We start from the raw sequence: 56275 nt of genomic DNA on the forward strand, positions 1-56275 counted from the left end.
CCCGTCCGCCGCCAGCCGTTCGGCACTCCCGCGGCCGATGCCTCGCGACCCCCCGGTCACGAGAGCGACCCTGCGGGCGGGGGTGTCGGCGCGCTGTTCGGTCATGACGTCGCTCCAGTCGCAAGAAGAATGCCATCGGTTCCACGAACCCTGGAGAGCAACGCTAACACCATAGGAGTATCGATGCTACCCATTGGCCGTATCAACGCTACTCGCATTCGGGCTCGCGAGACCGCGGTCAGCGCCCGAGGGCACCCGCTCCGGGAAGGAGTCACGGAGCGGATGGGACGGGAAGCGCGATCGCGGTCACCGCGAAGCCGCCGTCGACCAGCCATCTGCCCTCGTACGACTGCGGCATCCCAGGCACGGTCAGAGAGAGATCCGCGCGGAACGTGCCTTCGACGGCGGGTCCCGGACTCCGACGGAAGCTGATGTCCGCCTCGTCGAAGTCGAGTTCGATCCGGGTGAGCGGGAACCAGGTCTTGAAGACGCTCTCCTTGGCGCTGAACAACAGCCGGTCCCAATGGACGGCCTTCTCGTCGGTCCTCTCGGACAGTCGCTCCCGTTCCGACGGCAGCGCGATCATCTCCCACACCTCGGACGGAAGCGGTTCGTGCGGCTCGGCGTCAATGCCCACCGCGCGTATGCCGGACGTTCTGGCAAGGGCCGCCGCGCGATAGCCCTCACAGTGCGTCATGCTCCCGACCGTGCCGTCGGGCCACAGCGGCATGCCACGGTGCCCGCGCAGCACGGGCGACGGGGGCAGCCCCAGGGCGGCCATGGCCCGTCTGGCGCACGCACGTGCCGCAGCGAACTCCTGTCGGCGGCGTTCCACGCTGTTGGCCACCAGCAGCGCCTCCTCCGGGTAGAGATCGCCCGGCGGAGCGTCAGCCTCATAGGTGTCCGCGCAGGCCACGTTCGCGGGAAGAAGCCGTTCGATCACGAGCCGTCGCCCTCAGCGTCGGCGGGCTGCCGGCCGTCGTACGGGAGGATCTGCCGCAGCAGACCGCGCGGGTGGCCCCGCTTGCGCCACTCCCGGGGGTAGCCGATCGAGACCTCCTCGAACCGCACGCCGTCGTGCCAGGTCGTGCGGGGGATGTGGAGGTGCCCGTAGACGACGGCCGCGACACGGAAACGGCGGTGCCAGTCGGCGGTGAGTTCCGTGCCGCACCACTGGGCGAACTCCGGGTACCACATCACCGAGGTGGGCTCGCGGAGCAGCGGCCAGTGCCCGGCGATCACGAGGGGGATGTCCGGGTCGTGTGCGGCCAGGCGCTGCTGGGTGAGCGCCACCCGGGCCCGGCACCAGTCGTCCCGGGAGAGGTAGGGGTCGGGATGCAGCAGGTACTCGTCGGTGCACACGACGCCCGCCTCGTGGGCACGGGCCAGGGATTCCTCCTTGGTCTCCGCCCCCGGAACCCTGAAGGTGTAGTCGTACAGGAGGAACACCGGGGCCACGGCCACAGGACCGTCCGCGCCCTGCCACAGGGGGTACGGGTCCTCGGGCGTCGTCACACCCAGCTCACGGCACACCTGGACGAGGTGCTCGTACCGCGCGAGGCCACGCAGGCGTACGGGATCCCTGTCCACCGTCCACAACTCGTGGTTGCCAGGGGTCCACACCACGTGGGCGAACCGCCCGGCCAGCAGTTCCAGCGCACTCGCCACCTCGTCCGCCCGCTCCGCCACGTCGCCCGCGACGATGAGCCAGTCCTCGTCGGACGACGGGCGCAGCCCCTCGACGATGGGACGGTTGTCGGCGATCCCCGCATGGAGATCACTGACGGCGAGGAGCCGGCCGTTCGGCCGGTGAGCTGCGGGCTCGGTCATGGAACTCATGGCCCGAATTTAGCTTCCGTCGCGGCCCGGGGCCGCATCGCCCGACGTGCAGGCCCTTCACCCGCCCGGGATGATTTGACGCGTCGCCCCGGGGAACGCGGTGGAGGGGGCAGGCCCGGCGCAGCCGGTGGAGGAGACGGGGCGGGAAGAGGCCGGTGGCCGAGGCCGAGCAGCAAACCGTACGAGGAGAGGACCGGACATGCCCATCGCCACCTACCGCCTAGTCGCCCTCGACTGCCCCGATCCCCCGTCCCTCGCCGCCTTCTACCGGGCGGTCCTGGGCGGTGAGATCAAGAAGTACGACGAGGACTGGTACGACCTCTACCTCCCGGGCGGCGCACGCATCGCCTTCCAGCGGGCTCCCGACCACAGGCGGCCGGAGTGGCCTCGGGGGGACCACGATTCCCAACAGGAGCACCTGGACTTCGACGTGACGGACATCGAACGCGCTCAGGAGGAAGTGCTGGCACTCGGTGCGACGCCTCTCGATCTCGACGACCGGGACGGCGAGCGGGGATTCCGCGTGTACGCCGACCCGGCAGGTCATCCGTTCTGCCTCTGCTGGGAGTGAGCGGCCGCCGACGACGGTCCGGGCGGCGCACGAGCCGGCTCCGCCGTCGCGGACCGGTGCGAGCGTGTGCCGCCCCTGACGCCCTGCCGGGTCAGACCGCCCGGACCTCGGTGTTCTGGCAGGCCTGGAGCAGCCAGACCCCGTCGTCCCGCCTCGTCATGACGTAGAGCGGGGCGCCCTCCGATTCCGGTTCGCCCTCGGCCGAGCGGTAGACCTGACGGACCTTGACCGCCGCCACGTCGGGCCGCAGGAACTGCGTGCGGGGCAACGGCGCGGAGGAGACGGGGCGGCAACGCTCCGTCCCCGGGGCGGGGTGGACCTCCGCCCCGGGGACGGAGCGCCGGACGGGGCGCAGGTCCGGCGCCACCCCCCGGCCCGTCACGGGCTCATGCCGGGACGAGCCTCACGTGGGGGTGCGGGCTCCCGGGCCGGTCCCGCCGCGGCTCCGGCTCCCCTGTTCCCGTATCCCCGTCCATGAGCAGTCCGATCAGACATCGGCGTGCCCGCGCGACGCGCGACCGTACGGTCCCGACGGGGCAGCCGATGGCCGCGGCGGCCTCGGCGTACGGAAACCCGAGAAGCTGGGTGAGGACGAACGCCTCGCGGCGCTCCGCCGGGATCACCGAGAGCAGTTGGGCGAGGGCGACTCCTTCCTCGAAGCCGGGGACGCAGCGGGGCTGGTGCTGCTCCGCCGCGCGCTGCCAGTCGTCCCGGTCCGCGAGTCTGGGCCGGCACGCGGCGTGCCGGAGGCTGTCCGCCACGGTGCGGCGGGCGATGGAGAGGAGCCATGTCCGGGCGGAGGAGCGGCCTTCGAATCCGGGCAGGGCGGTGAGGGCGCGGAGGAACACGTCCTGCGTGAGGTCGTCGGCCGCTTGGCGGTCCGCGCCGAGGTAGGCGACGTAACGCCAGACGTCACGGTGGAGTGCGCGCACGAAGCGGTCCGCCTTGGCGGGGTCTCCGTCCCGCGCCGCCAAGGCGAGCCGGGTGACCGCCTCGTCGGAGGCCGGGTCGTGCTGGACGGGTTCCGGGGTTCTGGCTGCGGGTGGGTACGGGGCATGGGTCATCGCCACAAGGTCCTTACGGGCGCGTGGGGGTCCGGCCACGCGCGCAGCGTGCCGGTGGGGGGAACGGCCTGCCGGAAGGCAGGACCGATGCCCGAGCCGCCGCGGTGCGTTCCGCGCGTGCTCGGGCAGGCCGCTGTCGTCAGGGCCCTCGTTCGGATCATGCCGGGCTCGCGTGCCCCGGCACCGCACTCCCCCGGACTCCGTCCGGGGCTACCCCCACGCGGCGTCGTCCGAACGAAGGACCCTAGGCGACAGCCGTTCCCGTGGGCGGGCCCCGCGAGGTGATGCTGTGGACGAGCAGGAGCCGCGCGGGCGCGTGACGGGTGCGGCGGCGCCGTACACACGGGCGGGGCAGCCGTGGTGGCGCGGACAGGCGGAGCAGGAGCTGGAGCGGCGTCCAGAGCCGTGTCGCGAAGGTACCCAGGACACGGAAGAGCGCTCGTTCCCCGTACGCGAGCCACAGGCCGCACACCACGGCGGCCAGCAGGTGCGCGGCGAGCATTCCCGCAGACGGCATGAAGGCCATGTCCTGGCCGGCGTGCGCGGCGGGGTCCATCCCCGCGACGGCCTCCGCGGTCGTCCCGTGCGTCGTGTGGGTGCTGTGGCTGCCCGCTTCGGCCGACGCGACGGGAGAGACGCCGGGAGGCGGCCGGGAGATGAGGCCGCCCAGGCCGGCGTCCGTGACGATACGGGCCGCCTCCCGGTCGGAGAGCGTGGCCGCCCCGTCTCCGCAGAGCAGCTTCCCGGCCCACTGGCGGGCGTAGGACACCTCCCGCGCGCCCGGCGCCGGCCTGGTCAGGGACTGAGCGAGCGTGAATCCCGTATGGAGCGCCGTCTGAGCCACGACGGCGGCCGACGTGACGGCGAGCAGGCCCCTCTCACGGCCCGCGAGCGCCCAGGCCGCGGCGGCGGTCGCGACGAGCGCCACGGACATCGCCCGTCCGGAGACGGGGGTTCCCGACATCAGCGCGTGGCCCGTCGCCGCGAGCAGCGCGCACACGGCCGCGAAGAGCGCGGCCCGCACTGCCCGGGAACACCGGCCTGGCTTCATGGCGGCCCATCCTCGCACCGACGGCCGGCCCGGCACAGGCAGGTGCGCGGGATGACCGGAGGGCGCAGGCCGCCCTCCGGCTCCCTCACTCGCGGTGCCTCGCCGCGGGCCCCCGGACATCTGATCCGCTCTCACGCCCTGAGGACGGTCGTCGGACGGCCTGTCAGCCCGCGGGGGTGCAGGTGCGCCGTCCGCGCCGGTGGGCGACCTCACCCAGCACGATGTCCACGGCCAGGAACACGGCCAGCGGAATCCCGAGGAGCGGTACGAAGTACCCCACGACCGCGACCGCGGCCATCAGCGGCACCAGGACGTGGGGCGGTACCTTCTGCCATGCACCACGTGGCATCGGGCGGCCGAACGCGGAACCGCGGCCACGCCGCCACCACATCCGGTAGCCGAGCGCGATCAGCACGATCAGGGCGGCCGTGAGCGCGATGAGCACGAGCTGGTTGGCCAGTCCGAACAGGGCGCCGGTGTGCGCGTCGATACCCCAGCGGGACAGCTTGGCGAGCAGCGGGTAGTCGGCGAAACGCACCACGTCCGTCACCTCCCCGGTACCCGGGTCGACGGCGACCGCGTCCTGCTTCTCCGGCCAGCTCCGCTGGATCTGGCGCACGACGTACGCGGAGGAGGCGTCGGCCGGGGGCACGATCTCCACCGGGTTCGTGAGCCGCTCCGCGCGCGCCGCCTCCAGCACGGCGTCGAGGCCGACGCCCTCCCCCGGTGCGCTGTCCGGTGCGGCCGGCCGCGAGTGCTCGGCGTGCTCGCCGCCGGGCTCGATGCCCGTGGAGACGACCGGCGTCGTCTGGCCGACGGCCTCACGCAGGTCGGACACGCTCCGACCTGCGTAGGTGGACCAGGTGAGGCCCGTCGCGGACAGGAGGAAGAGCCCGGCCGCCGCCCACACGCCCACCGTGCCGTGGAGGGAGAGCGTGCGCCTGCGACCTGTCGCTCCTCGAACCTTGCGGCGGGCCCTCCGGCGTCCGAACCACAGCACGAGGCCGCCTCCGGCTATCACCCACAGCCAGCTGGCGGCGAGCTCGCTGTAGAGGCGCCCCGTCTGGCCGAGGTGGAGATCGCGGTGGAACTCGTCGATCCAGGTGCGCAGTGGGAGCGCGCCGCTCGAGCCGTACTGCTCGAGCGAGCCGGTGAGTTCGCCGTTGTACGGGTTCACGAACACGGCGAGGGTGTGATCGGGGTTCACCCCTGGCACGCCCGAGAGCAGCACGCGCGTCGTCGCCCCGTCCTCCGGCGACGGCCTGACGGCGCTGACCGTCCCCTCGGGATGCGCCTCGCGGGCCGCCTCCACCTGCCGCGAGACGGGCAGTTCGCTCGCGCCCACAGGGACACGCAGCTCGTCCGCGTACACGATCGTCTCGGCCTGGTACGAGCCCGCGTAGAGGAGTCCCGTCATGGCCGCGACCAGCAGGAACGGGGCGATCAGCACGCCGGCGTAGAAATGCAGGCGCAGCACCAGCGGCCGGAGCGCGGCCCATGCGGTGGGCGTTCCCGGCGGTCCGGGCTCTCGGGTCTCCCGTGCGTCGCCGGAAGCGCGGACCGCTGGCTCGACGGACATGAATGGTCTCCTCACGCACGGGACAGGGGCGGGCAGACCGTGGTCGGCCGGTCCAGTAGTCGGACCGGGACGCGTGGGAGTTCCCCGAACTCCGTGTGCTCTACGTCACTTCCGTCCGGGACGGCTCGACCCGCCGCTCGCGTCAGGGCCTCACCGGCGCCGTCGGTGTCCACGGAGTTCATGGCACCCTCCCGGTCCGGTCCCCGCCCGCGTGCGGAGGCGTGGACAGCCAGTCGCCGCCGTCCGGCAGGGGCGGAGGAAGGCGCGGAGCTCCTCCGCGCGGGGCTCGGGTTCCCCGCGGTCGGCGACGGTCTCCGGGAGGGAGCCGCCGGCCACCTGACCCGGCCCGAGCCATACCGGCGGCTCCGGGGGGTAGAGGGCCACGAGAGTAAGGTCGCCATGCCCGTCGCCCACAAGTCACCAGGTGAGAGATTTGTCCAGCCACATAGTTGAGAGACCCGCGCACGACAGACCCGACGAAGCGCTCCACGAGGAGCGCGCGAAGCGGCTGCGGCGGCGGCTGGAGCGTCTGATCGGCATCGCCGCGACCGAAGGCAACAAGCTCGTCCCGCTCCGCAACGGGGACGAGATCTTCCCCGCGATGCTGGACTCCATCCGTGGTGCCGAACACACCGTGGACATGATGACGTTCGTGTACTGGCGCGGGGACATCGCCTGCGAGTTCGCCGAGGCGCTGGCCGAGCGGGCTCGCGCCGGTGTACGGGTGCGACTGCTGCTGGACGGTTTCGGGTCCCGGCTGATCGAGAAGGACCAACTGGCGCTGATGGACGAGGCCGGGGTGGAGGTCGCGTGGTTCCGGAAGCCGCTCTACCTCTCACCGCTCAAGCAGAATCACCGCTGCCACCGCAAGGTCCTGATCGCCGACGAGGAGACCGCGTACACCGGCGGGGTCGGGATCGCCGAGGAGTGGTGCGGCGACGCCCGTGACGAGAACGAGTGGCGCGACACCCATGTGCGGGTGCAGGGTCCCGCGGTGGACGGTCTGGCCGCCGCGTTCGCTCAGAACTGGGCCGAGTGCCACGACGAGCTCTTCACCGACCGCGACAGGTTCGTGGACGCCACACGGCAGGGCGACTCGGTCGTCCAGGTGGTGCGCGGATCGTCCAGCTTCGGCTGGCAGGACATGCAGACCCTGCTCCGCGTCGTGCTGGAGTCCGCGGAGGAGCGGGTCCGGCTCACCACGGCGTACTTCTCACCCGACGCGTACTTCGTCGAGGTGCTGTGCGCCGCCGCCCGCCGGGGTGTGTCGGTGGAGATACTGCTACCCGGGCCGCACACGGACAAGCGGGTGTGCCAACTGGCAGGCCAGAACTTCTACGAGGATCTGACCGCTTGCGGCGTGAAGATCTACCAGTACCAGCCGACCATGATGCACACCAAGGTGCTGACCGTGGACGGGATCGGCTCGCTGATCGGATCGACGAACTTCAACCGCCGCTCGCTCGAACACGACGAGGAAGTGATGCTCGCGGTGCTGGACCGGGAGTTCACCGCCACGCTGGACGGTCACTTCGAGGACGACATGAGGAAGAGCACCCTGATCGACGGGAGCCGGTGGAAGCGCCGCTCGGTCGTGCAGCGGGCGCGGGAAGCGGCGGTCCTGCCGATCCGGCGCTGGCTGTGACAGCCGCGTCCGTGTGTGCGGGGGACAAGGGGGCCGTCCTCGCCCATGTCGACGCCGCCGGGCCCTCCCGGGGTGTGACGGCCCCGGCCGGGGGCATACGGGCTGTCACCTGCCGCTTGTCAGGTGAAGGGAGTGGACCATGAGCGAGTCTGTAGAAACACGGCCGGAGACGACCGCGGTGGTGACGGAGCCCGTGCCAGATCTGCAGCTCCAGCTGCTGATCCAGCTGCTGGACAGAGAGCTGCGCTCCAGTCTGCCGATCACACTCGCTCTGTCCGGTGGCGTTCTCCACGGAGACGTGATCGGCCACGAGGCGTGGAAGGCCGACTGGGCGCGGAGCCTCCGCCAGGTGGAGGGTGAGGGGGCGAACCTGATCGCGGAGTTCCCGGAGACGGTGGACCAGGGGATCAGGGAGCTGGGAGCCGGCGAGGAGGGTGCCGGGCACCTGCCGCGCTGGATTCATCTCAGAGACGCCACACTGGTCTTCGGCGGGACGGGCTCCCTACGGCTTCCCCTGTGGCGCGGACGCCTGGCCGATGTGTCGGGGTGGGCGCTGGGACGCCCGCAGTGAGGTAGGGCGCTGGACGGGAGAGCCGACGGGCGGTACACCGGCCCGTCGGCTCTCCGCTGTCCGCCGCCTGCCGTGGCGGACGAATCACCTGACCTCAGGCACCTCCGCCGGCCGTCCTTCGCGGTGGCGTGCGGCAGCGACCGCGGCCCGGGCGGGCGGCACGGCTCCCCACTCGGCGTCCAGCGCGGCGCGGAGCCAGTCGTGCGCCGTCCCGGCGGTCGGTTCGGGCGGGCCACCCGGGGGGCCGGTCAGCTCGGCCGTCAGCTCCCAGTAACGGTCGATACGCGGGTCGGTCGCGAGCTGCCGAGCGAGAGCCCGGCGGAAGCCGGGGGTGTCCGCGGTGCTCCGCGCGCTCGCGTACGCGTCCACGAAGCCGTCCAGAGCCTCCCCCGTGCACGGCTCCCTGCCCCGGCGCATCTCGGTCGCCGCCAGGTCGTACGCCCCGGCCAGACCCGCGTAGAGCACCGCCGACTCACGGGCGCCGGCGGCTCGGTGGGCATGAGGCTGGGTGGCCTCGGCAGGCCCGTCGCAGGTGCCTGACACCATGACGCACAGATGGGCGAAGGCGAGCACCTGGACCGGTTCAGGGTCCTCCGGCGGCTGCGGGACCGCGACTTCGAGGAAGGCGGTGACTGCCCGGGCGGGCATCCGCGGCGGCAGCCAGGCACGCCAGAAGCGGACCAGGGGGGCCGTATCGGGCGGCGCGGTCACCGCGCCGATCAGGCGCAGCCTGCCGGGGCGTTCGGCCGGGGGACACTCCTGCACCGAGCGGAGCGCCGCCTCTCTCCAGCGCAGGGCGCGCAGTTGGGATCCGAGCGAGCGCAACTGGTCGGCGACGGCGTCCTCCAGGGCACTGCCCGCACGCCCGGCCGTGCCCTCGTCCTCGTCGAGGACGCGGCGTACGGCGGATACCGGAAGGTCCATGGAGCGCAGGGAGCGGATCATCCGCAGTCGGTCGAGGGAGTCCGGGCCGTATCTGCGGTGCCCGCCGGCGCTGCGGGCCGCTTCGGGCAGGAGGCCGCCGTCGGAGTAGAAGCGGACCGTCTTGACACTCACCCCAGCGCGCTCGGCAAGCTCGCCGATGCCCCACAGCCCGTCGTAGGACGTGAACACTTGAACCTCCCTCAGGGGGAGTTCCTACGGTACCGGCGAAGGGACCGGGTATCCGCCGGTCCGCGGACGACGCGTACCGAGGAGAGACCATGAGCGAATTCGTCCTGGTGTCCGGGATGTTCACCGGCCCCCACGTCTGGGACGAGACGGCCGCGCGCCTCGTCGCGGCGGGGGCCGGTGTCCACGCGGTGGCCCTGACCGGATTGGGGGGCACCCGGCCTCCCGCCGGTACGGACATCGATCTGGAGACGCACATCGCGGACGTCCTCGCGGTGATCGACTCGGTGGGCCGGGCAGGTGGCGGGGAGATCGTGCTGGTCGGCCACGACTACGGCATCCACCCGGCCCTCGGCGCCGCCGACCGCCGGTCGGAGTCGATCGCCCGGATCGTCTACCTGGACTCCGGACTCCCCCAGGACGGTGTCCCGGCCCTGGCGGCGGTGGCCGACCAGGGGCTGCGCGAGGAGACGATGGAGGCCGCGCGGGGGGCGGGCGCGTCCCTGCCGCCCCCTTCACGTGACAGGTGGCGGCGCTTGGGCAGCACCACGGGCCTCACCGACGCCGCGCTCGACCGGCTCACGGCCCTCGCCTCGCCGCAGCCGCTGGGCACGCTGCTCGGGCCGCTGCGGCTGACCGGTGCGGCAGCCGCGCTGCCCATGACCGGAGTGCTGTGCACCGGCAACGGTGCGAGTATCGCCATGGTGCAGGCCCGTGCGGATCTGGGCGAGCCCACCCTCAGGGCACTGGCCGATGCCCGGGTGGCCTTCTTCGAACTGCCCACAGGTCACTGGCCGATGCTCTCCGGCCCCGCCGAGCTGGCCGTGACGCTGCTGAAGGCCGCGGCGGGCGAGGGCCGGCGGCTGACTCCCGTGGACGCGGCGCGGCCGCCCGCTCACCTGCGGCCGTTCCTGCTGGAGGTCCCCGAGGTCCCTCGCGAGCGGACCGGCCGCGTCGACCTGTACGTGCCGCCATCTGCCCAGGGGCCCTGCCCGGCGGTGGTCTTCGTCCACGGCGGTCCGGTTCCGGCCGAGGCCCGGCCGACCCCCCGGGACTGGCCGATCCTGACGGGCTACGCCCGGCTCGTCGCAGGCCACGGGGTGGTGGGCGTGACCCTCGACCACGGTCTGCACTCCGTGGACGACTACGCGCAGGCGGCCTCCGACCTGGCTGCCGCGGTGGAACAGGTCCGGGCCGACCCCCGGGTGGACGCGGACCGCGTCGCCCTGTGGTTCTTCTCGGGCAGCGGCCTGCTCACGGCGGACTGGCTGAGGAGGCCCCCGCCGTGGCTGCGCTGTCTGGCGGCCAACTACCCGGTCATGGCGCCGTTGCCGAACTGGGGGCGGCTCGGCAGCCGCTTCAGCCCGGTGGAGGCGGTCGCCCGGGCGGGGTCCCTCCCCCTCGTGCTGGTGCGTGCCGGGCTGGAGACGGCCGGCATCGCCGCCACGGTGGAGGAGTTCCTGGCCGCGGCGTACGCGTGCGGAGCGGAGATCGAGGTGGTGGACGTGCCGGACGGCCACCACACGTTCGAGTCGGTCGATCCGGACGAGGCCTCCCGAGAGGCCGTGCGCGGGGCGGTGCGTACGGTGCTGAGGCATCTCACGGATTGAGCGGCTCCGGCCGTGCACCGCTGGTGTGACGCCGCGCGCGGCGTGTCTTCCCACGGCACAATGGCCGCATGAAGCACCGTCCCTCCCCCATGGCCGGGGGTTCCTCGTACTCCTTGTGGTCACGGGACTCCCTCCTGTCCATCGGCTCCGTGGGTTCCGTGCTGTCCGTCGGTTCGGTGGGCAGTGCGCTGTCCATCGGCTCCGTCGGTTCGTCGCTGTCCGTGGGCTCGATCGGCTCCGGCATGTCCCTGCTGTCCGCCGGGTCCCTGCAGAGCACCGGGAGCGTCCTGTCCGTGCAGGCCCGGTGGTCCCTGATGGCCGCGGGCCGGTACCGGCCCTTCGCCTCGCGCGGCACGCTCACGGCGCTCGGCGTGGGCTGCCTCGCCGTGGCCGGGGCGTTCGCCCTGCGCACGCGGGGCGCCGGGCGCTGACCCGTCCGGACGGGGACGGCAGGGGACCGTACGAGGCACCCGAAGAGGCGAACCCCGTGGCGGCTGCTGGCTTCGGGCCGCGGAACGTGATCGGGTTGACAGCCCGTCAGCCGTACGGGACCGAGCCGAGGGACGCGGATGACGAACCGACAGCACCCATCCCCGCCGGACGCCCTCGTGGTGGGCGCCGGCCTCGCGGGACTGGCCTGCGCACTCGACCTCAGCGCCGAAGGCCTCCGCGTGGAACTGCTGGAGTCCTCCGACGGGGTGGGCGGCCGGATGCGCACGGACCGCCGGGACGGGTTCCTCCTGGACCGTGGCTTCCAGGTCTTCAACACCTCCTACCCGCAGGTGAAGAAGCGCGTCGACCTGCGTGCTCTGCGCCTGCGCCCTTTCACCCCGGGCCTCATCGCCCGGACGTCGTCGGGGCGGGTACGCGTCACCGACCCCACCAGGTGCCCGGGGGACGCGGCCCAGCTGCTCCCGGGCCGGGTTCTCCCGGCCCGGGATCTCGCCGCCCTCGCCGCACTCACCGCCCGTGACGCCCTGCTGCCGGCGAAGCGTCTGGGCCGCATGCCCGACCGCACGGCGTCGGACGCGCTCGTCCGCGCCGGGCTGTCCCCGCAGACGATCGAGGAGTTCCTGCGGCCGTTCCTGTCCGGGGTGTTCCTGGAGGAAGGGCTGGAGACCTCCGCGCGCTTCCTGCACCTGGTCTGGCGGAGCATGGTGCGCGGCACGCTCTGTCTGCCCGACCGCGGCATCGGCGCCGTGCCGGCCCAGCTGGCCGCCCGGCTCCCGGAGGGCGTCCTCAGGCTCGGTTCGGCGGTCGCGGAGGTCACGGACGCCGGGGTGCTCCTGACGGACGGCGGTGAGCGGCCGGCCGCGTCCGTCGTGGTGGCCACGGACGCCGTCACGGCCGCCCGTCTGCTGCCGGGGCTGGCTGTGCCCGACAGCCGCACGGTGACCACGTACTACCACGCGGCAGCACGGTCGCCGCTGACCGAACCGACCCTGGTCGTCGACAGCGGGCTCGCCGTCCTGAACAGCTGTGTCCTCACCGAGGTCGCGCCCGGCTACGCTCCCCCGGGGACGGCCCTGGTGTCGACGTCCGTCCTCGGCGCCGGGCCGCCCGGCGGGGACCGGACGGTCCGCGCACGGCTCGCGGAGCTCTACGACACGGACACGAGCACCTGGGAGACGGTCGCCGCCTACACCGTGGAGGGCGCCCTGCCCGCCATGCGGCCCCCTTGGCCCCTGAGCCGTACGACCCGCTTCGCACCGGGCCGTTACGTCTGCGGGGACCACCGGGCGACCGGATCGGTGCAGGGTGCGCTGGCGTCCGGCGGCAGGGCCGCTCGCGAGGTGCTCGCCGACCGCGCGGCCGTGCGGACCTCGACGAGGTGACCGGTCGGCGTGCGGCCGGGCAGGCCGTGAACGGCGGAGTCCCGGGGGCGGTGGACGACGCCGTGGTCGTGGGCGGGGGCGCCGCCGGACTCTGCCTCGCCCACTGGCTCGCCCGGAACGGCACGGCCGTGACACTGGTCGAGGCCCCCGACGGGCCGCTGCGCCCGCCGGAGCGCACCTGGTGCTACTGGGAAGCGGGAACCGGCCCGTTCGAGGAGGCCGTCACCGCGTCCTGGCAGCGGTTGCGGGTACGCGGGACCGACGGCGTCGTGATCGAGTCGGACCCCGCGCCGCTGCGTTACCGCATGGTGCGCTCCGGCCCCTTCGAACGGCTCGTCCACTCCCGTCTGGCAGCGGCCCCCGGTGCACGCCTGGTGCGTGCCACCGTCCACGAGGTGCGTGAAGCGGCCTGCGGCGCGGAGGTGCGCTGCACCACGCCCGGCGGGCGGCCCCTCACCCTGCGCGGCGGACACGTCTTCGACTCCCGGCCGCTGCGGGGCACTCCGCCCCACCGCACGCTGCTGCTCCAGCACTTCCGGGGCTGGTTCGTGCGCACCGCCGCCCCCCGCTTCGACCCCGCGGTGGCCGACCTCATGGACTTCCGCGTCCCTCAGCCCCGCCACGGGCTCGCGTTCGGTTACGTCCTGCCGCTCGCACCGGACCGGGCGCTGGTGGAGTACACCGAGTTCTCGCGCGCCCCGCTCACGACCGGGGCGTACGAAAGCGCGCTGAGGCAGTACACCGGGAGCGTCCTGCGGCTCGGCCGCTTCACCGTGGAGTCGGCCGAACAAGGTGTCATCCCCATGACCGACGCGCGCTTCCCCCGCCGGACCGGCCGCACCCTCTTCCGAATCGGGGCGGCAGGGGGCGCGACCCGTCCGGCCACGGGATACACCTTCGCCGCCGTGCAACGCCAGAGCCGCGCCGTCGCGGCTGCGCTGCACCGGGGCCGCCCGGGTGTGCCGCCGCCGCACGGCCGCCGGGCACTCGCCATGGACGCCGTGCTGCTCCGTGCCCTGGACACCGGGCGGGTGGACGGCCCGCGCTTCTTCACCGACCTGTTCCGCCGTGTCCCCATAGAGCGGCTGCTGCGCTTCCTCGACGGCGGGAGCACGCCGTGGGAGGAGTTCGGCATCGGTCTGCGGACACCGGTGGGGCCGATGCTCCGCACCGCGGCCGAACTTCCCTTCCTCGCCCGCCGGGCCACCGGCCGATCCGAAGAGAGCCACCGATGACCCTGCTGCGGGACCACGACCTCGCACGCGCCTTCGATCACGCGTCGCACACCTACGACCGGCTCACGGCGCTGAATCCTGGTTACCGCTCGGACCTGCTCCGCTCGGCCCACCGGCTGCGGCTGCCGCGCGGCGGCAGGGGGTTGCGGGTGCTCGATCTCGGCTGCGGTACGGGAGCGTCGACGCGGGCGCTGCTGCGGGCCGCACCGTACGCGAGGATCACCGCGGTCGACGCCTCCGCCGGCATGCTGGAGCGGGCGCGGGCCAAGCGCTGGCCACCGAACGTCCGTTTCGTGCACCGGCCGGCCGAGGATCTTCCCACCACCGACGACGACGGTTCGTACGACGCCGTCTTCGCCGCCTACCTCTTCCGCAACGTCGCCGAACCGGGTGAGGTCCTCAAGGCGGTGGGCGCTCTCCTGCGGCCCGGCGGCCGTCTGCTGATCCACGAGTACAGCCTCAGCGGCTCCCCCGCTCACCGGGCGTTGTGGAACGCGGTCTGCCGCGGCGTCATCGTCCCCGCGGGTACCCTCACCGGTGACCGCGCGCTCTACCACCACCTGTGGCGCAGCGTGCTCGCGTTCGACACGGCACCCGCGTTCGCGGAGCGGATCGCCCGGGCCGGGTTCCCGTTCGTGCGGACCGTTCCCGTCGGCGGCTGGCAGACCGGCATCGTCCACGCCTTCCTCGCCCGGAGCGGCAAGGGGCCGGCAGAGCCCGAGGCGTCATGAGGTCCGGCGGGTTCCGCCCCGATGCCGGCCGGCACGGACGCGACCGCAGGGCGGAGGTGCTCCTGCCGGCATCGGGGCGTGCGCGCTTCGCCGGTGACGCGCCGTCGGCCGCGGTGATCGGTGGCGGGATCGCCGGGCTCGCGGCGGCGACCGCGCTGGCCGAACGCGGTGTCCGCGTCACCCTGTACGAACGGGGGGAGAGCCTCGGCGGCCGTCTCGCCGGGTGGCCGGTCGGCCTGGCCGACGGGTCCGGGGCGACGATGAGCCGCGGTTTCCACGCCTTCTTCCGCCAGTACTACAACCTTCGCGGCCTCTTGCGGCGTACGGACCCCGGCCTCGCCGCGCTCACCCCGCTGCCGGACTATCCGCTCAGGCACCGCAACGGCCTGGCGGACAGTTTCGCCCGCGTGCCCAGGACCCCGCCGTGGAGCGCGCTCGGATTCGTCGCCCTCAGCCCCGCGTTCGGCTGGCGGGACCTCGCCGCGATGAACCCCCGCGAGGCGCTGCCCCTCCTGGACGTCCGGGTCCCCGAGGTGTACGAGCGGTTCGACGGGGTGAGTGCGGAGGACTTCCTGCGCCGGATCAACTTTCCCGAGGCGGCCCGCCATCTGGCCTTCGAGGTGTTCTCCCGCAGCTTCTTCGCCGACCCGCGCGAGCTGTCCGCCGCCGAACTGCTGCTGATGTTCCACATCTACTTCCTCGGTTCTTCCGAGGGCCTCCTCTTCGACGTGCCGGGCGAGCCGTTCCCGCAGGCGCTCTGGGAGCCGCTCGAGGGCTATCTGCGGCGGCTCGGCGTCCGGATGCGCACCGGCGCACCGGTCCTGCGTGTCCGCCCGGCCGCCGGCGGTGACCTGACCGTGGAGACCGAGGGCGCGGCCGGCCGCCACCAGGCGGTGGTCCTCGCCCTCGACACGGACGGCCTGCGTCATGTCGTCGCCGCCTCCGGCGAGCTGGGCGAAGCGTCCTGGCGCGCGGACATCGCGGCCCTGCGCACCGCGCCCCCGTTCCTCGTCTCCCGGCTCTGGCTCGACCGCCCCGTGCGCCGGGACCGTCCGGGGTTCCTCGGCACAAGCGGCTACGACGGCCTCGACAACGTCAGCGTCCTCGACCGCTGGGAGGGCGAATCGGCCCGCTGGGCCGCCCGGACGGGCGGATCGGTGGTCGAGCTCCACGCCTACGCGGTCGACGGGAGAGCGGAGCCGAAAGAGGTACAGCGCAGGATGCTCGACCGGCTGCACGAGGTCTATCCCGAGACCGCGGACGCGCAGGTCGTCGACGTCCGCCACGAGTGGCGTGCCGACTGTCCCGTCTTCCCCGTGGGCGGCTACCACCGTCGGCCGGAGGTACGCACGGCCCATCCGCGCGTGGTGCTGGCGGGCGACCTGGTCCGCACGGGTCTGCCCGTCGCCCTGATGGAGCGCGCGGCGACCTCGGGTTTCCTGGCCGCCAACGCGCTCCTCGCCGGATGGGGCATCCGGGGGCAGGTGCTCTGGACCGTCCCGCGCGCGGGACGCTCCCGGGCCCTGCGCGCTCTCGCGGGCCTGGCCGGGGGCTGAGGGGTTCAGCCGGGGAAGCGCCCGGTGCTGCGCAGCGACCAGCGGCGCTCGGCGTAGGCGAGGTCGTCCCGCCACAGCCGGCCGGCCGTGCGGCGCATCAGGGGCCGCAGGGCCGGCTCCGCGGCGCGTGCCAGAGCGAAGCCCCTCCGGTCCGAGGAGGCGACGACGGCCTCGACCACCGCTGTCCGCGGGGGCCCCGCTCCGGGCGCGGTGAGCGGCGTCGCGTGGGTCTCGACCACCGAACCGGCGCCCTCGCCGTCCGTGATGCGCATGACCACCGTGCGCGGTTCGGGCGCGGTGAACACAGCCCGCACCGGCACCACCAGCCGGCCCGCGACCTTGAACGAGACATCGACGGCGAACGCGTCGCCGTCGCCGTCCTCGGGTGTGCCGGCCACTTCCAGGCCGACGAACGCGTACGGATGGAACCAGGACCCGTGCCACGGGTCGAGCCGGTTGGCGACCACGTCCTCGGGTTCGCACCGCCCCACCGCCGTGAACACCGCGTCCACCGCTCCCCGCGGCGCCGGCCGCACGGGCACGACCGGCCGCTCCAGCGGGGGTTCGCCCCCGGCGGCGTCGAGCCGCACCCAGACCAGCACCCCGTCGTCGTGCACCGGAAAGGGCTCCCACCCCGCGAACGGCCCGCCGTCAAGGGCGAGTCCGTGCCAGTGACACCGGAGCGTCCCGCATGACACCCGGCTGTCGCGCAGGGGCGCTCCGAGGTGGGGGCACTCCCCCGGGCCCGCGCGCAGCGCGCCGTCCTGGGACCGCCACAGGACGACCTCCACGCCGGCGATCGTCCGGCCGTACGGGCGGTCTCGCGCGGCGGTCTCCCGGGAGGACCCGGCGACGTACCAGTTGCCCGACGGCCGGGTGGCGGCCCGCTTCAGGGCTTCGGCGATCACGGCGGGCCTCGCGCGCCTCCAGGTCGGCTCCTGGCCCTCCCAGCGGGGGACGCGCCGGACGCGCAGCGGCGGTGTCCATGCCGTCCTTCTCCGTCGGCCGCTCATCGAAGGGACCCTTCCGGGTCGGGCGCCGCGACGGGCGGTCCGGTGCGCATCCTGGCGCCCAGGATCCGTACGAGCCCTCCGGCGGCGGTCACGGCCCGCCGTCTGCGCGGCACCACGGCACGGCGGTGCAGCACCCGGTAGCCGTCGTCGGCGATCGCGTCGAGGATCCCCCGGTACAGGACGAACGCCGTACGGATGCAGGGCCGTACCCGCGGCTCCAGCATCGCGATGCCAGGTTCCGCCTCCCGGTACACGGTGCGGATCATCGCGTCGGCCTCGGCGAACGCGGCCCTGATCCGCGGGTCGTGGCGCCCGCTGCGCCGGCTCCACTCCAGCAGGTGCCGCTCCACCCCGTGGGCGGCGAGCAGGTCCGCCGGCAGGTAGACGCGTCCTCGGTCCAGGTCCTCGCCCACGTCCCTCAGGAAGTTGGTGAGCTGGAAGGCCACCCCGAGGGCAGACGCGTGCGGAGCCGCCGCCTCGCGGGCCACGACCGTCCCGAGCACGGGCAGCATCTGCAACCCGATCACCGCCGCCGAGCCGTGCATGTAGCCGCGGAGGTCCTCGTAGGTGGGATAGCCGGTGACCGTCAGGTCGCTGCGCATGGACGCCAGGAAGTCGGCGAAGAGAGCGTGGTCGATCGCAAAGCGCTCCGCGGTGTCCGCGACCGCCCGGACCACGGGCTCGTCGCCCCCTCCCGTGCGCAGTCCGTGGGCGAGGTCGTCCTCCAGGAGCCTCAGCAGCCGGTCGCGTTCCTCCGGGGGCTGCCGGCGGTCCAGGTCGTCCACGATGTCGTCGGCCCACCGGGCGAAGCCGTACAACGCGTGCACGGCGGGGCGCCGCTCGACCGGCAGCAGCCGGGTGGCCAGGAAGTACGTCCGCCCGTGCTGGGCGTTGAGCTGCCTGCACCGGGCGTACGCGGCGCGCAGCGCGGGCCCGGTGATCCCGGCGGCGTCCAGTTCTCGTCGGGTCATCGGCTCTGCCTCTCGAGGACGGGGGGACGACGGCGCACGCCCGTCGCGCGGGGAGTGCCTGTGATGCGGGCCGCGGCGAGCTTGCCGCTGACGAGCACGGTCGGAACGCCCACTCCCGGTGTCGTCCCGCATCCGGCGAGGACGACGTTGTCGTGGCCGCGTACGAGGTTGCGGGGCCGGAAGGGGCCGGTCTGCGCGAACGTGTGCGCGAGGGAGAACGGGGTGCCCGCCGCGTGCCCCTGGGCCGTCCAGTCCACCGGGGTGACCAGCAGTTCCCGGTCCAGGGACGCCTCGAAGCCGTCGAGTCCGCGGCGCTCCAGCTCGGCCACGAGACTGTCCCGGTAGCGCGGTCCCAGACCGCGCCAGGTGACCGCCGACGGGCCGGTCGTGGTGTTGGGGCAGGGTGCCAGGACGTAGTGCAGGTGCCGGCCCGGTGGCGCGAGTGAGGGGTCGTGAGCCGTCGGCCGGGTGATGAGCAGCGACGGGTCGCTCATCAGGCGGCCGGTGCGGGTGAGTTCGTCGAAGGTGCCCTCCCAGGCGGCGCCGAAGGAGAGTGTGTGGTGCGCGAGTCCTGGCCAGGTGCGGTCCGTGCCGGCGTGCAGGACCACGGCCGACGGCGCGTGGCGCAGTGGCACGGGGCGGCGCGGCTCCCGGCCCAGGAGGCGGTGGACGACGGGGAGGTCCGGTGTGAGGACGACGGCGTCGCAGGTGATCCGTTCGCCCGACGCCAGCCGGACGGCGCGTACGCGCCCCGCCGACCGTTCCAGCGCGCTCACTTCGGCGGACCAGCGGAAGCGGCATCCGGCGTCGGACGCCGCGTCCGCCATGGCGCGCGGGAGGGCGTGCATTCCGCCCTTGGGGAACCAGACTCCCGCGACCGTGTCCATGTAGGCGATGACGGCGTAGGCGGCGAGGGCGCGGGCCGGGGCGACGCCCGCGTAGAGCGACTGGAAGGAGAACACCCGGCGCAGCCGCGGGTCCGAGAGGAACCTGCCGATCTGCGGATCGAGCCTGCCGAAGCCCCCCAGGGCGGCCAGACGTGCCAGGTCCGGGTGCAGGAGCTGGAAGGGGGAGTCGAAGTTGGTGTCGATGAACCGGCGCATCTGCGCCCGGTAGAGCCCTTCCAGCCATGTCCGCAGCCTTCGGTACCCCGCCGCCTCCGCCGCCCCGGCGAACCGGCGCACCTCGGACTCCATGGCGTCACCGTCGGTGTGGACGTCCAGCCCGCTGCCGTCCGCGAAGCGGGCCCGGTAGGCCGGGTGGAGCGGAATCAGCTCCACCCTCCGGTGGAGGCTGTCCCCCACGGCCGCGAAGGCCTCGTCGGCCAGGTGCGGCATGGTGAGCACCGTGGGTCCGGTGTCGATCTGGTACCCGCCCAGTTCCACCCTTCCGGCACGGCCTCCGGGGCCCGCGTCCCGTTCGACCACGGTCACCCTGCGCCCCGCTCCGAGCAGGTGGAGGGCGGCGGCGAGGCCGGACAGGCCGGCGCCGACCACCACCACGTGGTCCGTGGGGCCCCGCATGGTCTTCATTCGCCCTCCCCGCCGCGGACGGCCGCGGTGCCCACGGCCCTGGCCACCAGCGAGGCGAACTCCCGCCGGGCCCGCGCGTCCGCCCCGGTCGCGGCGAAGAGGCGCAGCCCCGAGGCCGATAGAGCGGCGATCTCCTCCTCCACCACGGCCCGCGCGCCCGTGCGTTCCAGGGCGGCTCGCATGAGGTGGACCGTCTCCCCGCCGGGTGCGGCTCCCCCGGGGCCGAGGACGGCCAGGGCGTCGGTGTCGCCCGACTCGGTGGCGAGCCTGTGCGCGACCGCGAGGAGGTAGGTGAGCTTGCGGGCCCGCAGGTCCTCGTCCGTGGGCTTTCCCACGACCGCCGGGTCGCCGAAGGCGCCGAGCAGATCGTCACGGAGCTGGAAGGCGAGTCCCACGCACCGTCCTGCCGCGCGCAGCCCGTCGACGGCTTCGGCACCGGCCCCTGCCAGAACGGCTCCCAGGGCGAGCGGCCGCTCCACGGTGTACAGCGCGCTCTTGAGTGTCGCGATGTTCCTGGCCTGGGCGGGGTCGGAGGCACCGGTCGCCTGCGCCCGAACGTCCAGGTACTGGCCGGCGACCATCTCGGCGCGCATCGCCTTCCACTCCTGGTGCAGCCGCTCGCCGTACGGGGAGGACAGCGCGGTCTCGGTGAGCAGATCGTCGGCCCATGCCAGCGCCAGGTCTCCGGCGAGCACCGCGGCGTTGACCGACCAGGACTCGACGGATCCGTACATCCGGCCCGCGCGGTGCATGCGGGCGAAGTCCGCGTGCACCGCGTGCGCGCCTCTGCGCAGCGGCGACCGGTCCATGACGTCGTCGTGCACCAGCGCACATGCCTGCAGGAGTTCCAGGGCGGCGCCGACCCGCAGGGGCGTCCCGGCGTCACCGGGGCCGCCCGCCGCCAGCCACCCGCACCACACGAAGGACGTCCGCAGCCTCTTGCCGCCACGCAGGACGAACGCGGCGACCCGTGACGCGACCTCCTCGGCGAACACGGGGTCCACCCGCCGCGCCTCGCGCAGTCTGCCTCCCAGGTGCTCCGCGAGGACGGCTTCGACGGCCGCCGCCGCCCCGGCAGCCGTGTGCGGGGCCCTGCCGGTGCCGGCGTTCATGCCGGTCCCCGCCCCTGTGGCCCGTGGCCCGAGCATGGAGCTCCCCTCTCGCCGGTCGTCCGCTTCCGCGTCCACCGGTGCTTCCGGCCGCGAGGATGACCGCGGATGCGCCTATGCCTGCCCGGCGCACGGCCCTGTCGGAGCAGAGTTCACCCGGACGGCGGAGGGAGGGGCCCGGTCCGGATCCGGACCGGGTGGGCGCGGTCGTGTCACTCCTGCCGGGGTACGCCTCGCACGGGGTGCTTGCTCATGATGGAGACCCGGTTGAACGCGTTGATGGTGACGGCCACCCAGATCACGGCGGAGATCTCGTCGTCGGAGAGGGACCGGCGCGCGGTGGCGTAGGCGTCCGTCTGCAGAGCGGCGTCGGCGGGGTGCGTCGTCGCCTCGGCGAGGGCGAGGGCGGCGCGCTCCTGCTCGGTGAACACCTCGGTGTCGCGCCAGGCGGCCAGCACCCCCAGCCGCTGGGCCGTCTCGCCCGCCCGCAGCGCGGCCCGGGTGTGGACGTCCAGGCAGTAGGCGCAGCCGTTGATCTGTGACACCCGCAGGTTGACCAGCTCGACCAGGGTCCGTGAAAGCCCTGCCTCCTGGGCTGCCGTGCGCACCGCTTCGGCCGTGGCGGTCAGAGCGTGGTAGGCCTTCGGGCTCTGCTTGTCCACGTAGACCCTCTTCTCCCCATGTCCTGTCTCCGTGCCGTTCACCCTGGACTCCTCACCGGGACGTGCCGTCCCCCACCGCACCGTGCGCCCGGTCGGACCACGGCTTACCATTGAGCATGATTGTTGAACATGAAAGCATCATGGACGTGCGGGGGGTCTCCCGATGAGCGCCACCGACACGGGCAGCGTCTCGCCGCCGGCGGACGCCGACGGCCGAGGGGGGCCGGTGCCGGACGCCGCTGTCGAGGTGCTGACGCCGCGTGACGTACCCCTGGGCGGCCCCCGGGCGATGACGGTGCGGCGCACGCTTCCGCAGAGGGCCCGCACCCTCATCGGCGCCTGGTGCTTCATCGACCACTACGGCCCCGACGATGTCGCCGGGACGGGCGGGATGGACGTCGCCCCGCATCCGCACATCGGCCTGCAGACCGTCAGCTGGCTGTTCAGCGGGGAGATCGAGCACCGCGACAGCCTGGGCAGCCACGCCTTCGTGCGCCCCGGAGAACTGAACCTGATGACCGGCGGCCATGGGATCAGCCACACGGAGGTGTCCACCCCCGGCACCACGGTCCTGCACGGTGTCCAGCTGTGGGTGGCTCTCCCCGAGGAGCACCGGGACACCGGTCGCGACTTCCGGCACCACGCGCCGGATCCCGTCCACCGGGACGGCGCCGTGATCAGGGTGTTCCTCGGGTCCCTGGCCGGGGACACCTCGCCGGTGCCCACCTTCACCCCCCTGCTCGGCGCCGAGGTCGTCCTCGATCCGCGTGCGACGACGACACTCGACACCGACGGCGCCTTCGAGCACGGACTCCTGGTCGACCGGGGGATCGTCCGCGTGGACGGCACTCGGCTGGGCCGGGCGGAGCTGGGCTACCTCGACCCCGGCAGGACCTCGGTGACCCTCACCAACGAGACGGACGCCCCCGCCCGGGCGGTACTGGTGGGCGGGACGCCGTTCGGGGAACAGATCGTCATGTGGTGGAATTTCGTGGGCCGCAGCCACCAGGACATCGCCGAGGCACGTGAGGAGTGGGAAGCCGCCTCCGACCGCTTCGGCCACGTCGACGGCTACCCCGGCGACCGCATCCCCGCCCCCGCGCTCCCCAACGCCTCCCTCGCACCGCGGGGCAACCCGACACGCCCGAAAGGCAGCACACGATGACGCAGCCCTCCGACCCGATCGTCCGGAACGTGGACGCCAGGCACCGCTACGAGATCCTGGTCGACGGCGTGTCCGCCGGTTTCACCGCCTACCGCGACCGCGACGGGCAGCGCGTCTTCTTCCACACCGAGATCGACGACGCCTTCGCGGGCCGGGGACTGGCCTCCGTCCTCGTGGAACAGGCCCTGGACCACACACGGTCCTCGGACAGGCGGATCGTGCCCGTCTGCCCCTACGTGGCGAAGTTCCTCAAGAAGCACGACGAGTTCGCCGACGTCTCGGACCCGGTCACGCCGGAGATCCTGCAGTGGCTGGAGGCCGCCCTGGCCCGCTGAGATGTCGTCCCCGAGCGGGCCCCCCGGCCGCCGCGTCGGCGGCCGGGGGGCCCGGACGGCACCCTCAGACAGGCCGCAGCTCGAACCAGTCGAACGCCGCGGTGCCCCGGGTGGCGTACATGCCGATGACCCGGCCGGTGAAGCCTCCCGCGACCTCCGTGGTGAGGTAGCGCCCGTCGAGTTCGGCGAGGACCTCGAAGCCTCCGTCCCCGGTCTCGTAGCCCAGACGGAGGGTGTCGGGTCCGCCGGTGCGGAGGCCGGACAGCTCAGCGGCGTCGGCATCTGCGGGCCGTGCGGTGACGGTGGGGGGCAGGACGTCAGTGGTGGTCACGTCGATCCGCAGCGTCACCGGGCCCGGCTCCACAGCCCGTTCGGCCACCGTCCGGCGCAGCGGGCCGATGCGGGCGACGGCGCGCACCAGCCCGCCCTCCGTCTCCACCTGGTAGTGGTGCGCCTCGTCGAGGCGTACGGCGAGGCCGCCCCGGCCGCCCTCGCCGACGTCGACCCGCGTCCGCGCGGCGCAGTCGGGCTCCGACTGCCTCCGCCCCACGAAGAGCACACCGGGCTTCTCCATGCCGTCCGCACGGGCGTGCAGCACCAGGTGGCCGGGGGTCTCGTCGAGGCGTACGGCGTCCGGGTCGTGCCGCCTCAGCGAGACCCAGCGGGGGGCCAGCACCGGGGCGTCGAAGTCGTCGCGGTCCGGTTCGGCGGGCCAGGGGTGCGGGTCCAGCCGCGGCGCCGGGGCCCTGAGCTCCAGCGGGCCCGGCAGCGGCCACTCGTCCTCCCACCGCACCGGCACCAGGAACGTCTCCCGGCCCATCCCGTGGAACTTCGGGGTGTCACCACGTGGCCGGGTACCCAGCAGCACCATCCACCACGTGTCGTCGTGCGCTCGCACCAGATCGCCGTGGCCCGTGTTCTGCACCGGGTGACCGGTGCTGCGGTGCGACAGGACGGGATTGTCCGGGTGCGCTTCGTAAGGGCCCGTCAGGGTGCGCGCCCTGGCCACCGACATGGCGTGACCGCGCTCGGTGCCGCCCTCCGACAGCAGCAGGTACCACCAGTCGCCGATCCGGTAGAGGTGCGGGCCCTCGGGGTACTGCAGACCGCTCCCCGACCACATCTCCACCGGCTCACCGAGCACCTCGCCCGTCTCCGGCTCGATACGCACGGCGCGGATCCCGTCGTGGGAGAAGACGCACCAGCAGTTCCCCTCGTCGTCCCAGGCCAGGTCGGGGTCGATGCCGGGGATGCCGACCGGCACGGGGTCCGACCACGGGCCGGCGGGATCGTCTGCGGTCACCAGGATGTTGCCGTCGCCGGCCACCACCGTCGTGATCATCCAGAAGCGGCCGTCGTGGTGGCGCAGCGTCGGGGCGTACACCCCGCAGGAGGACGGGGCCGTGTCGGGCAGCGACAACTGCGAGGGCCGGTCCAGTGCGTGCCCGATCAGCCTCCAGTTGACGAGGTCCCGGCTGTGCCACAGCGGCACCCCGGGCACGTATTCGAAGCTGGAGGTCGCGACGTAGTAGTCCTCGCCCACGCGGCAGATGCTCGGGTCCGGGCTGAAGCCGGGGATCACGGGATTGTCGAAGAACACCATGGTCTGTCCTCAGAGTTCGGGGAGCCTGGACCGGGTCCCGCGGACATGATCGTTGAAGCGCTTCGACGATGACACCGGGGTACAGGGGTGTCAATAGATCCTTCTGGAATCGGGACCTTCACCAACGGCAGAGCAACCCAGGCGGAGTTCGCACCTCCAGGGCGACGCATGGTGAGGCGAGCCCGGTCGAAGCGCTTCAACGTGTCTCTCGCCGAAGATGCTCGGCCGCCCGGAGACCTCGCACGCCCCAGGCGTTTCAAGCACCGGCGTTTCGGCCAACTCGTACCGCTCGGCAAGGGCCCCGGCACGGCGAACAGGGCTCGGAGGCCTTGCGGTTCAAGGACCCCCGATCGTCCGGAATCGAGCGCGTTCGAATCCCGGGACGCGTCGTTAGGACGTGTACCGCCGAGCCTGCCAGGCGCGGCACGGACCTCAGGAGAGATGCAGAGTGACCGTGACCGACCCCTCAGCCGCACACGCCGGCACACCTCCCCCGCCGCCTCCGGCCGCCATCACCTTCGAGGGCAAACACGGCAAGAACCCCCTGGCAGGAACCAGTTTCGGGGCACTGTGCAGACGGCTGCCCGCGATTCTCGTGCACGCGGGACGCAGGACCTGGACCGTCGACAGGACCGGCGCCCTGCTCCTTCTCGGCTGCCAGCTCCTCACCGGGGGCGCGGCCGCCACCGTGCTCGCGTTCACCGCGCGGGCCATGGCGCACATCCTGGCGTCCGGACCTGTTTCCGAACGACTGCACGCCGCACTGCCCGATCTGGTCATGGTCGGCGCGGCGGCCGGCGTCGGTCGCGTCAGCGGCGCCCTGTCGTCCTACGCCGACGCGCGGATCACCCCGCTGCTGACGACCGAGGCGGACATCGCGCTCGTCTCCGCCGTGTGCCGCGTCGAGGCGTCCGCGTACGGGGAGGACGGGTTCGCCGACCGCCAGGAGGCCGCGGAGGTCGGTGTCACCCGCACCCGGATGATGGTGCAGGACGCACAGCGGTTCATGTCGGCCCTGGTCCGCATGATCGCGGCGGCCGGAGTGATCACGGCGCTGCACTGGATGATGATGCCGCTGCTCCTGCTCGCCGTCCTTCCCGCCGGTTTCGGTGCCGTGCTGGCGGCCCGGGTGGACTACGAGACCCACTACACCAACGTGGGTGACCGCAACGTGCGTTCCATGATGCGCTGGTGGGCCACGTACTCCCGTCACGGGGACGAGGTCCGGGCGAACGGCATGACGGGCTACCTCGTCTACTGGTACCGCGCCCTGTCCGACCGGATCGACCGGCGCACGCTCGCCGCGGCGCCCCGCATGCTTCGCATCACCCTGGCCACCAGCTCCCTCGGCGGTGTCTTCCTGCTGGGCACCTGGGCCGCACTCGCGTGGCTGGCGGTCTCCGGGAGCGTCGCCCTGCCCGTCGCCGCCACCGCGGTCGTCGCCGTCCAGACCGCGCTGGCCGCGCTCTCCCAGTTCGTCGTCCACGGCGCGGCGCTCTTCCACACGTCCCTGTACCTGGCGGACATGGAGACCTTCCTGGAGATGGCGGCCGAACGCGCCCCCAAGCGGGGCGGCGCGTCCGTTCCCGACCGGGTGGACGAGATCCGGCTCGACGAGGTCGTCTACCGCTACCCCGGCAAGGACGAGCCCGCCGTGGCCGGCGTCTCGCTCACCTTGCGGCGCGGCGAGATCCTGGCGGTCGTCGGTGAGAACGGCTCGGGCAAATCGACCCTGGCCAAGCTCATCACCGGCATCCTGCTGGCCGACAAGGGCCGCGTCCTGTGGGACGGCACCGATCTCGCGCAGGCGGACCCCGAAGCGGTATGGAAGCGCACCGCCCTCGTGCCCCAGAACTTCGCCTGCTGGCCGCTGCGCACACGCGAGAACATCACCCTCGGCCAGCCCAGGACGTACGACGACGGCCCGGTTTGGAAGGCCGTCGACGCCGTCGGCATGCGCGAGGCGGTCGAGAGACTGCCGCAGGGGCTCGACACGCTTCTGGCACGGGAACTCTGGGGCGGGGCCGAGCTGTCCGGTGGCCAGTGGCAGAGGCTCGCGTGCGCGCGGGCGCTGTACCGGCGGACGCCCCTGCTGATCCTGGACGAGCCGACGTCGCAGATGGACCCGCGCGGGGAGCACCAGATCTTCCTCGAGATCAAGCGCATCGCGGCCGAGTGCATGACCATCGTCGTCACCCACCAGCTCGAGAACACGCGGCTGGCCGACCGCGTCGTCGTCCTGCGCGAGGGACGCGTGATCGAGCAGGGGACCTACGAGGAACTCGCGCACGGGGGAGGACTGTTCGCCGAGCTCCTCGCCCTCGCCAAGGACCGGTAGAGCCACCTGGAGGGCTGGGTCCCGTGCCCTGATCGGTGAGGTGAGCGGACCGCACGGCCGTCCTCCGCGCTGGTCGTCGCGGAGGACGGCCTGCCCTCAGGGCACCCGGTCCTGAGGGCAGGCCTCCGGTCCTGAGGCCGCGCCACCGGCAGGACTCACCCGGGACAGCCCGCGCCTCAGTACGGAACGGCCGTCAGCGGAGTTCCAGCTCACCCACCGTCTGGTCACCGCTCGTCTCTCCCGTGGGCCGGAACCCGAGTCCCAGGTAGAAGCCCTCGGGGCCGTCCTCGCCCGGGTGCCAGGTCGTGGTCAGGCGGGTGCCGCCGCGTCGGCGGATCTCGGCGGCCACGGCCTCGACCGCGAAACGGCCGTAGCCCCGGCCCTGTTCACCGGCGGCGATGTTGAGCCGCCACAGGCCCGAGCGGATGTCGGTGCCCGTGCCGTCGCCCGCGAAGTCGATGCCGTGGAAGGCCATGAGGAAACCGACGAGCCGGTCGCCGTCGAAGAGGAGACGGGGCCAGGCGATGCCCGGGTGCACGTACGCCTCGGCGAGTGATTTCACCACCGGAGCTACCAGGTGCTCCTGGTCGGGGCGGACCTTCAGGCCGATCGCGCTGTCGATGTTGGCAGCGGTGACCGGTTCCAGCCGGAGCGGAGTCGTCATTCGGAAACCGTAAACCGGCTGTCAATCGGTTTCCCGGCGCGGTCGCTCCTCACCCGGACGGTTCTCGCCCGGTCCCACGCCCCGCGCAGGGCCCCGAAGCCGCCGGGCACGCGAATCCGAGTGCGGGATCGCCAGGGAGAGACGCAGACTGCGGGCATGGACGGACAAGCCTTCGAAGCCTCACCCCTGCCGTCGCCGGCGCCGCCGGTCGGCCTTCCGGGGTTCCCGCCCGATGCACGCCTCCTGATCGTCAACTGCGACGACTTCGGGATGTACCCCGCGGTCAACGCCGCGGTGATCCAGTCGATCGAGGAGGGGATCGCCGCTTCCTGCAGCCTCATGACCGTGTGTCCGGCGGCGGAGGACGCCATGCGGCTTCTCGGGCGGAGACCGGGGATTCCGTTCGGGATCCACCTGACCCTCGTGTGCGAGATGCCCCACCGGCCGTGGGGACCCCTGACCGCCAGGGAGAAGGTGCCCTCTCTGCTGGATCCCTCCGGCGATCTCTTCGAGCCGACCCCCGCCGGACGCGCCGCGCTGCTCGGCCGGGCCCGGGCCGACGAGGTCGAGACCGAGTTCCGCGCGCAGATCGACGCCGTTGCCGACGCGGGGCTCTCCCCGACCCACCTGGATTTCCACTGTCTGGCGGACGGGGGACGCGACGACATCCTGGACCTCACCGTGGGGCTGGCCGCGGAGTACGGCCTCGCCGTGCGCGTCTGGCTGGAGCCCGGCCTGAGCGCGATGCGCCGGCGGGGGCTGCCCGTCGTCGACCACGCCTTCCTGGACAGCTTCTCCCTGGGGACCGAGGACAAGCCGGCCCGGTACGACCGGCTGCTGCGCGACCTGCCGGCCGGGCTCAGCGAGTGGGCCGTCCATCCGGGACTGGGCACCCCGGAGGCGCGGGCCCTCGACAGCGGCTGGCAGGTACGGCACACGGACCACGCGTTCCTGACCTCGCCGGAGGCCCGGGAAGCCGTGGCCCGGGAGGGCATCACGGTGCTCGGCCACCGGGACCTGCAACAGGTCTGGGCCCGGCGCGCCCCGGGGCCGGGTTTCAGCGAGGGACGGGTCGGACACGCGCAGCAGGAGCGCTGATGATCCCGGGCCTCGTCGACGCACGGCCACGCCTCGGGGGCACGCACCACGTGTCCCCATGCGGAGAGTACGGGTGCGCGCACGCCTCGCACATCTGCGACCACTGGGGCATATAAGCCTGTTTGCTCCGATTGATGTCGGGTACGCCGCAGAGAGGGCGGGATGCAGCACGCCGAGCCGCACGGCATCGGCTGAACCGCGAACCGCGGGCCGTATTCCGGCGGAGTCAGGCGGAGTGTCCGCCTTCCGTCCGGAACACCGCGGATCCCCGGACACCCGAGACACCGACGTAAGGAGCCGTTCATGCCCTCAGTACCCGCTCTCAAGCTCAACAACGGTGTGGAGATCCCGCAGCTCGGCTTCGGGACCTTCCAGATCCCTCCGGAAGACACCCGCGAGACCACGCTGGCGGCCCTGAAGGCCGGCTACCGGCACATCGACACGGCGCAGATGTACGGCAACGAGAAGGAGGTCGGCCAGGCGGTCCGGGACTCCGGTCTCGACCGGGCGGACGTCTTCGTCACCAGCAAGCTGGACAACGGCGCCCATGCCTACGACGACGCCCTCCAGGCGTTCGAGGGCACGATGGAGAAGGTGGGACTGGACTATCTGGACCTCTTCCTCATCCACTGGCCGCTGCCCGACAGGGGCGACTTCGTGGAGACCTGGAAGGCCCTGGAGGAGATCTACCGGTCGGGCCGCGTCAAGGCGATCGGGGTGTCCAACTTCCAGCCGCACCACCTGCGCCGCCTGCTGGACGGCAGTGTGGTGGTGCCCGCCGTCAACCAGATCGAGGTGCACCCGTATCTCACCCAGGACGCCGTGAGGTCCTTCGGTGCCGAACACGGCATCGCCACCGAAGCCTGGTCACCCATCGCCCAGGGCAAGGTGCTCGACGACCCGGCGCTCATCCGGATCGCGGACCGGCTCGGCAGGTCGACGGCGCAGGTCACCCTGCGCTGGCACCTGCAGCGTGGTGACATCGTGTTCCCCAAGTCGGTGACGCAGCGGCGCATCGAGGAGAACTTCGACCTCTTCGACTTCGAGCTCACCGAGGGGGACATCGGCGAGATCAATGCCCTGAACCGCGATGAGCGCACCGGATTCGACCCCGACCGGTTCAACGGCTGAGCCCCGTCACAGCCGGTGGAGACGAGAGGACCCGCCCCTCGACGAGGGGCGGGTCCTCCGGTGTGGGCGGACGGGGGGCAGTGCGCTACTTCAGGGCGGGCGGCGCCGCGTCCGCCGAGGTGCCCCACCCGGAGGGCTCCGAGCCGACCTCGAAGGTCAGGTCGCGCGTGCCGCGGATGTCCCCGGTGGTGAGGTAGGTCTTCCCGTACGCCTTCCCGTCCGTCTTCGCGGACCGGATGTAGCGCGCCGAGTCGGAGGTGCCCGGAGCCTTCACCGTCAGCCGGCCCTTGGGGTAGTACCGCCGGTCCAGGGTGAGGTCCACCCGCTCGAACACGGGGGTCGACAGGCCCCAGGTGTCCGTGCCCGGCTGGACCGGGAAGATCCCGATCGAGGACAGGACGTTCCAGGCGGACATCGTGCCCAGGTCGTCGTTGCCCGTCATGCCGGTCGGGGCGTCGGTGAAGAGGGTGAGCGCGGCGTGCACCACGTCCGTCGTCTTCCAGGGCTGGCCCGTGGAGAGGTAGGTGTAGGGGGCGATCAGGTCGGGTTCGTTCTGCGGGTTGTACTTGTCCGCGTTGTAGTAGTCGTACGGCCCGTTCACCCACACCTCGCGGGCGGTCTTCGCCGGGTCCTGGAGCAGCTGCTCGTAGGCGAAGAACGAGTCGAGGCGTTCGTTGGCGGAGTCGGTGCCGCCGATCAGCGACACCATGCCGGGCAGGTCCTGCGGGACGAGCCACTGGTACTGCCAGGACGTGCCCTCGTGGAAGCCTTCGCTCTGGGCCGGGTCGACGGGGCCGGTGAAGGCACCGTTCTCGTCCCGGGCGCGGAAGAAGCCGGTCGAACTGTCGAAGATCTTCCGGTAGTTCTGCGCCCGCTCGGCGTACCGCGCGGCGTCGTCCTCGTGCCCCAGCTCCTTCGCCATCTGTCCGAGCATCGCGTCGGACAGCGCGTACTCCAGGGTCGCGGAAGCGCCGTGGTCGTAGTCGGAGTCACCCGGCTTCACGTGGGCGCGGCCCTTGATGTACGGCGCGAAGCCGTCGGCGAGGTACTCCTTGTTGGCCTCGCGGCCCACGGGTGCGGAGTCGGCCGGGGGTACTCCGTCGGCGTTCTTCTTCAGCGCCCGGTAGGCCTGCTCCTCGTATCCCTCGAGGAGGCCCTGCTGGTAGGCGTTGGTGAGGAAGGGCGTGACGGGGTCGCCGGTCATGATGTTCGTCTCGACCGTGCCGTAGCCCCACTTGGGCAGCCAGCCGCTGTCCTGGTCGATCTTCAGGACGGAGATCGCCATGTCACGGGACTCGTGGGGTGCGAGCAGGGACAGGAGCTGGGCCTGGGTGCGGTAGGTGTCCCAGAGCGACCAGTTCTGGTAGTAGGTGAAGCCCTTGGCCCGGTGGGTCTTCTGGTCCCAGCCGGTGTAGCGGCCGTCGACGTCGCTGCCGATGTTCGGTGCGAGGAACGAGCGGTAGAGGGACGAGTAGAAGGTCCGCCGCAGGGTCTCGCTGCCGCCCTTCGCCTCGACGTCGTCGAGCCGGTCCTCCCAGGCGGCCTGCGCGGCGCGGGCTACCCGGTCGTACGAACGTCCGCCCTCGGCGCGGAGGTTGAGGGCCGCACCCTTGGCGTCCACGTACGAGATCGCGGTGGTCGCCTCGACGGTGCGGTCCCTGGTGGTGTCGAAACGCAGGAAGGCACCGTTGCGCTCGGCGGCCGCCGACGAGGCCTTCGAGCCCTCGGTGACCGTGTCGCCCTTCCAGGTGCCGGAGGTGGTGAAGGGCCGGTCGAAGCGGGTGATCGTGTACACCGTGTACGGCTTGGTGTCCTGGCAGAAGCCACTGCCCGTGATCGCGGTGCGAACGGTCCGGTTGTCGAGGATCTCGACGTCGGTCTTCAGGGTCTTGTGGAGTGACTGCCCCGCGTTGACGAGGACGTTGGCCTTGTCCGTGGCGGGGAAGGTGTAGCGCTGCACACCGGTGCGCTCGGTGGCGCTCAGCTCGGCCTTGATGCCCGTCCCGAGGCCGACCTCGTAGGTGCCGGGGCTCGCCTTCTCGTCGTCGTGGCTGAACTCGGCCGCGTACGAGGCGTTGTCCGTCGACGTGATGTCGCCGGTCGTCGGAAGCACCGGGAGGTCACCGCCGAGGCCGCAGCCCACGCCTGAGATGTGGACGGTGGAGAAGCCCCGGATGTGGGTCTCCGAGTAGTCGTAGCCGGTGTTGTGCCCGGTGTCGGGCGAGAACTGCACCATCCCGAAGGGCACCGCGGCGCCCGGATAGGTGTTGCCCTCGTTCTCGGTTCCGATGAACGGGTTGACGAGATCGGTGAGACGACCGCGCTCGGCGTGTCCGCCTCCTTCCGCGGCGGCGGGTGCGGCGACGGCGCCGCCGAGGAGGGCGGCCGCGGCGGCCACGGCCCCCGCACCGCGGATCCAGTGGGTCCATCTCATGGAATGAGCGCCTCTCGAGACGTAGACAACGTTGTCATGCGCACTGCGCGATCATTCTTGGCCCGCTTGCGTGTACTCGTCAAGGGTTACGGCGCACCTCGCCCGCCGGGGCGGCCGTTCACCGCGCGTCTCTACGGCCCACTCCCGGAATCGCGCGCTCCGTGCTGCCTGGTCAGCCGTCCGCCCTCCTCCGGATCCGGACGGAGCCCACCCCGGGCGCAGGCGCAGCCCCTTGCCGGCGGACCGCTTCCGCGTGCGGGGCGGCGCTTCCGGCTCCAAGGTCGGAAGAGGACGCGGAGCCTGCCCGGCCGGGGCCCGCCCGCCGTACCCCGGAGGCGATGCAGTGACCCCGAACCGCACCACGACAGGGCTGGTGTCGCACGCGCCGCAGAACGAGAGCGACCTGCTCCCGCGGTGGACACTGCTCGCGCCACTCGCGCTGGTGGTGCTCGCGCTGGCGGTGGATCTGCCCTGGCCCGGGGAGTTCAGCGGGGACGTGTTCCTGATCCTCAGCTCGATGATGGCGGCCTGTGTGTACTCGCTGCGGGCCGTGGTCGGGGTCGCCGTCCTCAACAGTCTCGCCGGACTGATCCTGATGTTCGCGAGCCACCTGTCGTCCGACGGCCGTCACGCGGTGGTCGACTACGTCGCCATGGTGGTTCTCGCCTGGGCGTCCGTGCCTCTGTGCCGGCTGCGGCTCTCCTTGCGACGCCGGCTCCAGGGCGCCGAGCGGGTGGCGGAGAGCGCCCAGCGCGCCGTCCTGCCGCCCGTCCGTGCCTGGTGGGGGAAGACCTGGATCGCGGTGCGCTACGAAGCCGCCTCCGCCGCGGCCGCCGTCGGAGGCGACCTCTACGCGGCGGAGCACACCCCCTACGGTGTGCGCCTGCTCATCGGTGACGTACGTGGCAAGGGGCTGAACTCCATTCCCAGCGTCGCCGCGCTCGTGGGCAGCTTCCACGAGGCCGCTCACCACACCCCGACCCTGCCGGAGCTGGCCCGCCATCTCGACGAGGCGGTGACCCGCCACACCCGGGAGACCGCCGCGGTCGACGGTGGGACCACCGTGAGCAGTGAGCACTTCGTCACCGCGGCCATCGCGCAGATCCCGGACGACGGCACGGAGGTCCGCCTCATCAACCGGGGTCACTGTCCGGCCTACCTCATGAGCGGGAGCACCCTGCTCGCCTGGGAACCGGAGCATCCGGGACTGCCCCTGGGGCTCGGCGAGTTCGACACCGGCCCGTGGACCGACGAGACGCGGCCCTTCGGCCCCGGACATCTGCTCCTGCTGTGCACGGACGGACTCCTGGAGGCCCGTGACGCCGACGGCCGCTTCTACACACCGGACGAGGAACTGCGGCGGTCCTGGCACGCACCAGGGTCCGCCGGCCGTCGTGGGGCACCTCGCCGAGGCCGTCCACCGCCATACCGGCGGAGTCCTCACCGACGACCTGGCCCTGGTCGCCGTCACCCGCGCGCGGCACGCTCCCCCGCGAGACGGAACGGGCACGCCTGCGCCGTGATCCGCCGCGGTCCCGACGGCGCGAGCCGGAAGAGCCCTTTGCCGGTGGCCGCCGACGACGCGGTCCGGGACCGCGCGGGGACGCGAAGGCCGCCGTCAGCGCAGCGTCGCGTAGACGATCAGGTTGTCCACCGGGTGTCCGTCGGCGTCGAAGGCTCCGTCGCACGTGATGAGGCGGAGCACACGCTCGTCGGTGGCACCGTAGACCTTCTGGGTGGGGAAGGCCTTCTTGCTCACGCTCTCGGTGCCGGTGACCGTGAAATGGGCTTCTTCGCCGTCAGCGTCGGACACGGCGATGTCCGCGCCCTTGGTGATGCCGTGCAGGTCGTGGAAGACCGCTTTGCCGAACCGGGTGTCGTTGTGGCCGATGAGCACGGCGGCACCGGGTTCGCCGGGGACGGCCCCGCCCGCGTACCAGCCGGCCGTCATGCCCTTCTCCGCGGGCGGGACCTCGACCGTGCCGTCCTCGTTGAGTCCCAGCCGCAGCAGTGCGGTGTCTATCCCGAGCGAGGGGACCTCCAGCCGTGTCGGCGCCGGTGCCGTGGGCTCGTTCCGCGCCGCGGGGGCGTGTGTTGCCGCCTTGACGGAGGGGTGAGGTGTTTGGGCCGCGCCGCAACCGGTGGCGGGGGCGAGCAGCAGACAGGCCGCCGCCAGTGACACGGCTGTCCGTCGCGACGTCTTCGTTGTGCAGGGCATGAGGGCTCCGGTGCGGTGGGCGAAGGCCGAGGGGAACAGGGACAGCGGTGGTGCCGCCCCCGGTCCGGGGAGCGGCACCACCGTGCGGATCAGCGCCGGGCGGCGGACCGGCGGCGCAGGACGAGGACACCGGCGCCCGCGAGCAGCGCGATGCCCGCGGCGGAGCCGTAGGGGGCGGCGTCACTCGCGCCTCCGGTGTCGCCGGCGGGAAGCTCCCCGGCGGCCACACCGCCCCGCGGGACCGTGCCCGGCGGCACGGAGTCGGCGGGGACCGGTGCCGCGGTGGCGGCCTCTTCGGCTCCCTCGGGGGCGGGGACCGGCCTCGCGGTCCCGGCCTCGGCGCCCTCGGGGGCGGGGGTGGGGCTCTCGGCCTTCTCGGCCGGCGTCGCCACGGCAGGCGTGTCGTCGGCGACGGCCGCGGCGGACGGGAGCAGGACCGCGCCGATGGCGGCGGCAGCGAGGACCGCGGTACGCAGGGTGGGACGAAGGGACATGGGGTACTCCGATTCCAGCTCGGCTGTCGTGGTGCCCGCACACGGGTGCGTGTCGGGCGCCGGGCTTGCCGTGAGTCTGGAGTGAAGTTGTGAGGAACCTGTCAGGCCGGCGTTCGCATCGGATCAGGGCCGGCCGACGGCAACCGCAGAGTGAACACCGAGCCGTGGCCCACCGTGCTGGCCACCCCCGTCGTGCCACCGTGCGCCTCGACGAGCTTGCGGACGATCGCCAGCCCCAGACCGCTGCCGCCGGTGCGACGGCTGCGTGACTTCTCGGCGCGCCAGAAGCGGTCGAAGACGTGCGGCAGGTCCTCCGGCGCTATGCCGCAGCCGGTGTCGGCGACCTCCACCACCGTCTCGTCGCCCTCTCCCCCGGGCCCGGCAGCGTAGGCGTGCAGCATCACCCGCCCGCCGGGCGGGGTGTGGCGTACGGCGTTGGACACCAGGTTGCCGATGACCTGCCGCATGCGTACCGGGTCCGCGGCGAGGTCGGGGGGCGGTTCGCGCCCTTCCGGCACGGCCACGGTCAGGGCGACCCCCGCGGCATCCGCCTCCGCCTGGTGGGCCGCGACGACGTAGCCGAGCAACTCCTCGATCCTCAGGGGTTCGGGGTGGATCCGGAGGACACCGGCGTCCGCCGCCGCCAGGTCCTGGAGGTCGTCGATGATGTGCTGCAGCTGCACCGCCTCCTCGAGGAGCGAGGAGACGAGAGAGGCGTCCACCTCGGCGATGCCGTCCTGGGCACCCTCCAGCCACCCGCGGATGTTGCTCAGCGGTGTGCGCAGCTCGTGCGCCACGTCGCTGACCATCGCCTTGCGCTGATCCTCCAGCCGTGCCCGGTGTTCCGTCATGTCGTTGAAGGCGGCGGCGAGCCGGCCGATCTCGTTGTCCGCCGCGACCACCACGTGGGAGGGGTCCTCCCCGTCCCGCATGCGCTGGGCCGCTCCCGTGAGTGCGTGCAGCGGACGTACGAGCCGGACCCCGGCCAGGACCGAGGCCCCGACGGTGAGCGCGAGGACGAGTGCCGCGACCCCGGTGATCTTCGCGGTGTTGCCGGAGGACAGCTCGAAGGCCGGGACGGCTCCTCCGCCCGGGTCGCTGATGAACAGGAGCGCGGGAGAGGCGACGTACGAACTGAGCTGTTCCTGCCGGGCGATGCCGACGCACGAGGCGATGTCGCGGTCGTTCTCGCTGTCCAGGGGTGCCGGGGTGGGGAGGGCGCTCGGCCGGGCCTCCTCCTCCGGGACGGCGACACCGGGCACGGGCCGGGGCACGGCCGTCGCGGCCTGCGGCTCTTCCCTCGTGTTCCACGAGAGGTCGAGGTCGAGCCGGACGGCTTCGCGTCCCTGCCGGTCGAGGCAGGCGTTGACCAGCCCGTTGAGGGCGGTGAGCGCCTTCGCCTCCGTGCCGGTGGGGCTGTCCAGACCGTCCGTGGAGCACCGGCTGTTCTGCATGCGGTCCGGATCGTTGCCCACGACCTGGATACGGGGCCGGCCGCTCGGGCTCTCGACGACGTCCGAGGCTATCCCGGACCGGCTGAGGCACCGCACCGTCTCCTCGGCGGTGCGCCGCAACGACGCGCGCTCGGTCTCGGGCAGCTTGAACGGGCCGACGGCGCGCGGGTCCACGCGATCGTTCCCGGAGCGCTGCCCCCCGCCGCTTCCGGGTGCCGCGACGGTCACGGACCCCTCGCCCGGCTCCGCCCCGGAGGAGACGGCGGCGACCGACAGCGGGTCCACGACCGCCGACGCCTGCGGTGGAAGAGCCGGTGGGGGCGGGGACGAGCGGGCGGAGTCGGCGAGGATCTCCCGGCTCTGCGTCGTCAGCGTGATCCGCCGGTCGGACGCGTCGGCCAGTTCGTCGACGGTGGGTCCCACGCCGTCCCAGGTGGGGTGTCCGGCGGCGTAGGCGAGGAGGCCGTCGAGGACGCGGGTGTCGGCGGCGAGGTTGCGGCCCTGCTCCTGCTCGATCGCGCCGGACGTTGTCTGCACGGCCAGCCACGCCGTCGCGGCGACCGAGCAGGCCGCGACGAGCGCCGACACCGCCAGCAGCCTGCCGAGCAGACTCTTGCGCAGCGGCAGCCGCAGGCGCGGTCCGCCGTGCTCAGCGCGCCGAAACACGCGAGGCGCCCTTCACCGGGTCCATGAGTTTGTAGCCGACGCCGAAGACGGTGAGCAGGCGGACCGGGCGCCGGGGCGCGCGCTCGATCTTCTTGCGGAGGTTCATGATGTGCACATCGACCGTGCGACTGCTGATGTACCGGTCGAAGCCGTGCAGTTCGGCCAGGAGTTGCTCACGGGTGAAGACCCTCTCGGGTTCGGCGGCCATCGTCGAGAGGAGACGGAACTCCCCTGGGGTGCACTCGACCCCGACACCGTCGACGGCCACCTCGTGCCGCACGGGATCGACGGCGAGGGTTCCCACCCGCAGCACATGGCCGTCCTCGCGCCCCGCGCCGCGGCGGTTGCGCCGCAGGAGCGTCCGCACGCGTGCCATGAGCTCGCGGGGACTGTAGGGCTTGGTCATGTAGTCGTCCGCGCCGAGGTCGAGGCCGAGCAGCAGGTCGTCCTCCGTGGTCCGCGCGGTGAGCATGAGAACTGGTACCTCCCGGTCCTCGGCGCGCAGTACGCGCACCACGTCGAGCCCGTCGGCCCTCGGCATCATCACGTCGAGGACGAGGAGGTCCGGTGCCCCCTGCCGGGCCTGTTCCAGGGCGGAGAGGCCGTCCGCCACCACGGTGACCGTATGACCCTCGCGTTCGAGGTACCGGCGGACCAGCTCTGCCTGTTTGGCGTCGTCTTCGGCGACTATGACGTTTGCGCACACGGAGAGGATCGTAAGGGAGCCCCCTGCCGCGACGGTCCGCCAGGGGCGCGGGCGGTACGCCTCCCGGAGGACCGTGGCCGGGGCGGACGGCTCGGCGTCCGCCGCCCCCGGCCGTGTCCCGCCGTCAGCGGCCGCCGTTCACCGGTCCCTCTCCTCGCTGCCGGCAGCCCGGGCCAACTCCTCGCTCACCGAACGCGCTTGCTCCGTCCGCCCCAGCAGGGTCAGTTCCTGCTCACACGCCTCCAGTGCCTTCCGAAGCAGCCCCGCGCGCCGCGGCTCGGCCGCCGCCATCCGCCGAGCCGCGGCGGCGGCCTCGGTCAGGACGGCCAGACGGGTCCCGGGGTCCCGGGGGTCCGCCGTCCCGTACTCCAGGAGCGCCTGGGCCAGGCGCGGCAGATACACCGCCGGGCTGACCTCGGCGAGCAGGCGATAGGCGTCGACGGCCTCGTGGATGTTGATGGTGCCGGATCCGAGCAGCAGAGTCCGTGCCCGCAGTACCGCATCGTGATCGACGCTCTCCCTGTGATTCATGACGGTGATTCTGAGAGTTGCGGCAGGGCCTCAACAAGGCTTTGAAGGCGTGCTGTTCGTCCTACGAAAATGCCCTCTGACCTGTCATGATGGGTGTGTCATCACCCTTCCGGGAGATCGTCGGAGGCGCCGGCAGACAGGTGGGTCACCTCCCTTCACGGTCGGCAGGTGTGCCGATGTCCGTCATCACCGCGTCCGCGCTGCCGCACCCGCTGACGGCCGGGTGACCGGCCGGCCGGACCGGGACCCGCTGCCGGATCCTCCGCGCGTGACCGACCGGACCGGGACCGGCTGCCCGATCCTCCGCGCGGGTCAGTGCGGACGCCCGCCGTCAGCCGATGGACGGCAGCCGACGTTTGAGCTGACAGGGGGTGTGACCTGAGCGATCCGTACGGCCGGGCGACGGCCTCACTCGATCGTGACTTCCTCCGCCCGCCCCTCCGCGCGTCGGGATCCTGAGGAGAGCGGCGCGTGAAGGGCGCCCTACGGATGTGCGGTGCTGAAGGGGAGACGGTGCGATGACGAAGGATGCGGGGCGGGGCACGGGCCCTCAAGGGCAGGGGTTGCTGCTGGCGGCAGGACTGGCCGGTCTGGCGGCGAGCACCGTGGGTTCGGTCCTGGGGACGGTGCGGGGGCTGCTGCGCCGTTCGGACGGCGCGGAGCTGGTGGTGGAGGCCCAGCGCGATCTGGAGGCGCGGGGCCGCCTGGTCCTGGACCGGTACGCGGACGCCCCGCCGGCCCACCTTGAGCTCCTCGCTCAGGAAGCGCTGGCCAGGAGGGACGCCGATGGTGCCTGACCGGTGGGAGCCGACCGTCTTCAAGGCCCGTGTCGACGACGTACTCCGCTGTTTCGTCGCCCGGGAGGCGGAGCGGTTCGCGGACGTCGACCCGTCCCTGCGGCCCGTTGCCGACCAGTTGGAGGCCTCGGTCGCGGACGGGAAGCGGCTGCGGGCCGCGTTCTGCTACTGGGGCTGGCGGGCCGTGGGCCAGCCCGACAACGATGCTCTGGTGCGCGCTGCGGCCTCGATGGAGCTGGTGCACGCCGCCGCGGTCGTGCACGACGACCTCATCGACGACAGCCCGTTGCGCCACGGCCGGCCCACCGCGCAGGTCGCCCTGCGCGTTGCGGTACGCCGCAGGCCTCGTTCCGTCGCCGCCGGCAGGTCGCTGGCGATGCTGGTGGGAGACCTGCTGATGGGGCTGGCCGGGCAGCTGTTCACCACCAGCGGCCTGCCTGCCGCGTACCTCGCCCGGGCACGCCCCTTGTGGTCGGAGATGGCGCGGGACCTGATCGCGGGTGAGTGCCTGGAGATCCTGCGCACCGGCGCACCTCCGGACACCACCGACTCGCTCAAGGTGATCCGGTACAAGACGGCCAAGTACACGGTCGAGCAGCCCTTGCTGATCGGCGGCGCCCTGGCCGGGGCAGGAGAGCGGATACGCGGGGGCTTCTCGGCGTACGGGCTGCCGCTGGGCGAGGCGTTCCAGCTCAGGGACGACCTGCTCGGCCTGTTCGGGAACCCCGAGCGGACGGGGAAGGCCAATGCCGACGACCTGAGGGGTTACCGGCCCACGGCCCTGCTGGCGGAGACCTGGCGCGTCGCCGGCGAGGTCGAGCGGCAGCAGTTGAGCGGGCTTCTGGGCCGACGGGATCTGGACGCGGAGGGTCTGCGCGCGGTGCGCGAGCTGATGTGCCGGCTCGACGCACCCGACCGCGTCGAGGAGATGATCAGCGCGCGGGTGGAGGAGGCTCTCGGCGCCCTGGTCGGGCTCGGTGTTCCCGCTCCGGCCGCCTCGGCCCTGACCTCGCTGGCACGGTCGGTGACCGTCCGCGTGTCCTGACCCGTCTCCCCCGGCGGTCCGCCCGGCACCGCGCGCAGGTGCCGGCGGCACGGTCTCGTACGGGGCGACTCGTTCGGACCAGGTGCACGGAGCACCTCACGCGGAGCAACCCACACGGTGCGGCGGACACGACGCACCTCCCTCGAAACAAGGAGCCTTGCCTTGAGCTACACCGAGTCGTCGTTGGACTCCCTGCGTCTGGCCGGGGACGAACTCGCGGACGCCACCGTCGCCACACTCTTCGAACGCGGGGAGGTGGGGAAGTTCAACTCCCTGATGCGTTACGTCTCCACCGCCGGCTCCCCCCTCCCCGACGGGCTGCCCGACGTGGCCCGCGAGTACCTCGAGGCCACCGGCGCACCACCTGCCTGGGTCGACTGGGGGGAGATGGAGAAGGCCCGGCTGTTCTTCGCCGACAACAACGTGCACATCTCCACCGCCCTGTCCTTCGCCTCCATGCCCGCCTGCTACGTCGTGCCCCACGTGGCGAAGCTGCTCTCGGCCACCCACGGGCTCGACTACCCCTCCAAGCGCATGGCGGAGACGGGGCAGTTCACCGTCTACCTGATGCAGCCGGGGGCGTTCGAGGCAGGCAGCCCCTTCATCCCGGCGGCCCAGAAGGTCCGGCTCCTCCACGCCTCCATCCGCCACCACCTGAAGCGGGAGGACCGCTGGGACACCGAGGCGCTCGGTACGCCGATCTGCCAGGAGGACATGATCGGCGGGCAGATGTTCTTCTCCCTGCTGGTCCTCGACAGCCTGCACCGCCTCGGCATCCACATGTCGGCGGACGGAGCGGAGTCGTACTACTACGCCTGGCGCGTGGTCGGCGCGATGCTCGGAGTCGACCAGGACGCCGTGCCCAGGACGCTCGACGACGCCCGTCGATTCCTGGACCTGTACATGGTCAGGCACATGGGGCCCTCCCCGGAGGGAGCGCACCTGACGCGCCAGCTCATCGACCTGTACGAGGAGGTCGTCCCGGGGACCTTCCTCGACCCGGTCGTCTCCGCCCTCATCCGCCACCTGGTCGGCGACACCTGCGCTGACTGGCTCCAGGTGCCCCGCTCCTCGTGGGACACCGTCGTCAGGACGTTCCCCCACCTTCTCGGTGTGCTGGAGAGCATCGAGGACCGCTCACCTCTCGGCGCCTGGGCCCTGGACCGGATCGGCCACCTGACGACGCTCTTCGAGCTGTCCTCCCTGACCCGGGGACGCGTCATGCACTACGCGGTCCCCGAGCAGCTCAAGAAGGAGTACGACGTGTCCGGTTCGGTCCCCCGTGGCAGCCGGTGGGTCCCACCTGCTGCCACGGTGTCCTGATGGCGGCTGCCGCGCCGCTCGGCAGCCGACCGGGAAGGTGGCGTCAGCCTGGTCCGTGGCCGGGGTGACGGGTTTGATCCGCAGGTTCGGGTGCTCGGTGTCCGGAACGCCGGAGCCGGCCTGGCGCAAGGATCGCGCGGGGGGCGGGCGACGGCACCGCCGCCGGCGCCTCGACCGACGCGGCCGACGCCTCCACGGCGGGCCCGGGAGCCCTCCGTGGAGGCGTCGGAGGCGGTCGGGCGGAGCCGGCCGCGGTGCCGTGTGGGAGCGGACGGGTCAGCAGACCCCGTCGCCCGGCTTGGGATTGCCCAGGCCGAACAGCGGGCGCAGCCTCAGCCCGATCCAGGTGCCGGCCAGGGCGACGGCGCCCCACAGCCAGCCGCTGAGGCTGCCCGAGGCGACGCCCGCCAGGTAGGCGCCGATGTTGCAGCCTCCGGCCAGCCTGGCGCCGACGCCCATCAGGACTCCGCCGAGCACCGACGCGACGGCCGTGCGCCACGGAATACCGCGGTGCAGGGCCCAGGTGCCGCCGAGAGCCGCTGCCACCGCCGCACCGATCATGATGCCGATGTCGGTGAGGCTGGTCTTGTCCGCCAGGACCGGGCCGGCCAGCATCTCCGCGTTGCCCGCCTGCCTCCACCACGTCCAGTTCTCCGGGTGGCCGCCGAGGGCACCCACCAGTTCGGAGCCCCACAGGCTGAAGGCGCTCGTGACGCCCCAGGCGCCACCGGACACCAGCAGCACACCCGCACCCAGAACGGCCAGCACCAGGGCGCCGGCGGCCAGCGGCCAGGAGCCGCGCAGGGCACGCGCCGCCGCGGTGCGCGCCGACGGTACGGCGCCCAGGGGCGGCGGGTTGCGCCGGGCCTGGACGCGCCGTGTGACCGCGACCACCAGCAGCAGAGCGGCGATCGTCACGGCCCAGGAGCCGAACCAGCCGATGTGCTCGGAGAGGACGACCGGCTCCCAGGCGGGAAGGTCCTTCCACAGGTCGAACTGCCAGGCCGCGAGCGTGGCGCCCGCGATGAAGCCGCCGAGGGTCAGGACCACGGAGGTCTGCCCCGAACCGACGGCGAAGAGCGTGCCGGACGCGCAGGCGCCCCCGAGCTGCATCCCGATGGCGAAGAGCAGCGAGCCGACGACGAGGCCGACCCCGATGGCACCGCCGGACGGCGCGGGCTGCGAGCCGAACAGTCCGGTGCCCGTACCGATGATCAGGGCGAAGAGCGTGGCGGTGGTGCCGAGCAGCAGCGCGTGCGCCCGCAGTCCGGTGCCGTTGCCCACGGCGATCAGCTGTCGCCAGGCGGAGGTGAAGCCGAACCGGGAGTGGAACAGGGCGACGCCCAGTCCGAGTCCCAGCAGGAGCAGGGCGCCCGGCTTGGCCCCGTGCGCGGACCACACGTACGCGGTCAGGGCCACGGCGAGCAGCCCGGCCACGACGAGGGGCGTCCTGCGCACCGGAGGCAGGGATGGCGCCTCGGGCCGGGGCACGGACGTGGGGGAAGGGACGAACAGGGCGGGCAGTGCGCGCGGCGGCGCGGCCGGCCCGGCAGGTGGCGCGGTGGTCACGGAAGGTCTCCGGAGTGATGCTCGGCGGACGGCGGCAGGGAGGGCCGGCGGCGCGGGACGCGCGCGCCGACGCGGGATTCAGCCGCGACAGAGCCCGTCGTCGACGCACCACGCCGAGTGCGCGAACAGCGCGAGGCACAGGGGCAGGGCCGATGCAGACATGCGTACGAATATACGGACCGGATCACTCCGGATGCCCGGCCGTCTCGCCATGCGGAAGGTCTCTGAGACGGCGGGGCCGGTCTCCCCCCACGGCCGCGCCCTCGTGACCTGCCGGTCACGAGGGCGCGGTGCCGAAGCCGTCGGAGGGAGGTCAGGGGGCGGACTGCCGCAGGACGCCGACCCCCCTCGGCGGCAGGACGACCGTGCCGGCATCGGCGGTGCCGATCAGGAGGTCTCCGGTGAGGCCGGTCACCGGCACCGTGTCGTCGGTGCGGTTGACCAGGAACAGGTAGCGGTGGTCCGCGTCGCGGCGCACGGTCAGTTCGACCCTGCCGGCCGCGTCGTGCGCCAGCTCACCGGTGACCCCGGCGGGGGCGAGCAGCCGCGGCAGCAGTCCGCCCAGACCGCCGGCGCCCAGGCGGGTGGAGACGTAGGCGGCCGAGCCGGTGCCCGCCGCCCGCCGGGTGACGGCGGGGCGGCCCGACTGGACACCGCTGCGGTAGTGGGCCAGCACCTCTACGTCCGGGGCGGTTACGGTGATCCGGTCGGTCCACATGCTGCCCGTGGCCGGGCCGTCCACCTCGACCGTGTCCCCGTCGAGGAGCGGGCCGAACTCCTCGATGCGGATGCCGAGCAGGTCACGCAGTGCTCCGGGGTAGCCGCCGAGCCAGATGTGGTCGTTCTCGTCGACGACACCGGAGAAGTACGTGGTGACCAGATGGCCGCCGTTCTCGGTGTACCGCGTCAGTTCCTTGGCCAGTGTCGCGGGGACGACGTGCAGCACGGGTGCGATGAGGAGCCGGTAGCGGCTGAGGTCCGCGTGAGCAGGGACCACGTCGGCCCGTATCCCCAGGTCGAGGAGGGCGGAGTACCAGTCGAGGGCCTCCTGGTGATAGTCGAGTCGGGAGGTGGGGTGGGAGTCCTGCTCGCTCGCCCACCACGAGTCCCAGTCGAAGACGATGCCGACCGGAGCCGGTTCACGCTCCGAGCCCGCCACCGGCGCCAGTGCGCGGAGGTCCCGTCCGAGTGCGGTCACCGCGCGAAAGAGTTCACTGTCCGCTCCGGCGTGCGGCAGCATCGCCGAGTGGTACTTCTCCGCACCGGCGGCCGACTGGCGCCACTGGAAGAAGCAGACCGCATCGGCCCCGTGCGCCACGTGCAGGAGGGAGTCGCGGGCGAGGTCTCCGGGCCGCTTGGCCAGGTTGACCGGCTGCCAGTTGACGGCGCTGGTGGAGTGCTCCATGAGGAACCACGGACGCCCGCCGGAAATGCCGCTGACGAGGTTGGCGGAGAAGGACAGTTCCTCGCAGCACTGCGGACCGGGCACGACGTAGTGGTCGTTGGAGACGAAGTCGACCTCGCCGGCCCAGTCGGCGTAGTCCATCCCCTTGGTGCCGCTCATGACCATGAAGTTCGTCGTGACGGGGACGGAGGGGGTGATGGTGCGCAGCAGGTCGCGTTCCAGGCGCAGATGATCCTTCAGCGCGTCGGACGAGAAGCGCTTGAAGTCCAGCTGCTGCGTCGGATTGGGGTGGGAGGCGGCCAGCCGGGGTGGCAGGATCTCTTCCCACGCACCGTAGCGCTGCGCCCAGAACGCGGTTCCCCAGGCGTGGTTGAGGGATTCGAGCGTGGTGTAGCGGGCGCGCAGCCAGTCGCGGAAGGCACGAGCGGCGTCGTCGGAGTAGTCGTAGACGTTGTGGCAGCCAAGCTCGTTGGAGACGTGCCAGGCGACCAGTGCGGGGTGGTCCGCATAGCGTTCGGCCATCGCGCGGACCAGCCGCAGGGCGTGCTCACGGAAGACCGGTGACGTGGGGCGCCAGTGCTGCCGGGCTCCGGGCCACACCGTCTCGCCGGACGCGGTCACCGGGAGGATCTCCGGGTGGGCCGTGGTCAGCCAGGGTGGCGGGGACGCGGTGGCGGTGGCCAGGTCGACGCCGATCCCGCCCGCGTGCAGGAGGTCCATCACCTCGTCGAGCCAGGCGAAGTCCCATGTGTCACGGTCCGGTTGGATGCGGGCCCAGGAGAAGATCGCGAGGGAGACGATGTTCACCCCGGCCTCCCTCATGAGCCGTACGTCCTCCTCCCACACCTCGCGGGGCCATTGCTCGGGGTTGTAGTCGGCGCCGAAGGCGAGGCGCGGGGCGGCGTCACCGTCCGGCCCGTGCCGTCCCTGGGACAGAAGGGTGGAGATCATGTCGGTCCTTCCGGCGTACCGCACGGGGCGGGACGGAGCGCGTGCTTACTTCTTGACGGTGAAACCCTGCTCGGTCCCGTATTCGACGGAGGCGTCCTGCCAGCTCCTGAGGCCGTCGGCCAGCTCGGTCCCGGACACGTAGGCCTGGCCCGCGGTGTCGTTGAAGATGGAGTTGGCGTAGACCTGGTAGGGGAGGTACGACCATCCCGGGGCGACGTTCGCGGCCGACTCGGCGAAGACCTGGTTGGCCTTCTGGCCGCCGAAGTAGGGGAATTCGGTGTTCTGGAAGGCGTCGGACCGAAGGTCCTCGGTGGTGGCCGGGAAGGCGCCGGCCTTGATGCGGGTCTGGACGCCGTCGCCCGCGTTCGCGTACTCCGTGAAGGCGTAGGCGAGTTCCTTGTTCCTGCCGAGTGCGGGCAGGGCCAGGGAGCTGCCGCCGTTCTCGGAGCTGGCCTTCTCCCCCGCCTTCCACTGCGGCAGCGGCGCCACCCGCCACTGGCCGGCTCCCTCCTTGACCCCGGAGGAGAGGTTGGCTGGCATCCAGGCGCCGATGGCCAGGGTGGCGATCGTTCCGTCGCCCATGCCCTTGTACCACTCGTCGCTCCAGCTGGTGATCGGCGCGACGAGCTTCTCGTCGAGCAGCTTCTGCCAGACCTCGGTGTACTTCGCGGCGCCCGCGTCGGAGAAGTCGATCTTCACATCGGTGCCGTCGACGGTGTACGGGCGGGATCCTGCCTGCCACAGCAGGCTGGTGGTGGCTCCGGCGTCCCCGGTGTCGTTGGTGATGTAGGCCTTGGGATCGGCCTTGTGCAGATCCCTGGCGGCCTGGAGGTACTCGTCCCAGGTGGTGGGGACGGCGATGTCGTACCGGTCGAAGACCTTCTTGTTGAAGAACAGCGCCATGGGCCCGGAGTCCATGGGCAGGGCGTACACGTTCTTCTCCGACTTCACGGCGTTCCACGGACCGGGGGTGTACTTCCCGGCCAGCTTGTCGGCGCCGTAGGGGGCGAGGTCGTCCAGGCCCTTGGTCAGGGCGTACTGCCCGAGCGCGTAGTACTCGATCTGCGCGACGTCGGGGACGCCCTTCTTCGCCGAGATGGCGTTCTGGAGGGCCTTGTACTGGTCGTTGCCGGTGCCCGCGTTGACGAGTTCGACGTGGACGGCGGGGTGCGCCTTCTCGAAGTCCGCGGCGACCTGCTTCAGGGTCGGCTCCCACGCCCAGACGGTGAGGGTGCCCCCCTTCTTCAGGGCGGCGTCGATGTCCCCCGCTCCGACCTGCTTCCGGTCGGAGCCGCCGTCGGAACCGCCGCAGGCGGTGGCACCCAGGGTGAGGGCGGAGATCAGGGCGATGCCGCGCAGCAGGCGGCGTGTGCTCGTACGCATGGGTGTGGCTTCCACTTCTTCGTGGCCGGGACCGTGCCTGATGAGGGTCGGGTGAAACGGTGAGGGGGCGTCCGGTGCGGGCGCGCCCGGTTACTCCTTGACGCTTCCGGCGGCGAGCCCGGACTGCCAGTACTTCTGCAGCAGGAGGAACGCGGCGATCAGCGGTAGGACGGTGACCAGGGATCCGGTGATCACCAGGTTGAAGACGGGCTCGCCGCCGGCCGTGGCGGCCTGGGCGTTCCAGCTGTTGAGGCCCAGGGTGAGCGGGTACCAGTCCGGGTCCTTGAGCATGATCAGCGGCAGGAAGTAGTTGTTCCACGTCGCGACCACGGTGAACAGCAGGACCGTGACGATGCCGGGCGCGAGCAGCGGCAGGACCACCTGGAAGAACGTGCGCACCTCGCCCGCCCCGTCGATGCGCGCGGCCTCCAGCAGTTCGGCCGGTACGGCCTGCGAGGCGAAGACCCACATCAGGTAGAGGCCGAAGGGCGAGATGAGGGAGGGAATGATCACGGCCCACGGAGTGTCCGTCAGCCCCATCTTGCTGAACATCAGGAAGGTGGGTACCGCCAGCGCCGTACCGGGCACCGCGACGGCCCCGATGACGACCGCGAAGACTGCGCGCCTGCCCGGGAAGGCGAACTTCGCCAGGGCGTAACCGCCCAGGACCGCCAGGAATGTCGCTCCGCCCGCCCCGACGACGACGTACAGCACGGTGTTCAGCAGCCATCGGGTGAAGACGCCGTCGTCGTAGCTGAAGGTCTCGGTGATGTTGTCCCACAGGGCGAAGTCGCCGCTGAACCAGAGGCCGAACGAATCGGCCAGCCCCTGCTGCGTCTTGGTGGCGCTGATGACCAGCCAGACGAGCGGGACCAGCGAGTAGAGCAGGACCAGGCCGGTGAGCACCGTCAGCAGCAGGCTGCGCCGCGGCCGCGCCGGGGTACGGTCCACCCGCCCGCGCAGCCGCGGGACGGTGCGGGGCCGGCCGGTCGGGGCGGCCGCGTGCGGGAGTGCGGTGGAAGGGCTGCTCATCACTTCACGACTCCTTGCGCATGCCGCGCAGCTGGACGACATAGGCGATGACCATGGTGATCAGCCCCATGACGATGGCGACCGTCGCCGAGTAGTTGTGCTGCTGGCCGGAGAACGACAGCGAGTAGGTGTAGAAGTTGGGGGTGTAGGAGGTGGTGATGGCGTTGGGGGCCAGCTTCTGCAGGATGTTCGGCTCGTTGAACAGCTGGAAGCTGCCGATGATCGAGAAGATCGTCGCGATGACCAGGGCGCCGCGGATGGCGGGGAGCTTGATGGCGGTGATCACGCGGATCTGTCCTGCTCCGTCCATCTCCGCCGCCTCGTACAGCGAGTTCGGGATGACACGGAGCGCGGAGTAGAAGATGAGCATGTTGTAGCCCACGAACTCCCAGGTGACGATGTTCCCGATCGACGCGAGGACGAGACCGGGCGAGAGCGGGTCCGGCAGCGAGACGCCCAACGCGTCGTTGATGTCGCTGACGAGGCCGAAGCGGGTGCCGTACATGAAGCCCCACATGAGCGTGGCCACGACTGCGGGCACCGCGTACGGCAGGAAGATCGATATCCGGAAGAAGTCCCTGCCGTAGAGACGCCCGCTGTCCAGCGCGAGGGCGACGAGCAGGGCGATGCCCAGCATGATCGGCACCTGGATGAGCAGGAAGAGCGACACCCGGCTCAGGGACGACCAGAACCGCTCGTCCTGAAGGGCCTGTTGGTAGTTGTCCAGGCCCACGAAGGTCGTGCCGCCGATGAGCTGGTCCCGGAAGAGGCTGAGGTAGACCGAGTAGACGATCGGCGCCAGGAAGACGAAGGCGAACACCAGTACGAACGGGCCGATGAAGCCCCACCCTGCCCATGACCGGCGGCCCCGTCTCGCGGGAGGCCGGTCGGGGCGCCGGTCGGCACCCGCAACGGTTTCAAGCGTCGTCATGTTCTTCCTCGCTCGTCCATCTCGGAACCGGCGGCACACATGGTCGGGATGGTTGCGTGAACATCGCGTTCCGAACGAGGTCGGAGCTGCTATGTTTACGTAAACATCTGATGGCCGAATGTCTACACCGGCATGATGTGGACGGTCAAGAGTCATCGGGCGATCCGGCGGATCGGACGACGGAGGAGACGGGTGGACAGGGCGGACAGTGGCTCGACGGCCAGGCCACGGGCGCAGGCCCGCAGAGGAGGACCAGCCGCCCGGCCTGCCCGGACGGCCTCCATGGCGGACGTCGCCCGCCTGGCCGGCGTCTCGTCCCAGACCGTCTCCCGCGTCTCCAACGGGTACGAGGGAGTCACCGAGGAGACCCGGCGCCAGGTGATGGCCGCCATGAAGGAGCTGGGCTACCGGCCGAACAGCGCCGCCCGGGCCCTCAAGCGCGGCGAGTTCCGCACGATCGGCGTCATCACCTTCAACCTCTCCACCACCGGCAACATGCGCACGCTGGAGGCGATCGCCACCTCTGCCGCGGAGGAGGGTTACGCAGTCACGCTCCTGCCCGTCGCCGTACCCACACAGGACGGGGTACGCGGCGCCTTCTCCCGGCTCGGGGAGCTGGCGGTCGACGCCGTGATCGTCATCATGGAGGTCCACCTGCTCGACGTGACGAGGCTCTCGCTGCCCCCGCACGTCCAGGTGGTCGTCGCCGACTCGGACGCCGGTGATCACTACACCGTGGTCGACACCGACCAGGCCGGCGGCGCGCGGGCCGCCGTCCGGCACCTCCTGGACCTCGGCCATCGCACCGTGTGGCACCTGGCCGGACCCGAGGAGTCCTTCGCCGCCCAGCGCCGGGCGGACGCGTGGCAGGCCGAACTCACCGCGGCGGGACGCCCCGTGCCGCCCGTCGTACGTGGGGACTGGTCGGCCGAATCCGGCTACCGGGCCGGTCTGCGGATCGCCGGCGCGGAGAACTGCACGGCCGTGTTCGCGGCCAACGACCAGATGGCGCTCGGACTCCTGCGGGCCCTCCGCGAGCGGGGACGCACCATCCCCGGCGACGTCAGCGTCATCGGCTTCGACGACATCCCGGAAGCCGGCTCCTACATGCCGCCCCTGACAACCGTCCACCAGGACTTCGCCGAGGTGGGACGGTTGTGCGTCGAGGGGGTGCTGCGGCGGATGCGGCACGACGAGGCTGAACACGGCACCACGCTCGTGCCCACGCGGCTGGTGGTGCGCGACAGCACCGCACCGCCGCCTGCCGGAGAGTAGACCGCGCCTCCCCCTCCCGGCCGCGGTGCGCCCACGGACGTGGCCGGGAGGCCCGCTGCTGGAGGTGCGCGGGTTCCCTGCGCGGACACCGGGCCTCCCGGCCACGCCGTGCTTCTGCCCCGTTCTCCGGCCACCGAGCATCAATCACCACATATTCACGCAAGAGGCACACATGCGGGACAGATCCCTCGGGCCGGGCCCGGGTCCGGCCCGAGGGACCGCGCCGCAGCGCGGCCCACGAGGAACGCGGCCCGTACGGATCAGGGACTACCGGCCGCTGATGTTGACCATCCAGGCGATGCCGAACTTGTCCGTACACATGCCGAACACGTCGCCCCACATCTGCTTCTCGAGGGGCACCGACACGGTGGCACCGTCGGACAGCTTGTCCCAGTAGCCGCGCAGCTCGTCGGGGTCGTCGCCGCTCAGGCTCACCGCGAAGTTGTTCCCGGGCGCGTGTTCCGTCCCGGGAGGGTTGTCGGCTCCCATCAGCGTGAACCCGCCGGCCGTCTCGAGCGTTCCGTGCATGATCTTGTCACTCTGCCCGGCGTCGGCCCCACCGGCGTCACCGTAGGTGTGCAGCGTCAGACTGCCGCCGAGGACGCTCGTGTAGAACTCCAGGGCTTGCCGCGCATCGCCGGGAAAGCTGAGGTACGGATTGAGACGAGATGCCACCGATTTCCCCTTTCGTGATGATTGGTCAGGTCGAACAGGGTACGTGCGCCAGGGGTGAAACCGGCCGACCTCGAGATCCGGGTCGTTCGCCCGGCCGGTCGACCCGGACCTCTGCCGGGAGGGTGGTTTCCGTTCATGGGATCTGGTCCATACCAGGCCCTTGACAGTCCTATCGTTCACTTCTTAAATCACGTAGTGAACTAAGCCCTCGCACTGCGCGTCACCCCCCACCCCTCCCCTTCGGCGAGATGTCACTCCGACTCGCTTCATGTCATGCACATGCCAGCACCTCCACCTCGTCATGTTCTCGAAGGGAAAGTCATGGACCCCGCGCGTCTGCCCAGACGTCTGATCCTTCTGCTCGTCTCCGCGCTCACCTTCACCTCGCTGTCAGCGGGATTGGCTCAGGGCGCGCCCGCACCCGCCGCCGAGCCCTCCGCACGCACCGCCGCCGCGGCCGCACCGACCGCCCTGACGTTCTCCGACGAGTTCGACGGTGCGGCGGGCTCGGCGGTGAACGGCGCGAAGTGGCAGATCGAGACCGGCGACAACGTCAGCAACCACGAGCGGCAGTACTACACCGCGGGCAGGAACAACGCCGTGCTCGACGGCCAGGGCAACCTGGTCATCACCGCACGCAAGGAGAACCCGGGCAACTACCAGTGCTGGTACGGGCGGTGTGAGTACACCTCGGCCCGGCTCAACACCTCGGGCAAGTTCACGACCACGTACGGCCGCGTCGAGTCCCGGATGAAGATCCCGCGCGGCCAGGGGATATGGCCCGCCTTCTGGATGCTGGGCGCCGACATCGGAAGCGTCGGCTGGCCCAACAGCGGTGAGATCGACATCATGGAGAACGTCGGCTTCGAACCCGGCACCGTCCACGGAACCCTGCACGGCCCCGGCTACTCCGGCTCCGGAGGAGTCGGCGCGGGATACTCGCTGCCCGGCGGGCAGGCGTTCGCCGACGCGTTCCACACCTTCGCCGTGGACTGGAGCCCTAACGCGATCACCTGGTCCGTGGACGGCACCGTCTACCAGCGGCGGACCCCCGCGGATCTCGGCGGCAAGCAGTGGGTCTTCGACAAGCCCTTCTTCGTGATCCTCAATCTCGCGGTCGGCGGCTACTGGCCCGGCGACCCCGACGGCAGCACGGCCTTCCCCCAGCAGCTCCTGGTCGACTACGTCCGCGTCAGCACCGACAGCGGGCAGCCGAGTGGCGGAGGACCCGTCACCGGCATCGGCGGCAAGTGCCTCGACGTACCCAGCGCCAACAGCGCCAACGGCACACCCGTGCAGCTCTACGACTGCAACGGCACGGCGGCCCAGCGGTGGACCGTGGGCGGCGACGGCACTCTCCGCGCCCTGGGCAAGTGCCTCGACGTCGCCTCCGCCGGAACAGCCGACGGCACGCCGGTCCAGTTGTGGGACTGCAACGGCACGGCAGCCCAGCAGTGGGCCGTCCCCGCGGCACGCGACATCGTCAACCCCCAGGCGAACAAGTGCCTCGACGCCATCGGCAGCAGCTCCGCGAACGGGACGCGGCTGCAGATCTGGACCTGCACCGGCGCCGCGAACCAGAAGTGGACGGTGACCAGATGACGCCCCTTCCACTCGGACGCGCGGTGCGGCGCGTCCTGGGCACGGCAGCCGCAGCCGCCCTCCTCACCGGCCTGGTCGGCGCTCCGGCGAGCGGCGCCGCGGCGGCCACCGGGCAGATCACCGGCCTGGGCGGCAAGTGCGTCGATGTGGCCGGGGGCGCCACGGCGGACGGCACGGCCGTGCAGCTCTACGACTGCAACGGCAGCGCGGCACAACAGTGGACCGTGGGCGGCGACGGCACCATCCGCGCCCTGGGCAAGTGCCTCGACGTCGCCTCCGCCGGAACAGCCGACGGCACGCGGACCCAGCTGTGGACCTGCAACGGGAGCGCGGCCCAGCAGTGGGCCGTCCCCGCGGCACGCGACATCGTCAACCCCCAGGCGAACAAGTGCCTCGACGCGACCGGCAACACCTCCGCGAACGGGACGCGGCTGCAGATCTGGACCTGCACCGGCGCCGCGAACCAGAAGTGGACGGCACCCGGCGGCGGGACGACACCGCCGGGGCCGGGTGTCATGGCCGTGGCGCCGTACCTCTACAACGGCTGGGGCAGCCCGCCCAGTCCGACGACCGTGATGAACGCCACCGGCGTCAAGTGGTTCACCCTCGCGTTCGTCCTCAGCAACGGCTACTGCAACCCGCAGTGGGACGGCAGCCGTCCGCTGGTGGGCGGCGTGGACCAGCAGACGGTCAACACCGTCCGCGCTGCGGGTGGAGACGTCATCCCGTCGTTCGGCGGCTGGAGCGGCAACAAGCTGGAGAGCTCCTGCGGCAGCGCGGGCGAGCTCGCCGCCGCGTACCAGAAGGTCATCAACGCCTACGGCCTCAAGGCGATCGACATCGACATCGAGGCGGCGGCCTACGACAGCCCGACCGTCCAGCAGCGCACGGTCGACGCCCTGAAGACCGTCAGGGCGAACAACCCGGGGATCAAGCTGTACATCACCTTCGGCACCGGGCAGAACGGCCCCGACACCAGCCTGATCAGCAAGGCCGCCGTGTCAGGCCTCACGGTGGACAGCTGGACGATCATGCCCTTCAACTTCGGCGGAGCCGGCCAGAACATGGGGCAGCTCACCGTCCGCGCCGCCGAGGGACTGAAGACAGCGGTCAGGAACGCCTACGGATACTCGGACGACCAGGCCTACCGGCACACGGGCATCTCTTCGATGAACGGCATCACCGACAACGCCGAGACCGTCACCGTCGACGACTTCCGCACCATCCTCGGCTACGCCCAGCAGCGTCATCTGGCGCGGCTGACCTTCTGGTCGGTCAATCGCGACCGGCCCTGCACCGGCGGTGGGGCAGACACCTGTTCGGGTGTCTCCCAGCAACCGTGGGACTTCACCCGCGTCTTCGCCCAGTACACCGGCTGACCTCCGCACCCGCACCTTCCTGTGTGCTGTCGTCCCACGGGGCGACAGCACACAGGCACGAACGGCGACGGCCGAGTCCGAAAGGGTGGCCGCAGGGACCCGGCCCGGCCCTGTGGGGCGTTTGGCGCGGTACCGGCACACCGGCTGGCAGACTGCGTGTCCGCGGGGCGGCCACGCGCCCCGGGTCGAGCGCGGAGCGGATGATGAGCGACTGGAAGCAGCACGAGGACCTCACCGATGAGGATGAGGGAGTCCCTCCGGCCGCCGGCCGCGGGGCGGCGTACGCCGTCGAGGCGGACCGCCTGGGTGCGGATGGCCGCCCGCGCGGGAGGCGCGTGCTGGCGAACCGCCCTCCCTCCGGCGGATCCAGGTGAAGCGCACCAGGGCCGACCGCGCCGGCCGGTACATCACGGCACCACCTGCGGCCGTGTACCGCGCCCTCCTCGACCGTGAGTCCCTCGAGACGTGGCTGCCTCCGGACGGCATGCGGGGGCGCATCGAGCGATGGGATCCGCGGCCCGGCGGCGGTTTCCGGATGGTCCTCACCTACCTCGACCCCACCGGCGGCCCCGGCAAGAGCTCGGACTCGACCGATGTCGTCGATGTCGGGTTCGCGGAGCTCGTGCCACCGGGGCGCGTGGTGCAGCGGGCGGTGTTCGAGGCCGGCGACCCGGCCTACGCGGGCACGATGACGATGACCTGGGAGATCGTCGCCGCGGGGGCCGGGACCGAGGTCACCGTCACCGCCACGGACGTTCCGCCCGGCATCGACCAGTCGGCGCACGAGGCCGGGATCGCCTCCTCGCTGGCCAACCTGGCGGCGTACGTCGAAGGGAGGAGCTGACTCCTCGGAGCGCTCGGGACGTACGTGAGCCCCACCCTGACGTTCAGCGGTCGGGTGAGTGCCCGGCCGTGTCCTCCCTCGGGGCGCACGCTGAGCACGAGCGCCACGCACCGTCCGCCGAGATGAGTACACGGGCTCAGGCCACCGGCACGGCCACGGCGTGACGATGGGCGTCACTTCGCCGCCCGAACTCAGGAGTCCCGTGCTCAGCCGCCTGGCCACCGCCGTAGTCCCCGCCTTCGGACGCCTGACGACGTCGTCCGATCTCACCGCGGCACCCGCCCCCGGCATCCTCGTCGCCAACCACACCTCGCTGGCGGATCCCGGCATCGTCCTGGCCGCTCTGCACCGGATGGACATCGAGCCCGTCATCCTCGCCACCTCCGGTCTGTGGCGCGTCCCCGTCCTGGGCCGGCTCCTGGAGCACGGCGGCCATGTCCCCGTCCACCGCCGCTCCGGTCGAGCGGCCGAAGCGCTGGAGACGGCCGCTGCCGCACTCGCCGCCGGGAGGCACGTACTCATCTACGGCGAGGGACGCATCCCGCCACGGAGCGGGTCCGCCGACGCGGCCCCGGAATCCTTCCGCAGCGGCCCCGCCCGCCTGGCCGCCGCCTCCGGGGCCCGCATCATTCCGGTCGGCCAGGCCGGCGCCCGGCGTCTGGCTTCGGGCAGCGGGCTCAAGCAGGTGGCAGGGCTCCTCACGGCTCCCGTCCGACGGCCCCGGTTCCACGTGCACGTCGGGGCACCCCTCCTCCTCCCGGCAGGGACCGCGGCCGCCGGCGCGGCCGCGCACCTGGCCGTCACCTCGGCGTGGCGCATCGCCACGCGACACGTGGGCGGGAGCGGGCCGGAGTCCGGGCGTCCGGTGGCAGGGCCACCGGACGCCGCCGGTGCGACCGGCCCGGAGTTCCGCACGGACCGGCGGCGGCCGAGCACGACACCGCGGTGAACGTATGTACGAAGAAACGAAACGCCCAGATCAACTACCCAGCCAGGAAGGAGACATTCGCCTTCTTTCGTGTGATGACAGGCGAAGAGATGAAGAGGGAGGGTGAGCAGGCGTACCTACAGGAGGGCTGAGAACCACATATGACCGTTGAAGCCGACCGGGAAGCCGTACAGGCACCGTCACAGCAGAGTCTTGCGACCTCCGCCGCACGGAACCTTGCGACGACGTCGAAGTCCGTTCCGCAGAACCAGGAGACCTCCTCCCGGTGGCTGCTCCGGATGCTGCCGTGGGTGGACGTCCGGGGCGGGACCTACCGGGTGAACAGGCGCCTCACCTACACCGTGGGAGACGGGCGGGTGACCTTCGTGCAGACCGGAGGCCGCGTCTCGGTCATCCCCGCGGAACTGGGCGAACTGCCCGCGCTCAGAGGGTACGGGGACGAGGAGGTGCTGGCCGAGCTGGCCGGCCGCTGCGAGCAGACCGACTTCGCGCAGGGCGCCGTCCTGGCTTCCGCGGGTGACTCGAAGGACCGGGTCTTCCTGCTGGCGCACGGCCGCGTCGAGAAGGTGGGCACCGGGCCGTACGGCGGGGACA

49 protein-coding genes and 2 pseudogenes (2 of these 51 only partly in view) are annotated in these 56275 nt (G+C 72.1%); 24 read left to right on the forward strand and 27 right to left on the reverse strand.

Going from position 1 to position 56275, the window contains the following annotated elements; all coding sequences use genetic code 11:
* From ACIRJR_RS30585 to ACIRJR_RS30595, 3 genes are all read right to left on the reverse strand, one after another.
* On the reverse strand, nucleotides 1–105 hold the start of the coding sequence (locus tag ACIRJR_RS30585; RefSeq protein ID WP_403786586.1) for an SDR family oxidoreductase. 648 nt of this gene lie to the left of the window's left edge; only the first 105 of its 753 coding nucleotides appear in the window; its start codon is at nucleotides 103–105; the stop codon falls past the left edge of the window.
* Nucleotides 106–271: 166 nt separating this feature from the next.
* Nucleotides 272–943, reverse strand: a complete 672-nt coding sequence (locus ACIRJR_RS30590; RefSeq protein WP_403786588.1) for a 4'-phosphopantetheinyl transferase — start codon at nucleotides 941–943, stop codon at nucleotides 272–274.
* Nucleotides 940–1839: a metallophosphoesterase family protein gene (locus ACIRJR_RS30595; RefSeq protein ID WP_403786590.1), complete on the reverse strand. Its 900-nt coding sequence runs from the start codon at nucleotides 1837–1839 to the stop codon at nucleotides 940–942. The genes ACIRJR_RS30590 and ACIRJR_RS30595 overlap by 4 nt, the downstream gene beginning before the upstream one ends.
* 199 nt (nucleotides 1840–2038) lie before the next feature.
* Here ACIRJR_RS30595 and ACIRJR_RS30600 point away from each other — a divergent pair, with 199 nt between their 5' ends.
* On the forward strand, nucleotides 2039–2410 hold the full coding sequence (locus ACIRJR_RS30600; protein ID WP_403786592.1) for a VOC family protein: 372 nt from the start codon (nucleotides 2039–2041) through the stop codon (nucleotides 2408–2410).
* A 91-nt stretch (nucleotides 2411–2501) separates the two neighbouring features.
* Here ACIRJR_RS30600 and ACIRJR_RS30605 read toward each other — a convergent pair.
* From ACIRJR_RS30605 to ACIRJR_RS30620, 4 genes and pseudogenes are all read right to left on the reverse strand, one after another.
* Nucleotides 2502–2669: pseudogene (locus ACIRJR_RS30605) on the reverse strand (SgcJ/EcaC family oxidoreductase); the annotation flags it as partial.
* Between the two features lie 127 nt (nucleotides 2670–2796).
* A complete protein-coding gene (locus tag ACIRJR_RS30610) occupies nucleotides 2797–3474 on the reverse strand; it encodes a sigma-70 family RNA polymerase sigma factor (protein WP_403786594.1) in 678 nt (225 codons plus the stop codon).
* 244 nt (nucleotides 3475–3718) lie between these two features.
* On the reverse strand, nucleotides 3719–4525 hold the full coding sequence (locus tag ACIRJR_RS30615) for a hypothetical protein (RefSeq protein ID WP_403786596.1): 807 nt from the start codon (nucleotides 4523–4525) through the stop codon (nucleotides 3719–3721).
* A 163-nt stretch (nucleotides 4526–4688) separates the two neighbouring features.
* On the reverse strand, nucleotides 4689–6104 hold the full coding sequence (locus ACIRJR_RS30620; RefSeq protein ID WP_403786598.1) for a PepSY-associated TM helix domain-containing protein: 1416 nt from the start codon (nucleotides 6102–6104) through the stop codon (nucleotides 4689–4691).
* 433 nt (nucleotides 6105–6537) lie between these two features.
* On the opposite strand from ACIRJR_RS30620, the gene ACIRJR_RS30625 reads away from it, so the two are divergent.
* Both ACIRJR_RS30625 and ACIRJR_RS30630 read left to right on the forward strand, forming a co-directional pair.
* Nucleotides 6538–7749, forward strand: a complete 1212-nt coding sequence (locus tag ACIRJR_RS30625; RefSeq protein ID WP_403786600.1) for a phosphatidylserine/phosphatidylglycerophosphate/cardiolipin synthase family protein — start codon at nucleotides 6538–6540, stop codon at nucleotides 7747–7749.
* A gap of 139 nt (nucleotides 7750–7888) precedes the next feature.
* Nucleotides 7889–8320, forward strand: a complete 432-nt coding sequence (locus ACIRJR_RS30630) for a hypothetical protein (RefSeq protein WP_403786602.1) — start codon at nucleotides 7889–7891, stop codon at nucleotides 8318–8320.
* 84 nt (nucleotides 8321–8404) lie between these two features.
* Here the strand turns inward: ACIRJR_RS30630 and ACIRJR_RS30635 are convergent, their stop codons facing one another.
* Nucleotides 8405–9433 carry a MerR family transcriptional regulator gene (locus ACIRJR_RS30635; RefSeq protein WP_403786604.1) on the reverse strand — a complete coding sequence of 343 codons (1029 nt, stop codon included), beginning with the start codon at nucleotides 9431–9433 and terminating at the stop codon, nucleotides 8405–8407.
* Nucleotides 9434–9522: 89 nt separating this feature from the next.
* On the opposite strand from ACIRJR_RS30635, the gene ACIRJR_RS30640 reads away from it, so the two are divergent.
* The 6 genes from ACIRJR_RS30640 (at nucleotide 9523) to ACIRJR_RS30665 (ending at nucleotide 16397) form a co-directional block, all read left to right on the forward strand.
* Nucleotides 9523–11040: an alpha/beta fold hydrolase gene (locus tag ACIRJR_RS30640; RefSeq protein ID WP_403786606.1), complete on the forward strand. Its 1518-nt coding sequence runs from the start codon at nucleotides 9523–9525 to the stop codon at nucleotides 11038–11040.
* A gap of 68 nt (nucleotides 11041–11108) precedes the next feature.
* Nucleotides 11109–11471, forward strand: coding sequence for a hypothetical protein (locus tag ACIRJR_RS30645; RefSeq protein WP_403786608.1), 363 nt, complete (start codon nucleotides 11109–11111; stop codon nucleotides 11469–11471).
* A 138-nt stretch (nucleotides 11472–11609) separates the two neighbouring features.
* The gene (locus ACIRJR_RS30650) at nucleotides 11610–12875 is read left to right on the forward strand and encodes an NAD(P)/FAD-dependent oxidoreductase (RefSeq protein WP_403786610.1); all 1266 of its coding nucleotides are present in this window, start codon (nucleotides 11610–11612) and stop codon (nucleotides 12873–12875) included.
* Nucleotides 12872–14110, forward strand: coding sequence for a lycopene cyclase family protein (locus ACIRJR_RS30655; protein WP_403786612.1), 1239 nt, complete (start codon nucleotides 12872–12874; stop codon nucleotides 14108–14110). Before ACIRJR_RS30650 ends, ACIRJR_RS30655 begins: the two co-directional genes overlap by 4 nt.
* Nucleotides 14107–14841 (forward strand): methyltransferase domain-containing protein, encoded by a 735-nt coding sequence (locus ACIRJR_RS30660; RefSeq protein ID WP_403786614.1) that lies wholly within the window; start codon nucleotides 14107–14109, stop codon nucleotides 14839–14841. The genes ACIRJR_RS30655 and ACIRJR_RS30660 overlap by 4 nt, the downstream gene beginning before the upstream one ends.
* Entirely contained in the window at nucleotides 14838–16397 is a 1560-nt protein-coding gene (locus ACIRJR_RS30665; RefSeq protein ID WP_403786616.1) for an FAD-dependent oxidoreductase, read from the forward strand. Before ACIRJR_RS30660 ends, ACIRJR_RS30665 begins: the two co-directional genes overlap by 4 nt.
* A gap of 5 nt (nucleotides 16398–16402) precedes the next feature.
* On the opposite strand, the gene ACIRJR_RS30670 is transcribed toward ACIRJR_RS30665, so the two are convergent.
* The 5 genes from ACIRJR_RS30670 to ACIRJR_RS30690 form a co-directional block, all read right to left on the reverse strand.
* Complete coding sequence (locus ACIRJR_RS30670; protein ID WP_403786618.1) at nucleotides 16403–17410, reverse strand: DUF5914 domain-containing protein; 1008 nt, start codon at nucleotides 17408–17410, stop codon at nucleotides 16403–16405.
* Nucleotides 17407–18381, reverse strand: a complete 975-nt coding sequence (locus tag ACIRJR_RS30675; protein WP_403786620.1) for a phytoene/squalene synthase family protein — start codon at nucleotides 18379–18381, stop codon at nucleotides 17407–17409. The genes ACIRJR_RS30670 and ACIRJR_RS30675 overlap by 4 nt, the downstream gene beginning before the upstream one ends.
* Complete coding sequence (crtI, locus tag ACIRJR_RS30680; RefSeq protein ID WP_403786622.1) at nucleotides 18378–19913, reverse strand: phytoene desaturase family protein; 1536 nt, start codon at nucleotides 19911–19913, stop codon at nucleotides 18378–18380. Before crtI ends, ACIRJR_RS30675 begins: the two co-directional genes overlap by 4 nt.
* Nucleotides 19910–21061, reverse strand: a complete 1152-nt coding sequence (locus ACIRJR_RS30685) for a polyprenyl synthetase family protein (protein WP_403786624.1) — start codon at nucleotides 21059–21061, stop codon at nucleotides 19910–19912. Before ACIRJR_RS30685 ends, crtI begins: the two co-directional genes overlap by 4 nt.
* A gap of 173 nt (nucleotides 21062–21234) precedes the next feature.
* A complete protein-coding gene (locus ACIRJR_RS30690) occupies nucleotides 21235–21726 on the reverse strand; it encodes a carboxymuconolactone decarboxylase family protein (protein WP_403786626.1) in 492 nt (163 codons plus the stop codon).
* A gap of 121 nt (nucleotides 21727–21847) precedes the next feature.
* Here ACIRJR_RS30690 and ACIRJR_RS30695 point away from each other — a divergent pair, with 121 nt between their 5' ends.
* Nucleotides 21848–22849 (forward strand): pirin family protein, encoded by a 1002-nt coding sequence (locus tag ACIRJR_RS30695; protein ID WP_403786628.1) that lies wholly within the window; start codon nucleotides 21848–21850, stop codon nucleotides 22847–22849.
* Nucleotides 22846–23184, forward strand: a complete 339-nt coding sequence (locus tag ACIRJR_RS30700; RefSeq protein ID WP_403786630.1) for a GNAT family N-acetyltransferase — start codon at nucleotides 22846–22848, stop codon at nucleotides 23182–23184. The genes ACIRJR_RS30695 and ACIRJR_RS30700 overlap by 4 nt, the downstream gene beginning before the upstream one ends.
* Nucleotides 23185–23248: 64 nt before the next feature.
* Here ACIRJR_RS30700 and ACIRJR_RS30705 read toward each other — a convergent pair whose 3' ends face one another.
* Nucleotides 23249–24787 carry a glycoside hydrolase family 43 protein gene (locus ACIRJR_RS30705; RefSeq protein ID WP_403786632.1) on the reverse strand — a complete coding sequence of 513 codons (1539 nt, stop codon included), beginning with the start codon at nucleotides 24785–24787 and terminating at the stop codon, nucleotides 23249–23251.
* Nucleotides 24788–25235: 448 nt separating this feature from the next.
* Here ACIRJR_RS30705 and ACIRJR_RS30710 point away from each other — a divergent pair, with 448 nt between their 5' ends.
* On the forward strand, nucleotides 25236–27125 hold the full coding sequence (locus tag ACIRJR_RS30710) for an ATP-binding cassette domain-containing protein (RefSeq protein WP_403786634.1): 1890 nt from the start codon (nucleotides 25236–25238) through the stop codon (nucleotides 27123–27125).
* Nucleotides 27126–27318: 193 nt separating this feature from the next.
* Here ACIRJR_RS30710 and ACIRJR_RS30715 read toward each other — a convergent pair whose 3' ends face one another.
* Nucleotides 27319–27789, reverse strand: a complete 471-nt coding sequence (locus tag ACIRJR_RS30715) for a GNAT family N-acetyltransferase (RefSeq protein WP_403786636.1) — start codon at nucleotides 27787–27789, stop codon at nucleotides 27319–27321.
* Between the two features lie 156 nt (nucleotides 27790–27945).
* Here ACIRJR_RS30715 and ACIRJR_RS30720 point away from each other — a divergent pair, with 156 nt between their 5' ends.
* Nucleotides 27946–28887, forward strand: coding sequence for a polysaccharide deacetylase family protein (locus ACIRJR_RS30720; protein WP_403786638.1), 942 nt, complete (start codon nucleotides 27946–27948; stop codon nucleotides 28885–28887).
* A 303-nt stretch (nucleotides 28888–29190) separates the two neighbouring features.
* The gene (locus ACIRJR_RS30725; protein WP_403786640.1) at nucleotides 29191–30018 is read left to right on the forward strand and encodes an aldo/keto reductase; all 828 of its coding nucleotides are present in this window, start codon (nucleotides 29191–29193) and stop codon (nucleotides 30016–30018) included.
* 85 nt (nucleotides 30019–30103) lie between these two features.
* Here the strand turns inward: ACIRJR_RS30725 and ACIRJR_RS30730 are convergent, their stop codons facing one another.
* A complete protein-coding gene (locus ACIRJR_RS30730; protein WP_403786642.1) occupies nucleotides 30104–32452 on the reverse strand; it encodes a GH92 family glycosyl hydrolase in 2349 nt (782 codons plus the stop codon).
* A gap of 652 nt (nucleotides 32453–33104) precedes the next feature.
* Between ACIRJR_RS30730 and ACIRJR_RS30735 the strand changes: the two are divergent.
* Nucleotides 33105–33755 (forward strand): annotated as a pseudogene (locus tag ACIRJR_RS30735) (PP2C family protein-serine/threonine phosphatase); the annotation flags it as partial.
* Between the two features lie 315 nt (nucleotides 33756–34070).
* Here the strand turns inward: ACIRJR_RS30735 and ACIRJR_RS30740 are convergent.
* The 5 genes from ACIRJR_RS30740 to ACIRJR_RS30760 all read right to left on the reverse strand — a co-directional run bounded on the left by ACIRJR_RS30740 (nucleotide 34071) and on the right by ACIRJR_RS30760 (nucleotide 38521).
* Nucleotides 34071–34670 (reverse strand): class F sortase, encoded by a 600-nt coding sequence (locus ACIRJR_RS30740; protein WP_403786752.1) that lies wholly within the window; start codon nucleotides 34668–34670, stop codon nucleotides 34071–34073.
* A gap of 89 nt (nucleotides 34671–34759) precedes the next feature.
* A complete protein-coding gene (locus ACIRJR_RS30745; protein ID WP_403786644.1) occupies nucleotides 34760–35164 on the reverse strand; it encodes an LPXTG cell wall anchor domain-containing protein in 405 nt (134 codons plus the stop codon).
* A 101-nt stretch (nucleotides 35165–35265) separates the two neighbouring features.
* Nucleotides 35266–37284 carry a sensor histidine kinase gene (locus ACIRJR_RS30750; protein WP_403786646.1) on the reverse strand — a complete coding sequence of 673 codons (2019 nt, stop codon included), beginning with the start codon at nucleotides 37282–37284 and terminating at the stop codon, nucleotides 35266–35268.
* Nucleotides 37268–37990 (reverse strand): response regulator transcription factor, encoded by a 723-nt coding sequence (locus ACIRJR_RS30755; RefSeq protein ID WP_403786648.1) that lies wholly within the window; start codon nucleotides 37988–37990, stop codon nucleotides 37268–37270. The genes ACIRJR_RS30750 and ACIRJR_RS30755 overlap by 17 nt, the downstream gene beginning before the upstream one ends.
* A 138-nt stretch (nucleotides 37991–38128) precedes the next feature.
* Nucleotides 38129–38521 (reverse strand): hypothetical protein, encoded by a 393-nt coding sequence (locus tag ACIRJR_RS30760; RefSeq protein WP_403786650.1) that lies wholly within the window; start codon nucleotides 38519–38521, stop codon nucleotides 38129–38131.
* 518 nt (nucleotides 38522–39039) lie between these two features.
* Between ACIRJR_RS30760 and ACIRJR_RS30765 the strand changes: the two genes are divergently transcribed.
* From ACIRJR_RS30765 to ACIRJR_RS30775, 3 genes are all read left to right on the forward strand, one after another.
* Nucleotides 39040–39318 carry a polyprenyl synthetase gene (locus ACIRJR_RS30765; RefSeq protein WP_403786652.1) on the forward strand — a complete coding sequence of 93 codons (279 nt, stop codon included), beginning with the start codon at nucleotides 39040–39042 and terminating at the stop codon, nucleotides 39316–39318.
* Nucleotides 39308–40363, forward strand: a complete 1056-nt coding sequence (locus tag ACIRJR_RS30770) for a polyprenyl synthetase family protein (protein ID WP_403786654.1) — start codon at nucleotides 39308–39310, stop codon at nucleotides 40361–40363. The genes ACIRJR_RS30765 and ACIRJR_RS30770 overlap by 11 nt, the downstream gene beginning before the upstream one ends.
* A gap of 162 nt (nucleotides 40364–40525) precedes the next feature.
* Entirely contained in the window at nucleotides 40526–41686 is a 1161-nt protein-coding gene (locus ACIRJR_RS30775; protein ID WP_403786656.1) for an oxygenase MpaB family protein, read from the forward strand.
* Nucleotides 41687–41962: 276 nt separating this feature from the next.
* Here the strand turns inward: ACIRJR_RS30775 and ACIRJR_RS30780 are convergent, their stop codons facing one another.
* From ACIRJR_RS30780 to ACIRJR_RS30800, 5 genes are all read right to left on the reverse strand, one after another.
* Complete coding sequence (locus ACIRJR_RS30780; RefSeq protein WP_403786658.1) at nucleotides 41963–43255, reverse strand: YeeE/YedE family protein; 1293 nt, start codon at nucleotides 43253–43255, stop codon at nucleotides 41963–41965.
* Nucleotides 43256–43568: 313 nt separating this feature from the next.
* Nucleotides 43569–45611, reverse strand: a complete 2043-nt coding sequence (locus ACIRJR_RS30785; protein WP_403786660.1) for a beta-galactosidase — start codon at nucleotides 45609–45611, stop codon at nucleotides 43569–43571.
* 45 nt (nucleotides 45612–45656) lie between these two features.
* The gene (locus ACIRJR_RS30790) at nucleotides 45657–46994 is read right to left on the reverse strand and encodes an ABC transporter substrate-binding protein (RefSeq protein ID WP_403786662.1); all 1338 of its coding nucleotides are present in this window, start codon (nucleotides 46992–46994) and stop codon (nucleotides 45657–45659) included.
* 90 nt (nucleotides 46995–47084) lie between these two features.
* On the reverse strand, nucleotides 47085–48026 hold the full coding sequence (locus tag ACIRJR_RS30795) for a carbohydrate ABC transporter permease (protein ID WP_403786664.1): 942 nt from the start codon (nucleotides 48024–48026) through the stop codon (nucleotides 47085–47087).
* Nucleotides 48027–48030: 4 nt separating this feature from the next.
* The gene (locus ACIRJR_RS30800) at nucleotides 48031–48957 is read right to left on the reverse strand and encodes a carbohydrate ABC transporter permease (protein ID WP_403786666.1); all 927 of its coding nucleotides are present in this window, start codon (nucleotides 48955–48957) and stop codon (nucleotides 48031–48033) included.
* A 282-nt stretch (nucleotides 48958–49239) separates the two neighbouring features.
* On the opposite strand from ACIRJR_RS30800, the gene ACIRJR_RS30805 reads away from it, so the two are divergent.
* On the forward strand, nucleotides 49240–50232 hold the full coding sequence (locus tag ACIRJR_RS30805) for a LacI family DNA-binding transcriptional regulator (RefSeq protein WP_403786668.1): 993 nt from the start codon (nucleotides 49240–49242) through the stop codon (nucleotides 50230–50232).
* Between the two features lie 267 nt (nucleotides 50233–50499).
* Here ACIRJR_RS30805 and ACIRJR_RS30810 read toward each other — a convergent pair whose 3' ends face one another.
* Nucleotides 50500–50907: a VOC family protein gene (locus tag ACIRJR_RS30810; RefSeq protein ID WP_403786670.1), complete on the reverse strand. Its 408-nt coding sequence runs from the start codon at nucleotides 50905–50907 to the stop codon at nucleotides 50500–50502.
* Nucleotides 50908–51228: 321 nt separating this feature from the next.
* Between ACIRJR_RS30810 and ACIRJR_RS30815 the strand changes: the two genes are divergently transcribed.
* The 5 genes from ACIRJR_RS30815 to ACIRJR_RS30835 form a co-directional block, all read left to right on the forward strand.
* Complete coding sequence (locus tag ACIRJR_RS30815; RefSeq protein ID WP_403786672.1) at nucleotides 51229–52509, forward strand: ricin-type beta-trefoil lectin domain protein; 1281 nt, start codon at nucleotides 51229–51231, stop codon at nucleotides 52507–52509.
* Nucleotides 52506–53888: a ricin-type beta-trefoil lectin domain protein gene (locus ACIRJR_RS30820; RefSeq protein WP_403786674.1), complete on the forward strand. Its 1383-nt coding sequence runs from the start codon at nucleotides 52506–52508 to the stop codon at nucleotides 53886–53888. The genes ACIRJR_RS30815 and ACIRJR_RS30820 overlap by 4 nt, the downstream gene beginning before the upstream one ends.
* A gap of 370 nt (nucleotides 53889–54258) precedes the next feature.
* A complete protein-coding gene (locus ACIRJR_RS30825) occupies nucleotides 54259–54732 on the forward strand; it encodes an SRPBCC family protein (RefSeq protein ID WP_403786676.1) in 474 nt (157 codons plus the stop codon).
* 202 nt (nucleotides 54733–54934) lie between these two features.
* A complete protein-coding gene (locus tag ACIRJR_RS30830) occupies nucleotides 54935–55681 on the forward strand; it encodes a lysophospholipid acyltransferase family protein (RefSeq protein WP_403786678.1) in 747 nt (248 codons plus the stop codon).
* Nucleotides 55682–55821: 140 nt separating this feature from the next.
* Nucleotides 55822–56275, forward strand: the start of a protein-coding gene (locus ACIRJR_RS30835; protein ID WP_403786680.1) for a family 2B encapsulin nanocompartment shell protein. The gene runs 953 nt beyond the window's last position; the window shows 454 of its 1407 coding nt (coding positions 1–454); it begins with the start codon at nucleotides 55822–55824; its stop codon lies off the right edge, out of view.

Source organism: Streptomyces sp. NPDC102402 (genome assembly GCF_044765765.1).
GTDB lineage: Bacteria > Actinomycetota > Actinomycetes > Streptomycetales > Streptomycetaceae > Streptomyces.

What these genes read in the sequence shown, in the direction of transcription:
- ACIRJR_RS30610 (WP_403786594.1), bottom strand. Translation starts at nt 3,474, where the DNA reads ATGACCCATGCCCCGTACCCACCCGCAGCCAGAACCCCGGAACCCGTC.
- ACIRJR_RS30745 (WP_403786644.1), bottom strand. Translation starts at nt 35,164, where the DNA reads ATGTCCCTTCGTCCCACCCTGCGTACCGCGGTCCTCGCTGCCGCCGCC.
- ACIRJR_RS30600 (WP_403786592.1), top strand. Translation starts at nt 2,039, where the DNA reads ATGCCCATCGCCACCTACCGCCTAGTCGCCCTCGACTGCCCCGATCCC.
- ACIRJR_RS30785 (WP_403786660.1), bottom strand. Translation starts at nt 45,611, where the DNA reads ATGATCTCCACCCTTCTGTCCCAGGGACGGCACGGGCCGGACGGTGAC.
- ACIRJR_RS30665 (WP_403786616.1), top strand. Translation starts at nt 14,838, where the DNA reads ATGAGGTCCGGCGGGTTCCGCCCCGATGCCGGCCGGCACGGACGCGAC.
- ACIRJR_RS30630 (WP_403786602.1), top strand. Translation starts at nt 7,889, where the DNA reads ATGAGCGAGTCTGTAGAAACACGGCCGGAGACGACCGCGGTGGTGACG.
- ACIRJR_RS30650 (WP_403786610.1), top strand. Translation starts at nt 11,610, where the DNA reads ATGACGAACCGACAGCACCCATCCCCGCCGGACGCCCTCGTGGTGGGC.
- ACIRJR_RS30700 (WP_403786630.1), top strand. Translation starts at nt 22,846, where the DNA reads ATGACGCAGCCCTCCGACCCGATCGTCCGGAACGTGGACGCCAGGCAC.
- ACIRJR_RS30685 (WP_403786624.1), bottom strand. Translation starts at nt 21,061, where the DNA reads ATGCTCGGGCCACGGGCCACAGGGGCGGGGACCGGCATGAACGCCGGC.
- ACIRJR_RS30740 (WP_403786752.1), bottom strand. Translation starts at nt 34,670, where the DNA reads ATGCCCTGCACAACGAAGACGTCGCGACGGACAGCCGTGTCACTGGCG.
- ACIRJR_RS30705 (WP_403786632.1), bottom strand. Translation starts at nt 24,787, where the DNA reads ATGGTGTTCTTCGACAATCCCGTGATCCCCGGCTTCAGCCCGGACCCG.
- ACIRJR_RS30595 (WP_403786590.1), bottom strand. Translation starts at nt 1,839, where the DNA reads ATGAGTTCCATGACCGAGCCCGCAGCTCACCGGCCGAACGGCCGGCTC.
- ACIRJR_RS30715 (WP_403786636.1), bottom strand. Translation starts at nt 27,789, where the DNA reads ATGACGACTCCGCTCCGGCTGGAACCGGTCACCGCTGCCAACATCGAC.
- ACIRJR_RS30820 (WP_403786674.1), top strand. Translation starts at nt 52,506, where the DNA reads ATGACGCCCCTTCCACTCGGACGCGCGGTGCGGCGCGTCCTGGGCACG.
- ACIRJR_RS30645 (WP_403786608.1), top strand. Translation starts at nt 11,109, where the DNA reads ATGAAGCACCGTCCCTCCCCCATGGCCGGGGGTTCCTCGTACTCCTTG.
- ACIRJR_RS30640 (WP_403786606.1), top strand. Translation starts at nt 9,523, where the DNA reads ATGAGCGAATTCGTCCTGGTGTCCGGGATGTTCACCGGCCCCCACGTC.
- ACIRJR_RS30770 (WP_403786654.1), top strand. Translation starts at nt 39,308, where the DNA reads ATGGTGCCTGACCGGTGGGAGCCGACCGTCTTCAAGGCCCGTGTCGAC.
- ACIRJR_RS30765 (WP_403786652.1), top strand. Translation starts at nt 39,040, where the DNA reads ATGACGAAGGATGCGGGGCGGGGCACGGGCCCTCAAGGGCAGGGGTTG.
- ACIRJR_RS30800 (WP_403786666.1), bottom strand. Translation starts at nt 48,957, where the DNA reads ATGACGACGCTTGAAACCGTTGCGGGTGCCGACCGGCGCCCCGACCGG.
- ACIRJR_RS30730 (WP_403786642.1), bottom strand. Translation starts at nt 32,452, where the DNA reads ATGAGATGGACCCACTGGATCCGCGGTGCGGGGGCCGTGGCCGCCGCG.
- ACIRJR_RS30670 (WP_403786618.1), bottom strand. Translation starts at nt 17,410, where the DNA reads ATGAGCGGCCGACGGAGAAGGACGGCATGGACACCGCCGCTGCGCGTC.
- ACIRJR_RS30720 (WP_403786638.1), top strand. Translation starts at nt 27,946, where the DNA reads ATGGACGGACAAGCCTTCGAAGCCTCACCCCTGCCGTCGCCGGCGCCG.
- crtI (WP_403786622.1), bottom strand. Translation starts at nt 19,913, where the DNA reads ATGAAGACCATGCGGGGCCCCACGGACCACGTGGTGGTGGTCGGCGCC.
- ACIRJR_RS30675 (WP_403786620.1), bottom strand. Translation starts at nt 18,381, where the DNA reads ATGACCCGACGAGAACTGGACGCCGCCGGGATCACCGGGCCCGCGCTG.
- ACIRJR_RS30660 (WP_403786614.1), top strand. Translation starts at nt 14,107, where the DNA reads ATGACCCTGCTGCGGGACCACGACCTCGCACGCGCCTTCGATCACGCG.
- ACIRJR_RS30805 (WP_403786668.1), top strand. Translation starts at nt 49,240, where the DNA reads ATGGCGGACGTCGCCCGCCTGGCCGGCGTCTCGTCCCAGACCGTCTCC.
- ACIRJR_RS30725 (WP_403786640.1), top strand. Translation starts at nt 29,191, where the DNA reads ATGCCCTCAGTACCCGCTCTCAAGCTCAACAACGGTGTGGAGATCCCG.
- ACIRJR_RS30795 (WP_403786664.1), bottom strand. Translation starts at nt 48,026, where the DNA reads ATGAGCAGCCCTTCCACCGCACTCCCGCACGCGGCCGCCCCGACCGGC.
- ACIRJR_RS30620 (WP_403786598.1), bottom strand. Translation starts at nt 6,104, where the DNA reads ATGTCCGTCGAGCCAGCGGTCCGCGCTTCCGGCGACGCACGGGAGACC.
- ACIRJR_RS30790 (WP_403786662.1), bottom strand. Translation starts at nt 46,994, where the DNA reads ATGCGTACGAGCACACGCCGCCTGCTGCGCGGCATCGCCCTGATCTCC.
- ACIRJR_RS30695 (WP_403786628.1), top strand. Translation starts at nt 21,848, where the DNA reads ATGAGCGCCACCGACACGGGCAGCGTCTCGCCGCCGGCGGACGCCGAC.
- ACIRJR_RS30760 (WP_403786650.1), bottom strand. Translation starts at nt 38,521, where the DNA reads ATGAATCACAGGGAGAGCGTCGATCACGATGCGGTACTGCGGGCACGG.
- ACIRJR_RS30615 (WP_403786596.1), bottom strand. Translation starts at nt 4,525, where the DNA reads ATGAAGCCAGGCCGGTGTTCCCGGGCAGTGCGGGCCGCGCTCTTCGCG.
- ACIRJR_RS30815 (WP_403786672.1), top strand. Translation starts at nt 51,229, where the DNA reads ATGGACCCCGCGCGTCTGCCCAGACGTCTGATCCTTCTGCTCGTCTCC.